Source organism: Streptomyces sp. NPDC031426 (genome assembly GCF_055581585.1).
In genome coordinates this window covers 1-40,454 of the sequence record NZ_JBVIJE010000043.1, presented here as the reverse complement: position 1 = coordinate 40,454, position 40,454 = coordinate 1, and the positions used below count along the sequence as shown (strand labels likewise).

Annotated in this window: 38 protein-coding genes, 1 tRNA gene and 12 pseudogenes; 26 read left to right on the top strand and 25 right to left on the bottom strand. The window is 67.7% G+C overall.

Annotation, left to right across the window (positions count from 1 at the left end):
* Positions 1-50: 50 nt before the first annotated feature.
* Complete coding sequence (gene tnpA, locus ACZ5NH_RS42270; RefSeq protein ID WP_468783401.1) at positions 51-482, top strand: IS200/IS605 family transposase; 432 nt, start codon at positions 51-53, stop codon at positions 480-482.
* A gap of 99 nt (positions 483-581) precedes the next feature.
* On the opposite strand, the pseudogene ACZ5NH_RS42265 reads toward tnpA, so the two are convergent.
* A pseudogene (locus tag ACZ5NH_RS42265) lies at positions 582-794 on the bottom strand (transposase); the annotation flags it as partial.
* 53 nt (positions 795-847) lie between these two features.
* Between ACZ5NH_RS42265 and ACZ5NH_RS42260 the strand changes: the two are divergent.
* Both ACZ5NH_RS42260 and ACZ5NH_RS42255 read left to right on the top strand, forming a co-directional pair.
* A pseudogene (locus tag ACZ5NH_RS42260) lies at positions 848-930 on the top strand (cold-shock protein); the annotation flags it as partial.
* A gap of 48 nt (positions 931-978) precedes the next feature.
* Positions 979-1,055 (top strand) — tRNA-Met (locus ACZ5NH_RS42255).
* 88 nt (positions 1,056-1,143) lie between these two features.
* Here ACZ5NH_RS42255 and ACZ5NH_RS42250 read toward each other — a convergent pair.
* The 3 genes from ACZ5NH_RS42250 to ACZ5NH_RS42240 form a co-directional block, all read right to left on the bottom strand.
* Positions 1,144-1,389: a hypothetical protein gene (locus ACZ5NH_RS42250; protein ID WP_468783399.1), complete on the bottom strand. Its 246-nt coding sequence runs from the start codon at positions 1,387-1,389 to the stop codon at positions 1,144-1,146.
* A gap of 442 nt (positions 1,390-1,831) precedes the next feature.
* Positions 1,832-2,329: a hypothetical protein gene (locus ACZ5NH_RS42245; protein ID WP_468783397.1), complete on the bottom strand. Its 498-nt coding sequence runs from the start codon at positions 2,327-2,329 to the stop codon at positions 1,832-1,834.
* A 162-nt stretch (positions 2,330-2,491) separates the two neighbouring features.
* Positions 2,492-2,992: a hypothetical protein gene (locus ACZ5NH_RS42240; RefSeq protein ID WP_468783395.1), complete on the bottom strand. Its 501-nt coding sequence runs from the start codon at positions 2,990-2,992 to the stop codon at positions 2,492-2,494.
* 126 nt (positions 2,993-3,118) lie between these two features.
* Between ACZ5NH_RS42240 and ACZ5NH_RS42235 the strand changes: the two genes are divergently transcribed.
* The 3 genes from ACZ5NH_RS42235 (at position 3,119) to ACZ5NH_RS42225 (ending at position 5,668) form a co-directional block, all read left to right on the top strand.
* Positions 3,119-3,811 carry a contractile injection system tape measure protein gene (locus tag ACZ5NH_RS42235; RefSeq protein WP_468783393.1) on the top strand — a complete coding sequence of 231 codons (693 nt, stop codon included), beginning with the start codon at positions 3,119-3,121 and terminating at the stop codon, positions 3,809-3,811.
* 196 nt (positions 3,812-4,007) lie between these two features.
* On the top strand, positions 4,008-5,228 hold the full coding sequence (locus tag ACZ5NH_RS42230) for an RNA-guided endonuclease InsQ/TnpB family protein (RefSeq protein ID WP_468783391.1): 1,221 nt from the start codon (positions 4,008-4,010) through the stop codon (positions 5,226-5,228).
* 68 nt (positions 5,229-5,296) lie between these two features.
* Positions 5,297-5,668, top strand: coding sequence for a hypothetical protein (locus ACZ5NH_RS42225; RefSeq protein WP_468783389.1), 372 nt, complete (start codon positions 5,297-5,299; stop codon positions 5,666-5,668).
* Here ACZ5NH_RS42225 and ACZ5NH_RS42220 read toward each other — a convergent pair.
* A complete protein-coding gene (locus tag ACZ5NH_RS42220; protein WP_468783387.1) occupies positions 5,649-5,942 on the bottom strand; it encodes a DUF1330 domain-containing protein in 294 nt (97 codons plus the stop codon). The two genes, ACZ5NH_RS42225 and ACZ5NH_RS42220, sit on opposite strands and share 20 nt — an antisense overlap.
* A gap of 188 nt (positions 5,943-6,130) precedes the next feature.
* Here ACZ5NH_RS42220 and ACZ5NH_RS42215 point away from each other — a divergent pair, with 188 nt between their 5' ends.
* On the top strand, positions 6,131-7,033 hold the full coding sequence (locus ACZ5NH_RS42215; protein WP_468783385.1) for a LysR family transcriptional regulator: 903 nt from the start codon (positions 6,131-6,133) through the stop codon (positions 7,031-7,033).
* A gap of 1,272 nt (positions 7,034-8,305) precedes the next feature.
* A pseudogene (locus ACZ5NH_RS42210) lies at positions 8,306-9,162 on the top strand (IS5 family transposase).
* An 87-nt stretch (positions 9,163-9,249) separates the two neighbouring features.
* Here ACZ5NH_RS42210 and ACZ5NH_RS42205 read toward each other — a convergent pair.
* The 5 genes from ACZ5NH_RS42205 to ACZ5NH_RS42185 all read right to left on the bottom strand — a co-directional run bounded on the left by ACZ5NH_RS42205 (position 9,250) and on the right by ACZ5NH_RS42185 (position 14,575).
* Positions 9,250-10,527, bottom strand: coding sequence for an IS701 family transposase (locus tag ACZ5NH_RS42205; protein WP_468783384.1), 1,278 nt, complete (start codon positions 10,525-10,527; stop codon positions 9,250-9,252).
* Positions 10,528-10,623: 96 nt separating this feature from the next.
* Positions 10,624-11,475: an SCO6745 family protein gene (locus ACZ5NH_RS42200; protein ID WP_468783382.1), complete on the bottom strand. Its 852-nt coding sequence runs from the start codon at positions 11,473-11,475 to the stop codon at positions 10,624-10,626.
* A gap of 321 nt (positions 11,476-11,796) precedes the next feature.
* Positions 11,797-12,024, bottom strand: coding sequence for a transposase (locus tag ACZ5NH_RS42195; RefSeq protein WP_468783380.1), 228 nt, complete (start codon positions 12,022-12,024; stop codon positions 11,797-11,799).
* Positions 12,025-12,165: 141 nt separating this feature from the next.
* Positions 12,166-12,951 carry a TetR/AcrR family transcriptional regulator gene (locus ACZ5NH_RS42190; RefSeq protein ID WP_468783378.1) on the bottom strand — a complete coding sequence of 262 codons (786 nt, stop codon included), beginning with the start codon at positions 12,949-12,951 and terminating at the stop codon, positions 12,166-12,168.
* 193 nt (positions 12,952-13,144) lie between these two features.
* Positions 13,145-14,575, bottom strand: a complete 1,431-nt coding sequence (locus ACZ5NH_RS42185; RefSeq protein WP_468783376.1) for a hypothetical protein — start codon at positions 14,573-14,575, stop codon at positions 13,145-13,147.
* A 53-nt stretch (positions 14,576-14,628) separates the two neighbouring features.
* Here ACZ5NH_RS42185 and ACZ5NH_RS42180 point away from each other — a divergent pair.
* A pseudogene (locus tag ACZ5NH_RS42180) lies at positions 14,629-15,066 on the top strand (zinc ribbon domain-containing protein); the annotation flags it as partial.
* Positions 15,067-15,129: 63 nt separating this feature from the next.
* Here ACZ5NH_RS42180 and ACZ5NH_RS42175 read toward each other — a convergent pair.
* Entirely contained in the window at positions 15,130-15,339 is a 210-nt protein-coding gene (locus tag ACZ5NH_RS42175) for a hypothetical protein (RefSeq protein WP_468783374.1), read from the bottom strand.
* Positions 15,340-15,778: 439 nt separating this feature from the next.
* Here ACZ5NH_RS42175 and ACZ5NH_RS42170 point away from each other — a divergent pair, with 439 nt between their 5' ends.
* Together ACZ5NH_RS42170 and ACZ5NH_RS42165 are read left to right on the top strand one after the other, a co-directional pair.
* On the top strand, positions 15,779-18,277 hold the full coding sequence (locus ACZ5NH_RS42170; protein ID WP_468783372.1) for a DnaB-like helicase C-terminal domain-containing protein: 2,499 nt from the start codon (positions 15,779-15,781) through the stop codon (positions 18,275-18,277).
* On the top strand, positions 18,277-18,849 hold the full coding sequence (locus ACZ5NH_RS42165) for a hypothetical protein (protein ID WP_468783370.1): 573 nt from the start codon (positions 18,277-18,279) through the stop codon (positions 18,847-18,849). The genes ACZ5NH_RS42170 and ACZ5NH_RS42165 overlap by 1 nt, the downstream gene beginning before the upstream one ends.
* Positions 18,850-18,870: 21 nt before the next feature.
* Here ACZ5NH_RS42165 and ACZ5NH_RS42160 read toward each other — a convergent pair.
* Both ACZ5NH_RS42160 and ACZ5NH_RS42155 read right to left on the bottom strand, forming a co-directional pair.
* A pseudogene (locus ACZ5NH_RS42160) lies at positions 18,871-19,029 on the bottom strand (RNA-guided endonuclease TnpB family protein); the annotation flags it as partial.
* 5 nt (positions 19,030-19,034) lie between these two features.
* A pseudogene (locus ACZ5NH_RS42155) lies at positions 19,035-19,342 on the bottom strand (IS701 family transposase); the annotation flags it as partial.
* A 325-nt stretch (positions 19,343-19,667) separates the two neighbouring features.
* Here ACZ5NH_RS42155 and ACZ5NH_RS42150 point away from each other — a divergent pair.
* Positions 19,668-19,967 carry a hypothetical protein gene (locus ACZ5NH_RS42150; RefSeq protein WP_468783368.1) on the top strand — a complete coding sequence of 100 codons (300 nt, stop codon included), beginning with the start codon at positions 19,668-19,670 and terminating at the stop codon, positions 19,965-19,967.
* Positions 19,968-20,128: 161 nt separating this feature from the next.
* Here ACZ5NH_RS42150 and ACZ5NH_RS42145 read toward each other — a convergent pair whose 3' ends face one another.
* The 3 genes and pseudogenes from ACZ5NH_RS42145 to ACZ5NH_RS42135 all read right to left on the bottom strand — a co-directional run bounded on the left by ACZ5NH_RS42145 (position 20,129) and on the right by ACZ5NH_RS42135 (position 21,099).
* Entirely contained in the window at positions 20,129-20,449 is a 321-nt protein-coding gene (locus tag ACZ5NH_RS42145) for a hypothetical protein (protein WP_451552635.1), read from the bottom strand.
* Between the two features lie 135 nt (positions 20,450-20,584).
* Positions 20,585-20,788 (bottom strand): annotated as a pseudogene (locus ACZ5NH_RS42140) (GNAT family N-acetyltransferase); the annotation flags it as partial.
* Positions 20,758-21,099 (bottom strand): hypothetical protein, encoded by a 342-nt coding sequence (locus tag ACZ5NH_RS42135; protein WP_468783366.1) that lies wholly within the window; start codon positions 21,097-21,099, stop codon positions 20,758-20,760. The pseudogene ACZ5NH_RS42140 and the gene ACZ5NH_RS42135, both read right to left, overlap by 31 nt.
* A gap of 496 nt (positions 21,100-21,595) precedes the next feature.
* Here ACZ5NH_RS42135 and ACZ5NH_RS42130 point away from each other — a divergent pair, with 496 nt between their 5' ends.
* The gene (locus ACZ5NH_RS42130; RefSeq protein WP_468783364.1) at positions 21,596-22,219 is read left to right on the top strand and encodes a DUF4232 domain-containing protein; all 624 of its coding nucleotides are present in this window, start codon (positions 21,596-21,598) and stop codon (positions 22,217-22,219) included.
* A gap of 67 nt (positions 22,220-22,286) precedes the next feature.
* Here the strand turns inward: ACZ5NH_RS42130 and ACZ5NH_RS42125 are convergent.
* Positions 22,287-22,414: pseudogene (locus ACZ5NH_RS42125) on the bottom strand (helix-turn-helix domain-containing protein); the annotation flags it as partial.
* Between the two features lie 545 nt (positions 22,415-22,959).
* Between ACZ5NH_RS42125 and ACZ5NH_RS42120 the strand changes: the two are divergent.
* Positions 22,960-23,676, top strand: coding sequence for a hypothetical protein (locus ACZ5NH_RS42120; RefSeq protein ID WP_468783362.1), 717 nt, complete (start codon positions 22,960-22,962; stop codon positions 23,674-23,676).
* Between the two features lie 1,009 nt (positions 23,677-24,685).
* Positions 24,686-25,423 carry an SAM-dependent methyltransferase gene (locus ACZ5NH_RS42115; protein WP_468783360.1) on the top strand — a complete coding sequence of 246 codons (738 nt, stop codon included), beginning with the start codon at positions 24,686-24,688 and terminating at the stop codon, positions 25,421-25,423.
* A 92-nt stretch (positions 25,424-25,515) separates the two neighbouring features.
* Here the strand turns inward: ACZ5NH_RS42115 and ACZ5NH_RS42110 are convergent.
* Positions 25,516-25,944, bottom strand: a pseudogene (locus ACZ5NH_RS42110) (transposase); the annotation flags it as partial.
* A gap of 195 nt (positions 25,945-26,139) precedes the next feature.
* The gene (locus ACZ5NH_RS42105; RefSeq protein WP_451552640.1) at positions 26,140-26,439 is read right to left on the bottom strand and encodes a hypothetical protein; all 300 of its coding nucleotides are present in this window, start codon (positions 26,437-26,439) and stop codon (positions 26,140-26,142) included.
* Positions 26,440-26,469: 30 nt separating this feature from the next.
* Between ACZ5NH_RS42105 and ACZ5NH_RS42100 the strand changes: the two genes are divergently transcribed.
* On the top strand, positions 26,470-26,730 hold the full coding sequence (locus ACZ5NH_RS42100) for a hypothetical protein (RefSeq protein ID WP_468783358.1): 261 nt from the start codon (positions 26,470-26,472) through the stop codon (positions 26,728-26,730).
* A gap of 41 nt (positions 26,731-26,771) precedes the next feature.
* Here ACZ5NH_RS42100 and ACZ5NH_RS42095 read toward each other — a convergent pair whose 3' ends face one another.
* Positions 26,772-28,145, bottom strand: a complete 1,374-nt coding sequence (locus ACZ5NH_RS42095; protein ID WP_468783356.1) for a Fic family protein — start codon at positions 28,143-28,145, stop codon at positions 26,772-26,774.
* Between the two features lie 273 nt (positions 28,146-28,418).
* Here ACZ5NH_RS42095 and ACZ5NH_RS42090 point away from each other — a divergent pair, with 273 nt between their 5' ends.
* Both ACZ5NH_RS42090 and ACZ5NH_RS42085 read left to right on the top strand, forming a co-directional pair.
* Complete coding sequence (locus ACZ5NH_RS42090; protein WP_468783354.1) at positions 28,419-28,781, top strand: transposase; 363 nt, start codon at positions 28,419-28,421, stop codon at positions 28,779-28,781.
* A gap of 134 nt (positions 28,782-28,915) precedes the next feature.
* Positions 28,916-29,266: a hypothetical protein gene (locus ACZ5NH_RS42085; RefSeq protein WP_468783352.1), complete on the top strand. Its 351-nt coding sequence runs from the start codon at positions 28,916-28,918 to the stop codon at positions 29,264-29,266.
* Between the two features lie 10 nt (positions 29,267-29,276).
* Here ACZ5NH_RS42085 and ACZ5NH_RS42080 read toward each other — a convergent pair.
* Positions 29,277-29,378: pseudogene (locus tag ACZ5NH_RS42080) on the bottom strand (ATP-binding protein); the annotation flags it as partial.
* Positions 29,360-29,899, bottom strand: a complete 540-nt coding sequence (locus tag ACZ5NH_RS42075) for a TIGR04141 family sporadically distributed protein (RefSeq protein ID WP_468783350.1) — start codon at positions 29,897-29,899, stop codon at positions 29,360-29,362. The gene ACZ5NH_RS42075 and the pseudogene ACZ5NH_RS42080, both read right to left, overlap by 19 nt.
* Before the next feature lie 206 nt (positions 29,900-30,105).
* Between ACZ5NH_RS42075 and ACZ5NH_RS42070 the strand changes: the two genes are divergently transcribed.
* From ACZ5NH_RS42070 to ACZ5NH_RS42055, 4 genes are read left to right on the top strand one after another with little or no spacing between them, the layout of a single operon-like run.
* Positions 30,106-30,654, top strand: a complete 549-nt coding sequence (locus ACZ5NH_RS42070; RefSeq protein ID WP_468783348.1) for an SseB family protein — start codon at positions 30,106-30,108, stop codon at positions 30,652-30,654.
* Between the two features lie 8 nt (positions 30,655-30,662).
* On the top strand, positions 30,663-31,304 hold the full coding sequence (locus ACZ5NH_RS42065; RefSeq protein WP_451551681.1) for a hypothetical protein: 642 nt from the start codon (positions 30,663-30,665) through the stop codon (positions 31,302-31,304).
* Positions 31,304-36,019, top strand: coding sequence for a putative T7SS-secreted protein (locus ACZ5NH_RS42060; protein WP_468783346.1), 4,716 nt, complete (start codon positions 31,304-31,306; stop codon positions 36,017-36,019). Before ACZ5NH_RS42065 ends, ACZ5NH_RS42060 begins: the two co-directional genes overlap by 1 nt.
* Positions 36,019-36,303, top strand: coding sequence for a hypothetical protein (locus ACZ5NH_RS42055; protein WP_468783344.1), 285 nt, complete (start codon positions 36,019-36,021; stop codon positions 36,301-36,303). The genes ACZ5NH_RS42060 and ACZ5NH_RS42055 overlap by 1 nt, the downstream gene beginning before the upstream one ends.
* A 66-nt stretch (positions 36,304-36,369) precedes the next feature.
* Here the strand turns inward: ACZ5NH_RS42055 and ACZ5NH_RS42050 are convergent.
* A pseudogene (locus ACZ5NH_RS42050) lies at positions 36,370-36,630 on the bottom strand (IS701 family transposase); the annotation flags it as partial.
* Positions 36,631-36,699: 69 nt separating this feature from the next.
* Between ACZ5NH_RS42050 and ACZ5NH_RS42045 the strand changes: the two are divergent.
* Both ACZ5NH_RS42045 and ACZ5NH_RS42040 read left to right on the top strand, forming a co-directional pair.
* The gene (locus ACZ5NH_RS42045; protein WP_468783342.1) at positions 36,700-36,849 is read left to right on the top strand and encodes a hypothetical protein; all 150 of its coding nucleotides are present in this window, start codon (positions 36,700-36,702) and stop codon (positions 36,847-36,849) included.
* A 335-nt stretch (positions 36,850-37,184) separates the two neighbouring features.
* Positions 37,185-37,330 (top strand): annotated as a pseudogene (locus tag ACZ5NH_RS42040) (IS630 family transposase); the annotation flags it as partial.
* Between the two features lie 22 nt (positions 37,331-37,352).
* Here the strand turns inward: ACZ5NH_RS42040 and ACZ5NH_RS42035 are convergent.
* Positions 37,353-37,892 (bottom strand): GNAT family N-acetyltransferase, encoded by a 540-nt coding sequence (locus tag ACZ5NH_RS42035; protein ID WP_468783340.1) that lies wholly within the window; start codon positions 37,890-37,892, stop codon positions 37,353-37,355.
* 295 nt (positions 37,893-38,187) lie between these two features.
* Positions 38,188-38,859, bottom strand: a complete 672-nt coding sequence (locus ACZ5NH_RS42030) for a TetR/AcrR family transcriptional regulator (RefSeq protein WP_468783338.1) — start codon at positions 38,857-38,859, stop codon at positions 38,188-38,190.
* A 125-nt stretch (positions 38,860-38,984) separates the two neighbouring features.
* On the opposite strand from ACZ5NH_RS42030, the gene ACZ5NH_RS42025 reads away from it, so the two are divergent.
* Positions 38,985-39,824 carry a patatin-like phospholipase family protein gene (locus ACZ5NH_RS42025; RefSeq protein ID WP_468783336.1) on the top strand — a complete coding sequence of 280 codons (840 nt, stop codon included), beginning with the start codon at positions 38,985-38,987 and terminating at the stop codon, positions 39,822-39,824.
* Between the two features lie 161 nt (positions 39,825-39,985).
* Positions 39,986-40,213 (top strand): DUF5133 domain-containing protein, encoded by a 228-nt coding sequence (locus ACZ5NH_RS42020; RefSeq protein WP_468783334.1) that lies wholly within the window; start codon positions 39,986-39,988, stop codon positions 40,211-40,213.
* Positions 40,214-40,454 lie beyond the last annotated feature (241 nt).

Below are 40,454 nucleotides of genomic sequence, written 5' to 3'. Positions count from 1 at the left end.
GACGGAACCCGTACCTGAGCTGCATAGCGATCACCATACATACTTGGTTCATGTCACCACGCTGGAACCCAAATCCCGACGTGCGAACCGGCCGTTACGTCGTCTACAACCTGCATGTTCACTTGGTCTTCGTCACGAAGTACCGGCGCAAGGCCATGACGGGCGCGATGCTGACGCGCTGCGAAGAGATCATGCGGGAGGTATGCGAGGACTTCGAGGCCGAACTGAAGCAGTTCAACGGCGAGGACGATCACGTACACCTGCTCGTGCACTACCCGCCGAAGGTCCAGCTCTCCAAACTGGTCAACTCCCTCAAAGGCGTCTCCGCCCGGCTCCTGCGCAAGGAGTACGACACGCACGTCCGCCGGTACCTGTGGGGCGGACACTTCTGGTCCGGCTCCTACTTCGCCGGAAGCTGCGGCGGGGCGCCCCTGACCGTCGTGAAGCAGTACATCGAGAACCAGAAGCGCCCCGTGGGCTGAGGGAAACACTGCCAACCCGTGCCCCTGGCGCGGGTCAGAGCAGTTCTGAGATGGCCTTCACCCCCGCCCTAAAGGGCGGAGCACTGGCCAAGATCAAAGGTAGAGGTCCGCGTCATGACTGACAGGTCGGCCGCCCCTGGAGCCTTTCCTCTTCCGGTTGACGGTCTGGTCCTTCTTCTCGGGGATGACTGCCTTGATGTGGCGTTTGCGCAGGTGGATCCGGTTGCCGCGGGACGAGTAAGCCCTGTCCCCGGCGACCGCGTCCGGCCGGATGCGGGGGCGGCCGACGGGGCAGCGGACCCGGGTGGGCGCAGTTTGCCGGCCCGCTTGGTCAGTACCCAGCGGAATTACCAGGCTGGATCGGAGAACTGGTGGAGGGAGAGACCGTCACCTTCGACGTCACCCAGGGCCAGAAGGGACCCAGGCAGAGAACATCGTCCGAGTCTGACGTCCGAGCGAGTCCCGCATGTTCCACCGTGTAGAGTGGCATCACCGACGCGGGGTGGAGCAGCTCGGTAGCTCGCTGGGCTCATAACCCAGAGGTCGCAGGTTCAAATCCTGTCCCCGCTACCAGAAGAAGGGGCCCGCAAGCGCGGGCCCCTTCTGCGTCGCCCCCAGGCTGGGAAGCGCTGCGGTCTATGAGTTCAGCAAAGACAGGCTCTCAAGGTTCCTGGCCTTGGTGATCGTCGATGCCTGCGAGGACGACGTGACGGTCGATTACTCGGGCGGTGCCGTAGGCGGAGGCATTGAGGTAGCTGCTGGCTCGTACGAGGTAGCGGATGTCATGGCCACGGGCTGCCCACAGGAGCATCTGGGCTGCTTCGACAGCCCGGTACGCGGCGTCGACGAGCGCCCCGGAGGCGGGTTCGGCCTCCTGCTTGGTCATGGGGGAGTCGAGGTAGGGCACGAGGACGTCGTGTGTAGCGGTCCGATGAGGGCGGCGATCTCCAGCAGTTCACGCACGTCCATCAGCGTCTTCTCGAGGTCGGCGTAGACGTCGCGTCCCTTGGTGATTGCCTCCTTCGCCGCGCACGGAAGGCAGCCTTCCTCGGTGCAGTCGTGCTCCGTGACAGTGCAAGCCGGGGCGGGCAAAGGCTTGTATGGCTCTCCCCGGTGGGGGAGCCGGGCGGTGAAGTGCCCAACGTGGTCGATCATGGCCGGTCCGGGGAGATGGGTAGGGCTGGTTGGCAGGACGGAGGCGAGGCGTTCAGACCCAGAAGGGGCCGCCCCGCTCAGACAGGGCGGTGGGCGTAGGCGTGTTCTTCAGGACGGCCTGCCGCCACTGGACGCGGCTGGCGAACTGTTCCTGGTCGAGGCCTTGCGGATTGTGCTGCCACTGGGACAGGTGCTCAGCGACGGAGACCGCCGGACTGGACGGCCTGTGGAGTCATGTAGGTGTGGTAGGAGGTGGGGTGCTCGAGCCAGGCGGCTGCCTGGAGGATGGCGTCGCGTAGTTGCTCGTCGGTGGCCTCGGCGCGGCTGGGTGCGTCCATCCAGTCGTTGAGGCGTTGCTGTACCAGCGGGATGTCCGCGTGCAGCGCGTTCGCGAGCGGGCCCATGTAGGTGGTGAGGAGGCTGCGCAGCTCGGCGCCGTGCAGCTTGTTGAGGTCGGCGCTGGAGAGGGCAGGTCGGCCCGTGGGCATCGATGAGGTGTCTTCGAGCCACTGCTCGACGTAGGTGAGGGCGGCTCCGATCTGGGGGAGGGGGATGCCCGTTCTCGTCTTTGCGCCGATCACCTCGTTGATGAGGGTGTTGACCGTGCGCCTGTGCTGGCCTGTGCCGGCGGCGACTTGGTCGAGCCGCCGGTTGAGGCGCTGTCGGGCCTGGTTCTCGGACAGGAGCGTCACCGGCTCGCAGAGCCGGCATGGGACGTCCAGTGCGCTCGCCGGCTGCTCGCCGCATTGTCCGCACACGAAGCCCGGGCACTGCGCGCACGGGCGATAGGTGTCGGTGTCGGGGTCTGGGGCCCCTTTGAAGGCGGTCGGGGGGAGTTCCTGGCAGCGCAGGTCTCAGAGTGACTGGCAGTCGCCGGTGCAGGATTCCTGGGCTGCGGCGGCACCGGTCTGGCTGACGAGGGCCTCGCGCACGGTGGGCAGCAGCAGCGTCGCTTCGAAGGCGCGGTCGGGGTGCCACTGTTCGGCGAGCGCGGCCCGGTAGGCGGCCGACAGGCGCTTGTCGCTGCTGCCGTCGACCTCGTGGTGCTCCCGGTCATCCAGGCAGCTGCACGCCAGGCGCGTGGCATAGCCGAAGAACGTGGCGCCGACGGATCGGCACTGGGGGCACATGGTCCACTGGTAGGGCTCGTCGTCGTAGGTACGCATGCCGCCGGCTTCGAACAACTGCCAGGGCCCGTACTCATCGTCCGGGAAGAGCAACCCTTCGGCCAGCAGAGGCAGCCCCTGCCACTCCTCCGGCACGTCCACGGGCAGACAGCGCTCGGCTTTGTCCCCCCAGTAGCCGACGGCCCAGTGGTCGCTCCCCACGGCCGCCATCGCGAACCGCCCCACCATGCGGGAGACTCCGGCTCGGCGTCGAACCAGATCCGCTGCTGGGGCAGCCAGAACGCCGGCGTCCGGGGTGCGCCCTCAGCGTCGGAGAAGGTGACCGGTTCATACGCCCAGGGAATCTGCAGGTGATTGAAGAAGACCGACCACCAGGCATGGAGTTCCGTGCGGGGCGTGAGCCCCGTGCCTGCATCAGCTGCTGGATTCGTCGTGCTCTGGCCAATGGTCCCCCGTCTGGCCGCGCAGTTCTGGCCCGACAAGTTCCGGGAGCAGGGCGCCACCAGCCTGGACAGCAAGGAGAAGGCTCAGCTGGTGGTGCTGCTCGATTACGCGGTCTGGGGCAACGACGAGGTGGGCAACTGGCATCTCGGCTTCCTCAAGGTGCTGTGCGGGCTGTCGGAGGACGAAGAGGTGGTGATCGACCAGCCGACCGATGAGCAGAAGGCGAAGGTCAACGCCTGGCTCAATCCGATCATCAGTCAGCTGGGCCACCGGGGGAGCAGGGAGGACTTCGAGGCGCTGTTCCTCCAGCGGCAGGGCGAACTCGTCACCGACGCCGACGGGCCCGCCCGTGTCAGCGTCGCTACTCATCCGGGCGACGGCGTGTTCCTTCGCGACCTGCCGTGGCCCCTGGAGCAGATCCAGTACCCCTCGCTCAAGTGCCGATCGCGATCAACTGGCCCCGCCCGAGCTGAGACCCGGGTCTCCGGCCTGCCCCAAGCCCAGCCCGCCCGTCGCCGATGGGCGGGCTGGGACGTTTATGCGAGAGCGAGCCCGAGTCTGCGCGGCAGCAGCGGTCCGGGAGGATGTTCGGGTGATTGCTGATTCGTTGGTTCCCTTCACCGGGTTCCTCCGAGGATGCCCCGGCCGTCAGGCCGGGAGGAATCGGACTCCTGCGGAGCAGGGCAGGGGTAGCCGGATCGCCGTCAGGGCGATCCGGCGTCCACCCCGCACGGCGGTGATGTCGCCCGCAATGATCAAGAGCTCTCAACTGTCAGTCCTCCCGGGTAGGTTCGGATGCATGACGACAGAGGCGACGACGAAGGATGCCGGGCATGCCCGGTACACCTTCCGTGTGCGCCTGTCGAAGACGGCCCGGCGGGCACTGGAAGCGGAGTGGGATCGGTGCCGGTGGATCTGGAACGAGTGCGTCGCGAAGTCCGAGCAGGTGCACGCGCAGAGCCGGGAGAGCGGCGAGAGGTTGATGTGTGGCCCGGGGCAGTTGGACAAGATGCTGACCGAGGCACGCGGGGTGACGCCGTGGCTGGCTGAGGGCGCATGCGTGCCGCAGCAGCAGGTGATCCGGGACTTCGCCAGGTCGAGGGCGAAAGCGCTGAAGGACATCAAGGACCGGTTGCCGATGCACCGGCGGGCCGGGATGCCCCGCTGGAAGAAGAAGCGAAAGGCGCGGTGCAGCCTCAACTACACGAAGCGCGGTTTCCGCCTCAGAGACGGCGGCCTGCACCTTGCGGGCCAGATCGTGCTCACGGTGGTGTGGTCGCGGGATCTTCCGGCCGACCCGTCGAGCGTGCGCGTGTACCAGGACACGCTCGGCCATTGGTACGTGTCCTTCGTTGTTGCCGCGCAGGTTGAGCCGCTCGCCCCCACGGGGCGCGTGCTCGGGGTGGACTGGGGTGTGAAGGAGACCGCCACCACCACCGACGACGCCTACGACCTCCCGCATGCCGGGCACGGCAGGCGGGCCGCGCAGCGGCTCGCGAGGTACCAGCGGATGATGGCTCGGCGCCGGCGTCCGAAGGGACGGCCCGCATCCGCGGGCTACCGGAAGGCGCAGGCACAGGCAGCGAAGCTGCACAAGAAGATCGCGAGGCAGCGTGAGGACACCGGCCGCAAGTGGGCCAAGTCCGTGATGTGTGGCCATGACGGGGTGGCGGTGGAGGACTTCAGGCCGAAGTTCCTCGCGAGGACCACCATGGCCCGCAAGGCGGCCGATGCCGCCATCGCCGCGACGAAGCGTGCCCTGTGCGAGATGGGCCGCAAGCACGCACGGGACGTCCGTCTCGTGCACCCGGTGCACACCACGATGGACTGTGCGCGGTGCGGAGCGAGAACCAAGCACGCACTACCTCTGTCGATGAGAACGTATGCCTGCACCGTGTGCGGAGCAGTGTCCCCCAGGGACAAGAACTCCGCCCGCGTGATGCTGGTCCGGGCAGGTTGGAACCCGGACGGTGTCGAGGGCGTAAGACCACCTGAGCCGCCGGCTCCGGTGGCGGCCTGAGCCGTACATCCCCGCCCAGCCCTGGAGGGTGACGAATCCCCCTCCCTTCAGGAAGGGGAGCCTTCAACGTGCTGGAACCAGAAACGCCTGTGCTCGCATTGGCAGGGGATGGTGCCGGCGAGTACCGCGTCGGCGGTGCCCGCATGGTGCGCGGAGCCGCCGCGACTGTGGTGATCACGCTTGGACGGCTGAAGCGACGCCGCGGCGGCAAGGACTGTTTCGTCGACGAGGTCAGCGAGACAGTCCAGCTGGTCCGGACGTCGCGTCGCTTCTTCGATCCGCCCGACAGGGATCAGGCCGTCGAGGACGTCGACGACGAACTGGGACGCGGAGCATGGCTTCGAGCTCGTCTCGTGAGTCGTCGTTCAGCACCGTGTGCGTATCAGGTGACGGATGCTCAGCGATGGCTGGGCCCGCCGGTCAGTCGATGCCTTCGATGATGCGGAAGTCGCGCTCGAGGCTGCCGGAGAGGGCCACCAGCGCCTTCTGGTATGCCTCGCTCTCGTATGCCGCGACGGCCTGTTCAAAGCTGTCGAACTCGATCAGAACGACGCGTTGCGTGATTCCGGCCTCGTGGGCGACGACTCGACCGCCACGGGACAGGAGGCGCCCGCCCCCAGCCCGGACAGCCGGACCGGCCAGCTTCTCGTAGGCAGTCAGCCTCTCAGGGTCGGAAATGGCGGGGTAGACACTGACCCAGTAGCCCTTAGCCATGGAAACCTCCTGTGTTCGTCCAGACACGTCCGACTTCGAATTGACACTCGGATCGATCGATCCCGGCGACGGGTACTGCGATCAGTTGAATCGCCATATGCGCAGGCTAGGGCTTGATGTGCGGCCGGGGGAAAGACCGGTACGGGATAGACTCAGAACGGATCGTTATCAATCGGCAGGGAGGACACGTGGCGCCGGATACGGTGAGCCTGCGGTACTTTCTGGTGCTGGCGCAGGAGTTGAACTTCACCCGCGCAGCCGAACGGATCGGTATCGCACAGCCCGCACTCAGCGCCCGGATGCGCCGATTGGAGGCGGAACTCGGTACGGCCCTGCTGGTTCGCAACACGCGTAGCGTCGTATTGACCACGGCCGGTGCGGCTTTGGCGGAGTCCGCGCCGCCCGCGCTGGCGGCGCTGGACCGGGCATGGGACACCGCCCGGAGCGCGGCGGCCGGTGAACTGGGCACGCTCCGCATCGGATACAGCCTCAGCGCCGGGGCCGAGACGGCACCGGCCCTGGTGGACAGGCTGATTCGCGGCAACAGCGGACTCGAGGTCGGCGCGGTCCCGATGGCGACACCGGAGATCTCCCCCGCGGTCGCCGACGGCCGCATCGATGCCGGGATCACCCGCGGTGAACAGCCGGGCCGTGGCGTGCGCCCGTTCCTGCTGCGGCGTGAGCGCGTCGGGGTCCAGTTGGCGCAGCACCATCCGCTGGCCGAACACCCGGAGATCGAGATCGCCGACGCGGCCGCGTATCCGCTGCGACTCCCGGACCGTGCGGCCAACCCCGTGATCCACGATCAGCTGTCCGCACTGTTCCGAGACACCCGACCACACCCCCGATTCCACACGCCCGCAGTCTCTTTCGACATGTCTCAGCGCGACCTGCGCGACGGGGTCACCCTCGCCCCGGCCGGAGAAGCCGCGGTCACGGCACAACCGGCCGGTCTCACCTGGCGACCGCTGCGGGGCGCGCCCAGCCTGACGATCCACCTGGTCCTCCCACGCGAGCAGTCGCCGCTACACCGCCGCATCCGTGCCGTCGCCAAAACCCTGGCGCACGAGCTGCACTGGCTGCCGGACTGACGTGCAAGAGGTCAAGCGAGACGGACGCCTGCGGTGGCGAGGCCGAAGACCTTGCGCCCGGCGGACTTCGCGGTGATGATCACGGCGGTCTTGCTGAATGTCCCACACGACCTCGCTGCGCCGGCGGATCAGCATCCGATGATGGCCCCGGGTCCGGTCGGAGTCGTACACCGGGGCGACGTCCTCGCCCAGCCCGAGATCTCGGCGGATACCGCGCCTTCGCCGTCGCCGAACCGGACAAGCACGGGTAACCGGCGGGAATGCCCGCCGTCAACGGCGTCCATGACAGTCGAGTTGGAACGGCTGCGCTGCAATCGGCGACGGCCAGAAGGGTGCCAGCCGCGGGCCGCGCCGTGGAGGGTGCACGGGTCGTAGTGGAGCCATGGGCGGAACCCTTCACCGCACCCACTCTTCGGGACGCTCCCAGCTCTTCTGAGACGCCGAGGACACGGACGCCGTCCGATCCTGGAAGGTAAGGCGAAGGCCGGCGGGGTCAAGACGTCCCGGGGTCTCGCGGTGCACTTCGCCGACCTACCAGCTCAACTACGGGCGAGGTGGCGTGTTTCGCCCAGCGGCAGGGCAGCCGGTGTGGCCGCCCGGTTCCCCAACAGCAGCGCCCGCCCGTCCCGGGCGACGCTTCGCACATCTCCCGGCGGGGCGTCGGATGCGGGAGCTCGCTCGACATCCCGCCCCTGGCACGGCACGGCATGGTGTGGCGGCCGGGCGGGACCCGCCGCGAACAGTACCCACGCTCCCGGATCCGTCGTCTCTCCCGCGGCGGGTTCGAGGGGAAAGCCCTCCGAGAATCATGGAACCCGTTGGATTTGGTCGGCGTACGGGTGCAGGCGGGCTCCGGCGGTGCCGTCGGCGAGCGTGCGCTGCGGGGCGGCCGGCTGGGCCGGGGGCCGTGGTCGCGGCGGGCGGCGGCCACCTCGTCCAGGTCCCAGGCCATCTCGCCGACGACGGTGCGGCGCGAGCCGCGGGCAACGCTGACCCGCGACCTCCTGGGCTGGACGCCCGTCCCGCCCTCCTCGCCGAGGCACTGGGCGACCCCGACCCGTGGCACGGGTTCTGCTCGTTCGTCGAGAAGGTTGCTTCATGCAGGCCAGCGACCGGAGCTTCATGGCGCGTTCCTTGCCCGGTTCCCCGACGCTATCGACTACGAGCGCGTACGTACCCGCGTCGAGAACGACCTCGCCCAGTTGGTGCAGCGCGCCAAAGAGGCAGGGCGGCTAGGGCGTTTCGTTTAGATCATCGGATCGTTGGTCCGGTGTGTCGTTGACTGATGCGCAGTGGGCGCGGATCGAGCCGTTGCTCCCGGACCGGACGCCAATGCGGGGTGACCGCTGGAGGGATCACCGGGAAGTGATCGACGCGATCGCCTTCAAGTTCCAGACCGGAACGCAGGGGTGCACCTGCCGGAGAAGTACGGAAACTGGCGCGGCGTCTACAACCGGCTGCGGATGTGGGCCGTCGACGGCACCTGGGAGCGGGTGTTGACCGCGCTGATGGCCCAGGCCGACGCCGATGAGAACCTCGACTGGGCGGTCTCGGTGGACTCCACGATCGTGCGAGCCCACCAGCATGCGGCCGGGGCCCGCAAAAAGGGGCTCCAGCCGGCGAACCCCACGACCATGCCATCGGACGGTCCCGCGCTGGACTGACCACGAAGATCCACCTGGCCGCCGATGCCCGCTGCCGGCCTCTGGCGTTCGTCCTCACCGCCGGACAGGCACACACCGGCCTTCACCGATGTCATGGCCCGCCTGCGGGTTCCCCGCCGACGTGGCCGACCGCGCACCAGACCGGACGTGGTCCTGGCGGACAAGGCGTATTCATCCCGCGCGATCCGCGAACACCTGCGCCGACGCGGGAGCCGTGCCGTGATCCCTGTCCCAGCGGATCAACGCGGCCACCGCCTGCGACGCGGCAGCCGAGGCGGCAGACCACCCGTCTTCGACCGCGAGGCCTACAAGCAGCGCAACACCGTCGAGCGGTGCATCAACCGCCTCAAGCAATGGCGAGGCATCGCCACCCGCTACGAAAAGACAGCCACCATCTACCTGGCAGGACTCCACATCGCGGCATCTTCCTCTGGTCCGCCCGATAATCTAAACGAAACCGCCTAGTAGGACTCCGTGAGGTCTGTCTTGATCTTGGTGTGGTCCTGCGGGGCAGGGGTTGGTGGCAGGTGGTGCAGACGCCGGTCCAGCAGTTCAGCAGGTCCTGGAGGGTGTCGAGGATCTGGTAGAGGGTGAGTCCGGTGTGCCGGCTTTTGGGGCCAGCCGCTGCTCGGTGAGGAAGGCGTGGGCGGCGGTGACCAGGGTGGCGTGGTGGTGCCAGCCGTTCCAGGAGCGGCCTTCGAAGTGGTCCAGGCCCAGGCCGTGCTTGAGTTCCCGGTAGTCGTGCTCGATGCGCCAGCGGATCTTCGCCAGGCGGACCAGCTCCGGGATCGGGGTGTCGTCGGGCAGGTCAGACAGCCAGAAGCGGGTCGGCTTGTCCTCGCCGTCGGGCCATTCGGCCAGCAGTCGCACCTGGGGCAGGATGCCGTCCCACCGGCCGTGCTCGGCCACCGCGGCTTGCTGGGCCAGCCGACGCGGGCGCACCCCGGCCGGCCGGACCCACATCGCGAGGAAACGGGAGGTCATCGGACCGCGGGAGCCTTCCCGCCAGGTCACCTCCTGGAAGGCTTCCCATCCGGCGGCCGCGGCCAGTTCCGCCACCGTCATGGGGGGCTTCCGGTAGCGGGGAACCGGTCGGCGGCCGTTCCCGGACCAGGCTGGGGTATCAGGGACTGCGTCGTGCGGCTGGACGGTCAGATCGCCGCGGATGCCGACCACGTAGGCGTGTCCCCGCTCGGCCAGTGCGGCACGGAAGTCCGCGTTCTGCCCGTAGCCCGCATCGGCCACCACCACTGGCGGCACCAGTCCCCATCCGGCCAGTTCATCCAGTGCGTCCAGTGCGAGGCGCCACTTCTCCCGGTGTCCGACGTCTTCCGGCACGCCGGTCTGCCGGCGCCGGACGGTGTCCTTGGCCCATTCCCGTGGCAGGGACAGGCGCCAGTTCAGCGGGCACGACGCCGTCTCGGAGACCGCGTGGACGCTGACCGCGACCTGGCAGTTGGCCTGTTTGCCCAGCGCACCGCAGTACTGGTGGGCGACGCCGACCGACATCCTGCCGTCCTTGGGGAACGACACGTCGTCGACCGCCCAGGCGTCCGGGCCGACCTGCGGCACCATCCGCTCGGCGATCCGCCGGCGCACCGGCACCGGATCCCACGTGGACTGGTTCACGAACTGCTGCAGGTTCTGCTCGTTGCCGTCCGGCAGCCGCGAGGCCATGGCCTGGATGGACTTGCGGCGACCGTCCGTCATCAGTCCCCGCAGATAGCAGTCGCCCTTGGCCCGCTGATCCTTGCGCGGCACCGAGGCGAACACGTCCGCCACGAATAACGCCAACTTCACCCGAACACGGTTCACTTCATGTGCGTCCACACACTCACCGTGCCCCTGAACAAGGTCGCCACACAGACCTAACGGAGTCCTACTAGGGCGTTTCTGATCATGAAGATCTGTAGCAATTTCTGCGTGTCACTGCGAGCCTGTGGCCACCAGGGTCGCTGTGATGGGTTCGAGGTCGGTGATCAGTTCGTCGAGTTCGGCGGGGGACAGGGCGTCGTAGGGCGGGGTGGCGAGCTCGTCGGTGAGGGTTTCGATGCGTTGTTTGGTCGCGCGGCCTGTGTCGGTGAAGTGGCCGTCGGTGTCGATGAGTCCGCGTTCGCGCATGCCGTCCATGACCGCGGCCAGGCGCTCTTTCGGCAGGTGATGGATGCGTCCGAACGACTCCGGGGGGTGGATGCCCTGTTCCAGAGCGGAGAGCACGTGGGCCTCCGTGCCGCCGATGCGCGCGCCGACGAGAGCGGCGATGTGCCCGTCGCCGCGGTGCTCGCGCAGCATGGTCGCGGAATGCCACAGTCGGGCGACGGGGTCGCTAGGTACCTCAAGGGTGCGCATGCCGGCGTACATCACCCGGCCTTCGGTTGGGGCGCTCGTCGCGGCCTTGGTGGTCAGGTCCGCGGCGCGCACCAGGCCCGGGGACTCGGCCAGCTCGTCGCCGAGGATGCGCCGTAGGGAGGCCGCGCTGCCCCGCTCCCGCGCGGTGACGGAGGCCTCGGGAGGGATCGTCTCCCAGGCGCTGGGGATGTGCCGTGCGGCCTCCCCGTCGGCGAAGTTGTAGAAGGCTGCGTGCACGACTTGGGCCGGCACCCGTCCCAATGGTGCGGCGCGGCTGGCGAAGTAGCCGTCCCAGTAGGTGCGGTGGCCGAGTGCGGCCAGTTCCTCGTTGCACTCGTCGGCGAGGAACGTGACCAGGCAGATCGGCTCCAGGAGCTCGAACATGCGACGGGCGATGTGAGTCATCGGATGCAAGCGCGTCTTGCCCATCGGGTTCTCCCTTTGTTAGGTGTGCCGACTTGGACCGTCCCGCACACCGAAACTCATCGGTGACCGAAGGGAAGCAGTGCAGATGGGTTGGCGTCTGCGTGGCTGTGTATGCGAGAGCGGGCTCTGATCCAACTCCTGTGCGCCGTCGCGGATTTGGTGGTGCGTGACCATCACGAGCGGGTGGCATGGTCGTGGGGTTCGCCGGCTGGGGCCCCTTTTTGCGGGCCCCGGCCGCATGCTGGTGGGCTCGCACGATCGTGGAGTCCACCGAGACCGCCCAGTCGAGGTTCTCATCGGCGTCGGCCTGGGCCATCAGCGCGGTCAACACCCGCTCCCAGGTGCCGTCGACGGCCCACATCCGCAGCCGGTTGTAGACGCCGCGCCAGTTTCCGTACTTCTCCGGCAGGTGCACCCCTGCGTTCCGGTCTGGAACTTGAAGGCGATCGCGTCGATCACTTCCCGGTGATCCCTCCAGCGGTCACCCCGCATCGGCGTCCGGTCCGGGAGCAACGGCTCGATCCGCGCCCACTGCGCATCAGTCAACGACACACCGGACCAACGATCCGATGATCTAAACGAAACGGCCTAGGGGCGACTTCGACTACACAGACATCACGCTCCTGCTCCTGGCCAACAGCGGCGTTGTCGGAGAGTCGCGGCAGGTTTCGCTCGCCTCGTCCCGGCGTCTGGTCACGTACCCCTCCACTCTTTCCGTGCCGACCAGACGGAGTACCTTCCCCCGCCTGCATCGCTGGGACTGCACCACATCCACCAGTCTCCATCCCGCCCGTTCCATCCCACGTGATAGCGCCGGGGCGGGGTTCGGGCGTTGCTCCTGCTACGCGTGGGTGGGCCGCGCCGCGTTTGCGCCCGAGGCCGGGGCCGGCTGGGGGTCCGTGCGCGGTGGTTGCGGGGTGGCGTGTACGGAGTCGTACAAGTCGGTGACGAGGCCGCGCGTAGTCCTCGTCGCTTTCCGGGATCGAGAACACCACGCGGAAGTAGAGGGGTGCGACCACGTGGTCCAGTACCCGTTCCAGGGGGTGTCACCTCGCCCCGATGGGCCGCGGCTTCCAGGGCGGCGTGGAACCGGGTGCTGACCCGCTCCAGGCACTCGCGCAGTCCTGCTCGGCGCTCGTCCACGTCCGGAGCTACTTCGGCGCGGAAGAACGCCACGCCTCCCGGCCGGGACAGGTCGGCGAGCGTCCACAGAGCGGCTCGTTCGAGGTCCTTGCGCAGGTCACCGAGCAGCTCCGGCGCCCCCTCGTCCTGGCGCTGGGCGGCCACGTCCGCCAGAAGCGCGGAGGTCGTCCCCCAACGGCGGTAGACGGAACTGGGGTTGACGCCGACGCGGCGCGCCACCGCGGGGGTGGTCACCTTCTCGGTCCCGACTTCCTCTACCAGGTCCACGACAGCCCGGTGCACGGCGGCGCGTACGCGGGCGCTGCGGCTTCCGGGGCGGATGTCTTTGCTCGGCATCACCCTCACTCCGTCCCCGTCGGCACCGGGCGGTCCGGTACCCGGCCCGCCCGCCGGCACCGTACTCGCAGCCGCGGCGCTTCCCGCTCAGGCTGCACCGGAAGCGTGATCGGAAGTCGTGCTGGAGATCCTGTTCACCCTGCGCCCAGGGCCTGCAGCGTCTCCAGGACGCCACACTGCGTGCCGAACTCGGCTACCAATCGGCCGGCCGCAGGGCATAGACGAGCAGTTCGCTTTCTTGTTCTCGGCCCGGCCACTCTTCTGAAGTCGACCTACCGTCCTCGTCGCGGTGCGGATTCCTCACTACAAGGCCAGTGACCCACTCCGTAGGCGCACCGTCGGAATCTGGCTCCTCCAATTCCAGGTCGCTGTGCGAAACGACGTAGCCGACGACCTCCAGTGGAACTGGTTCCTCGGGGTGATGCCGAATGACTGCCGGACTGCTCAGCGGACGGAAGTAGCTGAACGCCGCCGCGTCGAATTGCTCGAACAGGTGCCGGATCGGCTGGATGTCCACGGGGACACCGGGCAACTGGAACGACAGATGACAGTAGTAGACGGACCGGAAGTGGTGGGCAGCGATGCTCGCAGTCAGGGCGTAGAAGCCTCCGCCCGGGCACGTGTCGAAGTAGGTGACTTGCTCGGTGTGATGCGCGTCGTCCAGGCTCTCTTCGCGCTTCTTCCAGGCGCGCAGCGCCTCAACGAACTCCCGGGCACCGACGCCGTGCCAGTTCGCGCCGGACTGCTGGATGTTCCAGCGCGGCTCGGCACTGGTCCACCCCATCGAGTCCAGCCCGTACAGCAGCTCGACGATGCCGTCCTCGTTGAACGGGCTGACCGCGGCGTCGAGGCAGACGCCGCTGCCAGCCCCGAACGCCCAGTCCACGTCGGGCAGCTCCTGCACGAAGACGAACTCCCCGAACCCGCCCCCGGACGTGACGTACGGCAGCGGCTGCGGGTCGGCGTCGAGTAGCCGCATCTCGGCACCCGGCAGGTCTGTCGCCGGCCGGCGACGCCGCCGGGGCGTCGGGACAGCGGCCAGGTGCACGCGGCCGTGGGTTATCAGCTTCACCTGCAGGAGGTTGACCAGCGACCTCGGCGTGCTCAGGACCTGCGTCAGTTCCTCTTCGCCGAGAAGGAGGATCGGCCCCTTCTCCCGGCGCACCTGCAGGTCCTCCACCGCATCGTCGGTGAAGCCGCTCACGCTGATGATGACGCTGATGACAGCAGACGAGGCGGCCCGATCCATCCGTGACCGGATCCCGTCGAAGACGTCGACGTCGGCCGGCTCTTTGAGCCACTTCGCCTCGATCACGTACCAGGTGTCGCCGTAGCGGGCCACCAGGTCCGTCTGCCGCGGTTTCGCGACGGACGCTGGGGCGGTGGCGGTGCGGCCGATGGTGCTGGTCAGCTTCGGGGCGGTGCCGTAGACGGCCTCGAGGCGTACGGCGACGACCAGTTCGGGGAGTTCGGCGAGCTGTGCGTGTGCGCGGGTGGTGCAGCGTTCGCAGTGGATCGGCTGGCCCCACGTGGGGGTGAGCTGGTGTTCGGTGCCGTCGGCGGCGAGCTGCTGCTCGGCCTTACGCCAGGTGGTGTTGCAGATTCCGGGACACGGAGTGGGCATGCTGGGCCTCCCGGGCGTGCTGAAGGTGTTGTGCCCAGTGTGCCTAGGTGGTAGCGAAGCTGCACAAGAAGATCGCGAGGCAGCGTGAGGACACCGGCCGCAAGTGGGCCAAGTCCGTGATGTGTGGCCATGACGGGGTGGCGGTGGAGGACTTCAGGCCGAAGTTCCTCGCGAGGACCACCATGGCCCGCAAGGCGGCCGATGCCGCCATCGCCGCGACGAAGCGTGCCCTGTGGGAGATGGGCCGCAAGCACGCACGGGACGTCCGTCTCGTGCACCCGGCGCACACCACGATGGACTGTGCGCAGTGCGGAGCGAGAACCAAGCACGCACTACCTCTGTCGATGAGAACGTATGCCTGCACGGTGTGTGGAGCGGTGTCCCCCAGGGACAAGAACTCCGCCCGTGTGATGCTGGTCCGGGCAGGTTGGAACCCGGACGGTGTCGAGGGCGTAAGACCACCTGAGCCGCCGGCTCCGGTGGCGGCCTGAGCCGTAAATCCCCGCCCAGCCCTGGAGGGTGACGAATCCCCCTCCCTTCAGGGAGGGGAGCCTTCAATTCTTCCTCCGTGCTGCGCGGGCGAGGGCGCGGCGGGTGGCCCGGTTCGGGTGGGGCGGGGCCGGCTCCGGATTGCGCTCGACCCGGAAGTCCGCCTGCCTGAACAACTGCTCCAGCAGAGCCTCCAGTTGGTAGCCCCGCTTGTGCGCGGACGGCAGCGCCCCAAGCCGCTTGAAGTAGGCCAGCAGCGATCCCCCCGGCCTCACGCGTCTGCCCGCACTGGCCCCATCGGCTTCCTCACTCTCCTCGCCCGCGATGACGGACTTCTATCAGCTTCACCACCGCGTCAGGGGCAACTCTCGGGAGGGCACGTGAGTAGCGTGACTTCCTCAGCCAGCACGGAGAGATCCCCGGCGCGGTGGCCGGGAGGGAACACGCTGACGGTGTAATCGCCCGCGGGCGACACGAGTGGAAGGCCGGGACCGGTGGTGAAGGTCGCGGCCTTCGGCCTGCGCCCGACCCGCACGAGCTGGGGGGAGCGTCGGGTTCGCGGCAGTCAACTCACACCGAACACCTCTCTAATGAGTGAGATTGACGAGCTTCGGTGTGACTTTAGCCCTGCGAGTGTATGGGTGCTGCTATCATGGTGGTGAGTTGATGAGTCTGGGAGGGTGAGTGAGCCAGCCAGTGCACGAAGAGGCCGCAATGAACGCGACCGAGGCACGTAACGCCCTCTACGCCCTGGTGAAGCGCGCCGAGGAGGACGGGCGCACGACCCTGATCTACAAGGGCCAGAAGCGGCAGGATCGCGTTCTGCTGGCGCCGCTCGACCTGCTTCCGGCAGCACGGAAGACCGAGGTGCTTCCGTCCCACGTACTGAGTGCCGCGCAGAAGGATTTCGGTGACCTCGTCACGCGGGCGGCTCAGGGCCAGCCGCAGGTCCTCCTGCGGAACACCACACCGGTCGCGGTGCTGCTGCCCGCCGACGCCGTCTCCGCTACCCACTCATCCGAACCGGCCACGGACGCGGCGCCCGCAGGAGGTGCGGTGAACAGCCCACGCAATCCGGAACGCGACAGCGCGCCGCGCAGGCTCGCCACGCTGGGCGACGCCATCGGCGCCGTACTCACCTCCGGTCAGGCCGCCGGCCCCCTGTTCGGACTGTCCGGACTGGACGCAGCGACGGGCGGCTTGCCGTCCGGCCGGCTGACGCTGGTCGCCGCCGCCCCGAACGTCGGTGGAAGCCTGCTGGGGCTGGCCGCCGCACGACAGGCCGCGCTCGTCGACGGCCGCAAGGTCCTGTACGCAGCGTCGGGCCCGAACCGAGCCGACATCATGCGCCGGATCCTCGCCGCGGAGACCGGCGGTGACTACCCGCGTCTAAAGCAGGGCCGCCTCACCGCGCGCGAGCAGCAGGTCGCCCAGCAACTGGTCCAGGCGCCCCTGCTGATCGACGACGGCAGCGACCTGACCGCCGAGGCCATCGCGGAGACCGCCCCGCACGTGAAGGACCTGGCCCTCGTGGTCGTGGACCGGCTCCAGGCCGCCCGCAGCGCCCGTCTCCCGCTGTCCGGCGAGCGTCTGCCGGACGCCTCGCAGGTGCTGGCCTCCCTCGCCCGCACGCTGCACGTCCCGGTCCTGGCCATCATAGACAGCGATGACCCGGCGCTCCTCGGTCTCCTCGACGCCGACGTCCTGGTCACGCTCGCACCGACGGATGCCCCCACCAAGGTCCAGGTGACGGTCGCGGAGCGCGACTTCGGCGCGATCGGCGCGGCGTACCTGCAACCCGACCTGCTGCACGCCCGCTTCCTCGACGCCGGAGCCGCCCCTGTCAGCCGTGCGGGTGTCGAAGGATCCGCGCGGAGTCTGGGCAGTGCGGTGGAGCAGGGACTCGCCGAAGCAGCGCTTCCCTACACGTCCGGTGCCCAGCAGGGGCTGCCAGCCTCCCTCACCCACGTGTTGGCGGCACTTCGCTCCGCACTGACCAACGGCGACCCCGAAGCCCTCGCGGAACTCGAGCCCTCCCTCGCTGAGGCAGCTGCGGCGCCGCCGCACCTCCCGGACACCGCCGATGGACGCCGACTCGCCGCAGCACTGCGGGCGTACGGCACCGCCGCGTCCGCGGGCACCACCGAGCAGCCCGACGCTGCCGCTGCCCAGCCCACCGCTGACAGTGGGCAAGTCGCCGACGTCGACGAAGAACATGACGGGGACGGTCTGGTACCGGGGGATGAGGAGGACGAGCCCGAGGGAGCGGTCTTCCCCGCCCTGAGGATCCTCAAGGAAGCGGTCGCCCGCTCGAAGATGCACCCGATCCCAGTCATCCGCACCGAGGAACGCGACGGCGGGCCGTGGCCCCTGATCAGCGAGGACATGGACGGCGAGCCTCGCTGGGTCCACCCCGACGTCACCCTCACCCGCGTCCCCCACATCAAGGCGAACGGGAAGCGCGTCCGGCGCGACCAGCTCGACGTGCCCGACTCCTTCGGCAAGGGCGTGCTGTGCCTGATCGACCGTAACGGCAGTTACCCATCCGCCTGTTCGGCCGTTCCCCTCGCCCCTAACAAGCTCCTGCACACCGGCCCCCTCGACGCTTTCGACAAGACCCAGGCCGGCATCTACCTCATCGACATCCCGCAGTGGAACCGCACCGACATGCCGCACCCCCTGGGCCGGCTCATCGAGCGGCCCGACGAGCAGGGCCGCGTGTGGGTCACCACCCCGCACATCAAGCAGCTCGAGAAACTCGTCCGCGAAGGCCACCTCGCCACCGCGCCGACCATCCACGATTCCTGGACCGGGAAAGCCAACGAGTCGCTCTTCAAGCCCTTCTACGAAGCCACCCGGAAGGCACGGACTGAGCTCGTCCAGGTCGGCGGTGACCCCTACAAGGCGTACAAGACCCGGCTGTCCATCGCGCTGCGCCTGCTGTGGCCCAAGCGCGCAGAACAGCGGTCCCCGTTCTGGCGGCCCGACTGGCGCATGAGCATGGTCGCCGAGGCATCCGTCCGTCACTGGAGCGTGGCCTTCAGGGCCGTACAGGAAGGCCACACGCTCCTCGCGCTGCGCAACGTCGACGCGGCCGTCTTCTGGACGCCCCCCGGCACCCCACCCTCCACGTACAGGATCGGGACCGGCTTCGGCGAAGTGAAGGCCAAGTTCATCCAGCCCGGCGAGATCATCCCCGAAGGTGACGACTGATGGCAGGGCCCACAGGCCACGGCGGCTCCCTGGGGGCCGCCCTCAACGACCTCCTGCGCTCCCAGGTCACCCCTCGCCACCGGCTCTCCTCGTACACCGCCAAGCACTGGCACGCCCAGCTCAGCCAGCTCACCGCAACCCACCGCGGTCACCAGGCCCTGGAGGACGCCGGCCTCCACGTGACCACCAAGACCCTGATCAACTGGCTGTCGGACCCCGAGTACAACGTCCGCCGCAGGTACCTCGACCTCATCCACACCGCCTACGAAAACGCCGCTGTCGTCCCCGCCGAACCGATCCCCGACCACGTCAAGAGGGGGCAGTTCGAGATCAGTGGCATCGTCAAGACGGGCGACGACGAACGCGAGCGCGGCAACCGGCGGGCCGCACCTCTGCGTATCGACGGCAGCAGGGGAAGCTGGGACGAGATCGAGGAACTCTGGCTGGCCGGCGAGCTCACCGACGACGAGTTCGAGGACCACTTCGTCGACGACATCATCGTGGCGGACATCGGTGAAGGCACCGACGGATGGGAGTTTCCCGGCGCCTCGTACTCCGTCGAACTCAGGTGACAGCACGCTGAGCTGCACGCCTCCTGTGAAGTTCGGCTCGCCGGCGCGGCCTTCCCAGCAGTTCTTCCAGCTCTGGAGGTACGTCTTCAAGACAGCCTGCGTGGCCTGCGCGGGCAGCTTGCCGAGGTAATCGAGATCCTTACGCCCCTGCCGTATCGCTTCGTCGGCGGCGGCAAGGGTATCGCGCGGGCCAGCACGGGCTTGGTGTGGAAGGCGACCTCGTCGCCGATTTTCGCATCCGCCCGGCGGTCCGGATCCTGGGTCCAGGAGGCGGGGAGGGTTGCACGCCGGCCGACCGGCTGCCCTTCTTGATAAAGCCGGTCTCGTCCACGGCCAGCACCTTGCGTTCCAAGGGCGCGAGCAGCCCGCGCAGATACTCCCTTGCCCGCCGGCGCGGCTCGGACCTGCGGAAATGCTCACCGATCCGAGCATGCAGAACGTCCAGGCCAGCTGCCCAGCGGTGCGCCTCATCAACCATGACGTCCCCACCCATGACCAGATCAACGTCCAGCCGAACCGCGGGTCACAGCAAGGGGGCGCAATACGAGGGACATCACTTGACCGGTGTCACCGCTGTCGATCGGTCCAGATGCAGCTACGGATCAGAGGGTTCTGTGTCCCGTGCCCGCATGGCAGTATCCGTTGACGTGGATTGGTCGAGTCTGGTCGGGACGGGACTTGGGGCCGTACTGGGGGTGGGGGCCACCTTGGTTGGCGAGCATGTGCGTTGGCGGCGCACCACCCGGGATAACAGGCTGCAGGATCGCCGGAACATGTACGCGGACTGTCTTGTCTCCTTTCGGAGGGCGCATGAGGCCATGCGCCTGGCCGCCGACGAAGAGCACGCGAGTCCGCAGGCGAGAGCGGCCAGGATTCGGCAGGTTTTCCAGGCGTCGGGATGTGACGAGGCACGGGAACGGCTGATCCTTGCAGCAACCCTTGAGGTGGCGACGGCGATCGATGCGTCGTACATCTCGCTTCGAAAGATCCGCGAGGTACTTGCCTCCGGCTCCACCGTGCCGTCACCGGACTATCAAGCAGCCAGGCAGGCACATAGCGATACGACCGAAGCGGCTCGCAACGTTCTCCGTCGCGATCTGGGTTCCCTGGACACCTGACCTGCTGTGTCCCTGGACGACTGCTCCAAGGCTCGACGGCGACCCGCCTACTGCAACTGCGGCTGCAGTTAGCCGGTTGTAGATCGGGGTCTTGCTCGGGTATCAGGTCCCGGGCCGAACTGATCCTCGCCTCGATTGGTTCGGTCCGATGCGCTGCTGTCTCAGCTGGGCTGGTCAGTGGAGGGGCTGATGGCGCTGTCCGTGCCGTAGAAGCGGCCCTGGTCGCACAGGGCGTCGATTTCGGCGTTGTCTTCCTCGCTCAGTTGTGCATCCAGCGCGACGCTGATGACGCGTCGGGCGCGGGCCAATCGCCGAGCGACATCCCAGTCGGCGATGAACTTGCCGACGGTGTACTCGTCGGCGGTTCCGGATGCCTGGCGGGATCCGAGTCGGTCGAGGGAAACGACGAACTCGTTCAGGTCCTGCAGTACTGCGACGACCTCGCTGAGGGGCATGCGGATCTCTCGGGAGGACATGTCCATCAGCCGATTCAACTCCATAGTTGGTGCTCGGGCCCAGATCCTGATCTTGCTCGGGGCTGGTTCCGGAACGGGCGCGGCCACCGGTGATCACCGTTGGCCGCAGCCTTCCCGCAGGTCTACCCACCAGATCACGGTCTACGGCTGGAGCACCAGGTCGAGTTGATACCAGGTGCCCGGCTCACCGCCGAGGTCGGTCGGGTCTGCTGGGCCAACCGGGGCGAACCCGGCCTTGGTCAGCACCCTCTGGGGCGTGGCATTGTTACGGGAAGTGGGTGCCCGCAGTGTGCGCAGCCCGTGTCGTGCCACCGTCAGTCGGCGCAGCTCCCGGGCGGGCGTGGTTTGTTCCTGGTCGGCCGGTTCCGAGTACTGGGGCAGTCGCTATCTGGCGTGCGGCAAGGTGGTCTGGAGCGAACAGGTGCTCCATGACGGGCGACTGGAACCTGGTCCTGGGGCGGTCGAAGAGCTCCTCGATCAGTGGGAGGACTCTGCCCTGTACAAGCATGTGCCAGGCCGGGCGCACGTCGTCGCCGGTCAAGGGTGTGTGGCGCTCGTAGGGCAGCCAGTGCAGGGCGAACCAGAATTCCATGGACGCCGGGCTCCGGCAGGTCGACGTCGAGGGGTTCGGAGATCCGCGCGAGGCGGTGGCGCACGGTGTTGTGGTGGACCTGCAGGGCTGCGGCGGTGCGGTCCGTGCAGGGTCAGCCAGGTCCGTAGGCTGTCCAGCAGGACTGTCGCGCCCGGTACGCGGCCCTGGTCCAGCGGGGCGCAGCGGGTCCGGGCTGACCGAGGAGGAAAAGCGGGCGCGGGTGCGTCTTGAGGCGGCCGAGCGGTTCGCTCGCGGTGAGACGACCGAGGCCGTCGCGGTGGACCGAATCCACCCCGGCGCCTGAGTAAGAGCTGCCGCCCGAAGGCGCCTTTGGAGAGCACATCGGGGAACGGGGAAGCCCTCGGCAGCATCCTCATACCCGAAGACGCAAAGGCCCCTGTCTCCGAATTTCAAGCCCGCGCACCGTTTTCGCCAACTACGAGGGCTTCCGGTGACGGAATCGAGGCGATGGCGCCGCGCACGGCGAGCGGTCCCACCACCACGCGGACACGAAAGCATCGCCGAGACCACCGAACTCAGCGGACGGAGAGACGTAGGCAATGAACAAGCATGCGATAGCCGGCGCAACAGTCGCGGTCGGCATGGTGCTGGCCATGACCGCCTGCACTACCCGGGAATCCGGTCAGCCGCACGCCGCCACCAGCGGCAGTGCATCCACCACCTCACAGGCGGTGGGAAAGAAGGTCCTCAAGAAGTGCCTCACCGCGCAACTGAAATGGACTCTCACCCGCCTCGACGAACCCGTGAACAAGACGTCCAGCCATCTCGCTGTGGCCCAGCTCACCGCGACCAACACAGCACGTCACACGTGCACCTTCGACGGCTATCCCTGGGTCCGCATCTTCAACGGCAAGGCAGAGGACACGATCGCCTCTCCGACCACACCAGGCGCCGCCCCGCGATGGACGCTTGCCCCTGGAGGCTCAGTACGGGTCAACCTGCGCCTCAGCGAAGCTCGGGATCGGATGGGCAACTGCTATCTGCCGCCCGAGACGAGCGCGCTACAAGCTCTCCCACCGCACGCCGGTCCACGCGATAACGCCGTGCTAGTCCCCTTGACCGATACCCACGGAAAGCGCCTCCCGCTAAATGTATGCCAGGAGAAAGTATGGATGACCCCGCCCGTCGAACCGGGCCGTGTCGGCGGCCGTCACTCAGATTGAACTTGCGGTGAAACTCATCGTCCCAGCCGTGCGCGAGCGGGCCCCGCTTCAATTCCCGCGCCAGTCACTCCCATTGCCTGTTTCTCAGCCCGTTCCGCCGAGGCCGGCCCCTTCGAGCGCAGGGCGTCCGCACCGCCCTCCTCCCACTCCCGCCGCCAAACGTCGCACCGACTGCGACGTCACCCGAAACACCCTCGGCGAACTACTCAAGGTAGTGTCAAAGACACCGAATCGGCTGGGTTCGCTGTCAAAGGCCTCGATTGGATGGCGAAGGACAAGTCCGGACAGGGCTTGTCGATCACAGCGTGGCGAAATATCGGTGAGAAGTGACACGACCGATGCCTCCAATGTGATGCGGCGGAGTGCGCAAGACGACCCGGGGACTTCGGGGCGAATCCTTGCCTTCCTCAGTCTGCGGAGGGTCACCGAAGTCCGCCTCCGTGCACCGTCATTGATGTCACGCGTGGATGGTCAGTCGGGCACGTGAGAGACAGAGGGTCCCGTGTCGGTGAGCCAGGCTACGCTCATCGCACCCCGTACGGCCTGGTGAAAGAGATGAGCACCTTGGTGAGCCGTCCCTTCCTCTATGCCGACTTGGACGAGCTGTTGAACTTGTATGACGCGAAGCAGGGGTGTCGCCCCGAGGGCTACACGCCCCATCGAATGAAGCCAGGGAGCTGGCTCACCCACCTTGGAGCACGACCGTGAACCCGAAAAGGCTCCATCGGACCCTACGCATCATGGTGCCGGTTGCCGTAGGCGCTGCTCTCGCCATTGCCGTCACGGCATCGATCATGAAGGACCCCAGGCATGGGGAGGGTGCCGTGGGTGAGGTACTGGTGAACAGTGATGACCGCACCATCACCACCCTGAACAGCCGGGCCCCATGCCAGCAGGACCCGCCCCAACTCGTGGCGAGCGAATCCCGCGATTCCGTCACCTTGGAACTGAAGGAAGGCGACGTTGATCTCCGGCGTCAGTGCAACAGGATCGACGAGCAGATCACCACGACGCTGCACTCACCGCTAGGGACACGACGGCTGGTGGACGCCGGTAACGGTTGGACCATTGCCCCCTTCGACCAGAAGCGGCTGGCCAACCCGCGATATCTCCCGCCAGGCTATACGCTGGCCACTCGCGGGAGCGACTCCAGCCAGCATGACCTGCTGCCATCATTCATTCGGACCCGGAACTCGGGCTCCGCCTGGACCCGTTTCTACCACCGCGCCTCGGAGAAGGCGTCTTTGAGCATCACCCAAATCGCCGGAAAACTCACAGTGAGTGCCGCGGGCACTCCGGAGTCCATCCATGGGTGGACCGGTGAGCTCACCTCGGACTCCAATAACACCGTGACATTAACGAACGGGACCTACACATTCATCGTGGACACCACGGATCAGGACCTCCACGAAGCCGAACTCCTGAAGATCGTGTCCCAGGGCCTCGAAGGTGAGTAACCCCTCCGCGACCTCGGGAGCGAGGTCGCATCGGGATGCGGTGTGGTGGGGGAGAAGCGTGGCCGCGCCATGGGCACCGGTGCGGAACGACAGCCACTGCACCGATGGCCGTGAGGCTGCTCCCGCGCGTCAGCGCCAAGGGGATGGATGGAGCGGCGTGGTGACGGAGTGCCGCGCCGGCGCGGAATGCGGCCACAGCGACCGAGGTGGTGGGAAATGCCAGTCGGTCCGCACCAGTCGCTGCCGGCTGTGCCGGGAGCGACGTCGGCCGACTCGGTGACCTTGAGGATGTGAGCGCAAGTGCCCGCGAGTTCGGCCAGAAGCGGCTGGAGGATGCGGTGCGTGATCTGCTGCTGGCGGTGGGGGAGGACCCCGACCGTGTGGGGGTGCGTGTGCCTGTCGGGAGTTGTTCGCCGATTTGTCCAAGGAACGAGAGGGACGAGATGGTCCCGTCAAGGACGTTGCGCCGGGCTCCTGTTGAGAGTCCTCATGTCGGCGATTGGCGTCGTCCGACGCCCCTGCACCTCATGCTGGAGGGGGTCGCGTTTGCGTGCGATCCTCCCCGATCGGTCTCCTGCAACGCCACGGCGAGGACATCGACTTGTCCTGCCAACGCGCCGAACTCCCCGACGTAACCTCGTTGTCGACGGTCCTGGCACGACGCGAGTGAGCTGCCCACCAGGCATGCGGATACGATCCCGCCGTGTCTCATTCGAGCCGTGGTGTCAGGCGCCGTCCAGGCAGTAGGCGCCGTTGATGCCGTGATCGGCCAGGCGCCAGAAGTTGCCCTTGCCGGTCTTCGTGGCGAGCGTCTCCAGTATCGGCAGCTTCGGATATTCAGACGTGCGGAATAGGGCCGGGGACCGGGGGAAGCCGCTTCTGGATACGGAGGCTGGCCCCCGGGCATGAAGCAATGGTCAAGAACTGTGGATCGGCGGTCGCCTTGGCTGGGTCCGTTCAGCAACGAAAACGAGGTGCGCTCACGCTCCGGCGCTGACAAGCTGCGGCGGTGAATCGCGAACAGATCTCCAGGATTGCCCATGCTGAGCACCCGATAAAGTCTCCGCTCGACGACGACTCGGTCCGTCGGCTGCTGGAGCGCGGCGTTCCGCGCGGTGACGAGCGTGTCCTTGACCTTGGTTGCGGTGGCGGGGAATGGCTCTTGCGTGGCCTGTCCACGTGGCCGAAGCTGCAGGCTGAGGGCGTCGACATCTCCCGGGACGCCTTGGTCCAGGCCCGTGAAGCAGCCAGCCGTCTCGGGGTCAACGAGCGCCTCGTCCTGCACCACCAGGACGCCGCGGATTTTGTCTCCCCCCGGTCGTTCGACCTAGTGCTCAGTGTCGGGGCCACGCATGCTTTCGGTGGTCTGCTTCCCACACTTGCAGCAGCGAGGAAGCACCTGGCCCCCGGCGGCCGGGTCCTGATTGGTGAGGGGTTCTGGGACCGAGAGCCTTCTGGGGAGGCCATAGAAATGCTCGGTGACTTCACCGACCTGGCGACCACCGTGGACCGGGTCGTCGCCGACGGGTGGACTCCTGTGGACGGGCATGTCAGCACGCGCCGTGAGCTGGACGATTACGAATGGGCCTGCTGGGGGTCGCTGGCCTCATGGGCCCTCGACCACCCAGGCGATCCCGACAGTTCGCAGGCGCTCGAGACTGCGACTACCCGACGCTCGGAATGGCTGCGGGTCTACCGGGAGACCTGGGGCTTCGTCTGCCTGGTCCTGCGTCGGACGTCTGATTGACCTGGACCGGTCATGGTGCTCACGCCGACCCGGACAGATCGCGCCCTCTCAGCCGGCGTATGACGGTCCTTCCCAAGGTTCGGCTTTCGTCCTCACGCCGCGAGGGTCTCGGGGCGTTCGACGAGGTGGCCACGTTCGAAGCGGGCTCCGGCTCGGACGAGGGCGACGAGGTGAGGTGCGTTCACGGCCCGCCAGCGGGCCTGGGCTGACTCGACCAACTTGAAGACCATGGGCAGCCCGGCGGCCCGGCTGCCAGCTCCCTTGGTGACCTTCGTCCGCAGCCGCACCGTCGCGAAAGTCGACTCGATGGGGTTGGTGGTCCGCGGGTGGATTTAGTGCTCGGCGGGGAAGTCGAAGAATGCCAGCGGCTCGTCTTCGTCATCGATGATCTTTTTGACGGCCTTGGGATACTTCGCGCCGTACTGCCGGGCGAAGGCAGCCACGGCCTTGCGAGCCTGGTCCTTGTCCTCCGCGTTGTAGATGTCCTGGATCGCACGCTTGGCGGCGGGCTGGGCCGACTTCATCCGGTGCTGGCCACGGTGTGTGCCGACCGTGCGGCGCAGTGCCCCAGCATGCTAACGCGGTTCCAAATCCGGCACTGTTGGCCGGCCCGCCCAGCGGGGCTGGTTCGTCGAGGGCAGTATGCGCTCCTCCTTGAGGAGGCGCATGGTGCTGCGACAACGGCGCGGGTTTCGGCTGCTGCGCGTCCTGATCCGTCACGCTGCGTCGAAGTCCGACCGGGGCCGGACCTCCACGACGAAGTCCGCATCCTCCATCTCGCCCGCCTCGTCGTGCCAGAGGAAGACGCGCACGTGCATCGCGTGGTGGAGGCCGGTCCTCTCCCACTCGGTCATGAGGTCGGCGACGATGCGGCCGATGGCGTGCTTGGCGCCTTCGTCCGTGTCGGCGGCGGTGATCACGCCGTGCCATTGTTCGGGGTCGCTGCCGTAGGGGCGCCAGCCCTCGGACCCGTGCGGCTCGAACACCCGGTAGGTCCACTCCGTATTGGTGTTCATAACACCGATCGTGTCACCGCAAGGAGCCTCATGCGCCGTATCGGATCGACGCCCGCCGAGCGCAGGTCCCTCGGAGCGAACAACTGCCCGGATGTCGTGGAGCGGGACGACGGCGACTTCTTTGTGATCGGGGAGCTGCATCTCCTGACCGAGCCGGAGGCGGAGCGGATGAACGAGCTGGGCGTCTCGATCGGTGAGGGTGAGTCCCTGGTCTTGGTGCCGCGCGACTGCATCCTGGCCGCCGCGAAGCAGCTGGCGTTTCAGGGGGTCGCCGGGCCGGGTGGGACGTAGCGGCCGGGGTCACCGGTCGGAGCGGGACGGCCGCAGGCCGTTCAGGAGTCCGGGTCGGTGGCCCTTCGCCGGGTCTCGCGCAGGTGGAGGTCGACGTACCCGGCGAGCGTTAGCGCGTCCTGCGGCTCGTCGGCCTGGAAGGAGACACGGCGCAGCAGTCGCACGCCGTCGAGCGCGACACCCTCGCGGGCCAGGACGAAGAGGCAGGTGAGGAGGGCGGAGCGGCCGTTGCCGTCGTCGAAGGGGTGGAAGAAGCAGACGTCGAGGAAGGCGCGTGCGGCCCGGGCGGTCAGCGGGAGGGGCCGGGCGGCGTCCTTCGCGCTCTCGGCCAGGCAGGCGTCGAGGCGGGCGCGGGTGTCCGGGCCTATGCCGTACCGTTCCCGGCCGCCCTTGGCGAAGGCGGCCAAGGTGCGCAACGGCGGCGGCCCGGGCATGCCGAGGACGTGTCGTTGCCAGCCCTGGATCAGGTCGAAGTCGAGACGGGCGCCGCGCGCGGCGTCGGCCCGCATCAGCTCCAGGGCGGTGAGCAGGCCCTGGCCGCGGGCGGGGTCCAGGATTGCGTCGAAGGCGCGGATCTCCTCCGCCGCTCCGTCGCGGGACGGCGTCACCGGTCCGTCCCCGGTGCTGTCCTGGGCCGCCTGCCACGGCACGGCTTCCCGCACCGCGAGCCAGCGCTCCAGGTGGTCGGGCAGCGGCGACTCGGCGGCCCGGGCGTCCGCGTGCGGCCGCACGGAGGCCGCGAGCCGCTCGGCTATGTCCTCGACCAGTACCGGGTCGGGGCCGGTCCAGCTCTTGAATCGGCCGCCGATCGCCCGGTCCACCAGGTGCTCGGCGTCGTCGGCCGCGACGCCCCAGCGGGTGAGGAACCAGCTGAGTACCTGATGGCAGTGCCCGTACCAGGCGCTGCCGCAGCCGGTGCGGTCGGTGACGTGCAGGATCAGGTTGTGGGCGGTGCGGTCCCACAAGATCCGCTGGTCGTCGATGTCGGCCAGGACCAGCGGGTAGGCCTCGAATCGTGTGGCCAGGCTCTCCAGCCACTCACGCCACTCGCGCAGCGCCGCGGTCACGCGATCAAGGGTCTCGTCCGGGGTGGTGACCGAGTGCTGGGGGCAGCACCAGCTGCCGACTGGACCCCCGTCGAAGTCCCCTTCGTCGTGCGCCCACCGCCAGCCGGCGACCCAGGGGCCGTAGTGCTCGGCCAGGGCGTACGTCATGGCGTCGGACCAGGGTCTGGCCTCGTCCCAGCTCCATTCGTGCAGGGCCCGGTCACCCGGCGGTACGTCGGGGCGTCGGGGCACCCGCCCGGCCGGCCTGAGCGATCTCACCACTCGCGCCGCCGATTCTCTGTCGAACGGATGACGGGCGGGATCCACCTCGTCCCAGGTCAGATTGCGGGGAGACAGCTCCGTGATCACCGCGCAAGTCTCACCGCCCACCAGCACCGGTTCAACCCGATTACCGGTCGGTTGCCCGAACCCGATTGAACCGCGCCCCCGGCCTCTGGCGGTCGCGTCGAGCGGGTCGCGGCCGCCGCACGCTGCGCCGCCCACGCGGGCGCATACCTCCTGCCCGCCGACCGCTCCCGTATTCAGACCGTCCGCCGCTACCTCCGCCCGTTCAAGGCCGCCACCGCCGCACCACCCGTGCACCGCCCGGCTTCACGGCCCCGCCGCATCGTCCGCTGGATCATGACCGATCCCGGAAACCTGACAGTCGATGATGCTGCCGATCTCAAGGAGATCTGGACCAGTTGCCCCGAACTCGACGCTGTCACCCACCATGTCCGCGACTTCGCCGCCATGATGCGCGACCTACGGGGCGACCAACTACCCGTCTGGACGGAACGCATGCTCGCCGACGACCTGCCCGCCCTGCACTCCCTGATCAACGGACTGAGCCGCGACATCGACGCCGTCATCGCCGGGCTCTCCACTCCCTGGAGCTCCGGCCAGGTCGAAGTACAGGCCACAAGGACGAAGCTACTTAAAAGGCAAGGATTTGGACGAGCTAATCTCGACTTCCTCCGCAAGCGCGTACTTCTCACACCCTGACCGACAGCGTCACAAGATCAGCGCCAGAGCCCGTAAGTCCCCAGGGTTGGGGTCACGTAATTCCCCAGGTCCTCGCGGGGCAGGGGAGGGGGCTGCGATCCGTCCGTCCTGCTGGGGTGGAGGAAGATGAGCTGGTGAGCTTCGATCTTGCGGTTCTCGCGATGGACGCGTTAGCTGATGCCGCGGCGGCGCGTGCGATGTTCGAGCGGTGCACCTCCGGCAGTTACGCCGAGGGGGAGCTGGGCGAGCGGGTGGTCGCGTTCTATGAACGGTTGCGCTCGCGGTTTCCGGACCACCCGCCCTGTCCCGAGGACTCGCCGTGGATGTCGACGCCGCTGGCGGTCGGTATCGACCATGTGATCATGAACCTGAGCTTCTCCTCCAGGAGCGACGCCGCACTCAAGGCGGTCGAGGAGCTCGCTGCGGAATACCGCCTGGTCATATGGGATCCGCGGTCTCAGGATGCCTATCTGCCAAGGGACTGAGGCACGGGCTTTAACTGGTCGTTGAAGGCTTGCGGCTGGTGTCGGTGGGGTTCTTGGGCCGCTTGTTCGGCCGGTAGCTGGGGCCGTTCATGATCACCTGGCCGCACCCATTTCATACCACTCGGCCTCCAGCAGGCAGAACCGGCGGGAGCCAAGGGGGAGATTCGCCTCGATCCAGCGCAAGACGGTGGTGGAGGCGAGCAGGTCCTGCGCCGCGGCCCGGCGGTGACGGTAGAGGGTGACCGTGCCCTGCCGCAGGGCCTCGAGGCGCCGGCCTGCCCGCTGGACACGGGCCCGGCGCAGCACATACTCCAGATTGAACTGGTCGGAACGCCCAGCCTCGTGACTGTTGATCTTCATGTGGAAGGCGTGTGCGGCGGAGTAGTCCTCCCCGTGGTCCATGGGGACGGTGCTGGCGATCCGGCCGTCGGCAGGCTCACCGAGTGCCTCATCAAGTGCGTGCTCCAGGTGCGTCACGACGGGATCGTCGCCCGGGACTGCTTCTGTGCCGCATTGCCAAGCGGGGGCCGTGTGCAGCACCCGCCTGGAGAACCTGCTCTTGGGGCTTGGGTATTCCTTTGACCGTCCTTGGCGGGCAGATAGTTGCAACGGGTGATCACATCTTGCGATCATGCTAAAGTTTGATCATGGAACGGGGTTGACAGGTGGCCCGCGACGGGGACTTGATCGTGGACGAGCCAGGAGAGATGTCGGGGGCTCGCCGCGACACTGAGGCCGTGAGGCGGGCCGAGCGGCATAACGATCCCGGCGAGGTGGCCGCAAGGGGCGTTGTGCCGACGCCGCCACGATCGCGCTTGACGGACATCGCCGATCAAACGGTGATTCGTAGCGGTGCCGAGGAGCCGAAGGGCGGTGTCGCCGCGGCCTCGGTTGCCACCGCATCGACGGACGTCGACGCCCCTGCCGACCGGGGGACCCTCCCGCCTCGCGTCGAGGCGGTCCCTGAGGAGGAGGCCGCGCAGACGCGCCGGCGCCGGTTTCTTGCCGAGTTGGGCGAGTTCCGGCGGTCACGGGTGCTGGTGCCGGTCGGCACGTTGCCCGGCCCGGATGCCGAGGAAGTCCCCTTGACGGTGGACATGGGCGGAGTGCGCTGGATCCTGGCGTTCACCGGTGAGAGGGCGTTGGCACGGTACGCGGTGGCCCGAGGAGCTGACGGAGTGGCCTGGCGGTACCGGGGTGTGTGGGGCGCCGCTCTGCTCGACGCGGCCGTACCGGCGGTGGCCGAGTCGGGTGTGCCGTGCGGCGTGCTGGTGAACGCGGCCGACGGTGAACACGCACTGGTGCTGCCGCCGGTGGCCCAAGTGGTGCCGGAGGCGGTCGCGGTGAACGGGCCGAACCATCGTGCGGACGGGGAGGCAGGGCGGTAATGGAGAGGATGGTCAGTTTCGACGGCGGGGCGAGTGCGGGTGGGACTCCCGATCTGCGGGTCATCGGACTGGACCTGATCGCCGACGGAATCGACAGGGCTCTCAGCGAGTTGGGGAAGCTGGGGCTCGTCAACGACGCGGGCCGGTCGGGCACGGGGCGCGGTTTCACCGACCTGGAGATGGACGGTATGACCATCGGTGACGAGACCGTCGGCGCCGTCTTCCACTCGTTCTGCGAGCGCTGGGAATGGGGCGTGAGAGCCCTGATCGACGAGGGGAACGCGTTCGCGGCAGCGGTCGGCCTCGCGGCGGGGACGATGTACCAGACGGACCAGACCGTGAAGAATTCGTTCAAGGTCGGTCTGAACTCCCTGACGGGTAACCCCTACGCCTCCGAGCAGCAGATCGACCAGGAGAGCTGGGGCCAACTGGCCAAGCCCGGCTGGCTGCATCCGGACTACAGCGAGAAGTCCTTCCGAGACGGTCTCGCCGTCTCGGAACAGACGCTCAAGGGAATGGGACGTGACCTGGCGACCGCCGAGCAGCTTCCCGGCGTGGAGCTGGCGCCGAGTCTCACCGGGATGGACCAGGACCAGTACAACGCCGCGGTGAACGAGGAGTTCGGCCTGAAGCAGGAGGGGCAGGACTGATGTCGGGCTTGGGTAAGCTGGGCGGCGAGCTCCTGAGCGGGGGCAAGAGCCTCTACGACCACGCCAAGCGGGTGACGGGAGAGGTGGTCGACGAGGGAGCCGACCTCACCGGCGACGCGCTCGACAAGGTCGGCGCGCACGGCGTGGCCCAGGAGGTGCGGCACGGCGGCGACCGGGTCGCCTCCTATCTCGGTGCACACGTCGCCGAACGGCAGCTGGGGCCCGATGCCGAACCGGCCGATCTGATCCACGGCAAGCCCTCGACGATCCGTGAGAAGGCCAAGCACCTGCTGGTATTCGCCATGGCCTTCGAAGAGGTCGGCGTGGGCATGAAGGCTGTCGACTCGGACGGCTGGAACGGCAAGGCCGCGGACACCTTCCGCGAGAAGTTCGCCCTGCACCCCACCAAGTGGCTCCAGGCCGCAACAGCCTGCCAGGACGCGGCCACGGCACTGAACGGCCTGGCCGACACCGTCGAATGGGCCCAGGGGCAGGCGCGGGAAGCGATCCGCCTCTACAAGCAGGGCAAGTCCGCCTCCGACGCGCACCGCAAGCAGGTCGACTCGTACAACCACAAGGTGGAACAGGGCAGCGACGACCCCGGGCCACGCCCTTCCGAGCAGGACCCCGGCGAGCATGCGATGCAGGAGGCGCAGGGCATCCTCGACGCCGCCCGGCGGCAGCGGAACAAGATCGCCGGCGAGACGGAGACCAAGCTGAGGGCTGCGCTGCAGCACGCCCCGAAGGAGCCGTCGGCCGTCCAGCAGCTGAAGCTGGACGGCATGGACGTCCTGGCATCCGACTCCATCGACGCGGCGCATTTCCTCGGTGGCGTCGTCAAGGGCACGGCGGGCATCGTGAACTTCACCCGCAGCCTCGACCCCCTGGACCCCTACAACCTGACGCATCCGGCCGCCTTCCTGCAGAACAAGGTGCAACTGCTCGGCGGCGTCGTCTCCATGGCGACGCATCCCGACCGTGCCCTGAAGTCGGGCTGGAAGTCGTTCTCGTCGGACCCGGCCAACTTCTTCGGGGAGCTGGTTCCCCAGGCCGCGCTGGCCGCGGGGACGGGCGGGGCCGGGGCCGCAGCGGACGTGGCCGAGGGCGGCATGCTCGGCGCCGACGGCGCGGAGGCTGCTGCTGCGGACGGTGCCGCCGAGATCCCGGGTGCGGCCGAGAGCCACGCTCCGGGTGATGTGGAGTCCGCGGGCACGGACCCGATCAACCTCGCCACGGGCACGATGTACCTGTCCCAAACGGACGTGACGCTTCCCGGTGCGCTGCCCTTCGCGTTCAGGCGCCGGGTGGAGTCGGGCCACACGTACGGGCGCTGGTTCGGCCCCGCGTGGACGAGCACCATAGACCAACGACTGGACATCACCTCCGCCGGCGTCGTCTTCGTCCACGAGGACGGGATGCGGCTGTTCTACCCGCACCCGGCGCCCGGCCTTCCCGTCCTGCCGCACCACGGCCCCCGCTGGCCGCTGAGCCGGCAGGCGGACGGCTACACCGTCACCGACCCGCAGACCCGGCAGGTGTGGCACTTCGCCGACCGGAACGACGAACTCGCCGAGCTGGTACAGATCGACGACAGCAACGGCAACTGGATCACCTTCGCGTACGACGAGGCGGGAGTTCCCTCGGGCATTGCCCACAGCGCCGGATACCGCCTGCGTATCGACAGCGCCGAGGGCCTGATCACCGGCCTGCACCTTGTCGGCGGGGCCGATGACGGATCCGACCTCACGCTGATCGGCTACGGCTATACCAGCGGAAACCTGGCCGAAGTCCGCAACTCGTCCGGGAAGCCACTCAGGTTCACCTACGATGAGGCGCTGCGCATCACGTCGTGGACGGACACCAACGGGCATGCGTACGAGTACGCCTACGACGAGAGAAACCGGTGCATCGCACAGGGCGGCACCGAAGGCCACATGAGCCTGCGGCTGTCCTACATCGAGAAGGACCCGGAATCCGGCCTGCACATCACCACAGCAGTCAACGGAGCAGGCGCCGTACGCCGCTATTTCGTCAACGACCTGCACCAGATCGTCGCCATCGTGGATCCGGCCGGACACACCAGGCGCTTCACCCGCGACCGGTTCAACCGCCTCCTGTCCGAGACCGACGCCGTCGGCCGTACGACGTCCTACCGGTACGACGACCTGGGCAACCCCACGCAGATCATCCGCCCGGACGGCCGGTCCACCATGTTTTCCTACGACGACCGCGGCCTGCTCACCCGGGTGGTGCGTCCCGACGGGAGCACGGTCCGCCAGGAGTTCGACGACTGCGGGAACCGGACCTCGGTGACCGATTCGGCAGGCGGTACGACCTTCTTCACCTACGACGCGGCCGGGCACCTGTCCGAAGTCCGCGATCATCTCGGCCGGGTGACCCGCATACGCTGCGACGCCGCCGGTCTGCCCGTGGAGGTGCGTGACCACCAGGGCGGCGTCATGCGCTACGTGCGGGACCCGCTCGGACGGGTCATTTCCATCACCGACCCGCTGGGGGCGACGGGTCGGATGGAATGGACCGTCGAAGGCCAGCTCAAGCGCCGGCTGAACCCGGACGGCACCGAGGAGACGTGGAGTTACGACGGTGAGGGGAACTGCCTCACGCACACGAGCACCATCGGCGGCGTCACCCGCTTCGAATACGGCCAGTTCGACCTGCTGACGGCGCGTGTCGAGCCCGACGGCTCACGGTACGAGTTCCAGTACGACAACGAACTCCGCCTGACCGCGGTCACGAACCCCCAGGGGCAGACCTGGACCTACGAGTACGACCTGGTCGGGCGGCCCGCCCGCGAAACCGACTTCGGCGGCCGGGTCACCCGCTACTCCTACAATGCGGCCGGTGAGCTCATCTCCCGCACGAACGCACTCGGGCAGGTCGTCACCTTCGAGCACAACGAACTCGGACAGATCGTCCGCAAGACCGCCGACGGCGAGGTGGCGACGTACGCCTACGACTTCACCGGCGCCATCGCCCAGGCGGACAACGCCCACACGCACCTGACCCTCCTGCGCGACCGGCACGGACGCCTGGTCTCCGAGCGCGTGAACGGCCGCGAAGTGGCCTACCGGTACGATGAGTTCGGCAGACTGGACAGGCGTACGACGCCCTCGGGAGCCGAGACCGTCTGGCAGTTCGACACCACGGGCCGCCCCCGTCGGCTTCTCGCTAACGGCCGTGGCATCACGCTGGAGTACGACCAGGTCGGACGCGAGGTCAGCCGCCGGTTCGCCGAGTCCCTGACCGTCTCTCGCTCCTTCGACACCATGGGCCGGCTGGCATCCCAGGCGGTGGACGGCCCCCTCGGACGTGTCCAGGCGCGCGCCTACGAATACCGTGCCGACGGCAGCCTGACGAAGATCCAGGACCAGCTGAACGGCCTTCGGCAGTTCGAACTGGACCTCGCGGGCAGGACTACCCGGGTCAACGGCGACGGATGGAGGGAGGCCTACTCCTACGACGCGCTCGGCAACCAGGTGTCGGCAGCCTGGCCCGCGCGGCAGTTCGGCGACGAGGGGTGCGGCGATCGCGCCTACCAGGGCGGCGACATCGTGCGCGCCGGCCGGATCCGCTACGAACACGACGCCGCCGGACGTGTGGTACTCCGCCAGAAGACCCGACTCTCCCGCAAACCGGACACCTGGCGCTACAGCTGGGACGCCGAGGACCGGCTCACCCAGGTCGTCACCCCGGACGGTACGCTGTGGCGCTACCAATACGACCCGCTCGGGCGGCGCGTGAGCAAACAGCGCGTCGCCGACAACCGTGCGGACGTCCTGGAGCAGGTCGACTTCAGCTGGCACGGCGTCTCGCTGTGCGAACAGACGACGAGCTGGGGTTCCTCGGCTGACTCGGTGACCCTGACCTGGCATCTCAACGGTGCCGAAGCGGTCGCGCAGAGCGAACGCAGAACCATGGCCGGGGCGCCGCAGGAAGAGATCGACGCCCGGTTCTTCGCCATCGTGGCCGATCTCTCGGGATCTCCCTGTGAACTGATCGACGAATCCGGAGAGATCGCCTGGCGGTCCCAGGCCACGAACTGGGGAAAACAGTCGTGGTCGGTGCAGAGCAATGCCTACACACCGCTTCGTTTCCCAGGGCAGTACTTCGACCCCGAGACGGGCCTGAACTACAACTATCTGCGGTATTACGACTCCGAGGTCGGCCGATACCTCAGCCTGGACCCGCTCGGCCTGGCCCCGGCGGCCAACCCCGCCACCTACGTAGACCGGCCGTCGGTGACCTGCGACCCCCTCGGCCTCGCACCGCAGAAGACCCTGCTGCCGCCCAAGCCGTACGAGACGTCCAACCTCGCTCACCTGGCGAAGTACTTCAACCCGGAAGGCGGGCTCCAAAACTGCACCTTCGTGGGCGAAGCATTTGACCGATATCTGGGCGGTGAGGGAATAAAGGCCGTCCCAGGGGACATGGGAGGAGCGCAATCTCTCGATCGTCTGGAGGGCGTGTACGGTCGAAGCTTCAGGGACACCAAGTTCTGGGACATGGTCGACCACATAAGAAACGCGGGAGATGGGGCGCGGGGTATCGTCGCTGGAGAGTCTCGCATCCCGCATCTTCCCGGGCACGTGTTCAATGTCGTGAACCAGCAGGGTCGGGTGCTTTTCCTTGACGTCCAGACCGGACTCGTCGACCCCATGGCATTCAAGGCATTCAAGCTGATGAGGACCAACTGATGTACACGATGGAGCAGGCGGAGCAGCTGGCGGCGGACTTCCTCCGGGAAGCGAGCGCGGGCTGGGATCACCCGGCATCCCTTTTCCAGGAGGACAGGTACAAGGCGCAGAAGGGAGAGTTCTTCTTCTTCAGTTATCAGTCGGTCAAATTCCTGACGACCGGGGATAAGAAGTACCTTCTGTACGGCGCTCCCGCCATCTCGGTGCACGGCGTGACGGGAGAATGCCGCTTCGTCAGCTATCAGGACTTGCAGGCAGCCGGGGACCCCTTCAATATGTGGTAGTCCTCCTCACTACATTGCTTGGAGCCGAGGCCGCTTGGTATCGGTAGTTCGTTAGTTTCGGCACCATGGCTCCTCGTCGGGGCACGGGTCCGGCGCGGTGGTGTCCAGGGGCCGGGTGGAGAGAACCACTGGTCCCGACAGAAGAAGACACAGTTGACCAGGGTCTGGTGATGGCGGACGGCGCGCTCGGAGCGGACCTGGAAATCGGCCCGGACGAGTTCGTCCTTGACCTGCTTGTAGCTTTGCTCGGTCCAGGGCCCCAGGCCGTGGAGGCGGACGATCTCGGCGAGGTCGGCAGGCGCGGTGCGGGCCGGTGGCGGCGGGGGGTTGCGTCTGCCGAGAATGTCGTCCATGCAGCTCAGGGGCTTGTTCGGTGCTGAGGCAGGATGAGCACTCGTGTTGCTTCGTCTCGCCTACTTGACCATCACCAACGTGTTCGGCGCGCTGTGGCTGCTACCGATGAGCGACCGCGACAAGGACGCGGAGATTCTCGCCTGCGCCACCAGATCATGGCCCTGGAGCGGCAGTTCGGGGAGGACCGGGTGAAGTTCGCCTCGGAAGACCGAGCCTTCCTCGCCGCTCTGCTGGTGCCGCTGCCGCGCCGGGTTCTGCGTCAGCTCCGGTTGCTGGTCCAGCCCGACACCGTGCTGCGAGGGCACCGTGACCTGATCCAGCAGCGCCTCGCCCGCACCTGCCGACCGAAGAGGCCGGGCCGCCCGCCCACCGTTCGCTCGATCCGCATCCTGATCCTGCGCCTGGTCCGGGAGAACCCGTCGTGGGGCTACCGCAGGGTGCACGGCGAACTCGCCGCCCCCGGCATCAGGGTCGCCGCCTCCACCGTCTGGGAGATCCTCAAGAACGAGGGGATCGACCCCGCGCCGACCCGGGCCGTGCACGCCTACCTGCGCTGGCGCAACACCACGCCCGCCACCCTGACGTCCTCGCGGCGCAGCGTCGCGAACGCGCCCGCATCCGCAGCGAGAAGGGCATCCGCTGGGGTGGACGCCCGCTCCCTGCCGCAGCCTGACCAAGCGACCGAGCCGAGAGCGTCAGCCCCTCACACCACGCGCGATTCGGTACAGCACGTTCGGACGCAGTGGCCCTTCGGGCGCGGTGGGGTCGTCGAAATCGTCAGCCGGGTCGCGGGTCATGCCGATCCGGCGCATCACTGCTTGGGAGCGGAGGTTGGTAGCAGTCGTCACTGCAAGGATCTCGGAGAGTTCAAGCGTTTCGAAGCCGAAGGCCAGGCCAGCCAGGGCGGCGTCGGTGGCGTAACCGTGGCCCCAGGCCGAGCGAGCGAGTCTCCAACCGATCTCTACCCCCGTGAACGGCATGCCATCATCCACCTGGTCCAAGCCCGCGAAGCCGATGAACTCGCCCGTGGCCTGCAATTGAACTGCCCACCATCCGTAGCCTCGCTGGTCGAACTCGGCCTGGAACTGCGCCACGGAGGCATCGCTCTGTTCACGGGTGAGCAGGTCGCCCAAGTGCTCCCGAACCTCGGGATCAGCATTCATTGCCGCCCACGGTTCAAGGTCGGAGTCTTGCCATCGACGGAGCACGAGGCGATCGGTACGCAGTTCAGCCATGCTGCCCCGCCAACGTGGGCGCCGCCCCCAAGGCAACCCATTTTCTTCGGGACTGCTGCCGTCGGGGTCAGCCCCTCACAGCGCCGTGATCTGTGCGCTGGGGCCGATCCTAGTTCCCGTGCCGGTGCCGCCGCGATTCCGTGATCATGAATCGTTTGGTGCATTCGCTGAGATTCGAACGGAGGGACCGGCGCGGAAGGCCATGAGCCTTTTCCAATCTGATCGCGATGCCGAGGCAGAGAGGTTCCTGGTGAGGGGCTGGTTTACCAGGGCAACCGTGTGAGTCAGGGGCCTGTTAACGCCGCCGGTGCGGCCCAAGATTGAGCAGCACCTTACCGAGCTGGGCGGAAGTGAGGGCCGGCGTGGGCAGCGGGGGCGCGGCCGGCCGGGCGCGAAGGCCGTCGAGGAGCAGGGCGAGCGGGCGGAGCCAGGCATCGGGGGCGACCGTGGTGAGCGCGGGAACAGCCCGGCCTAGTGCTGCCAGGGTGAAGAGCAGGTCCTCGGTGGTGAGGTCCGGGCGAATGGTGCCCTGCTCCTGACCGCGCCGGAGCAGCACGTCGATGGTTGTGCGGTTGTGGGCGTGGATTGCCTCCAGGGAGGTGACGCCTTCCAGGTTCGTGGTCATGAGGTCGTTGGTGCCGCGGTCTGCGGCCAGGCCTGCGAACACTGTTCGTAGGTACTGCGTCAGTCCGGTCCATGCGTCTTTGGCGGTTCGCGCCCGCTCGCCCGCCGCTGTGGTCTCAGTGAGCGCGTTCCGGAAGACCTCATCGACGAGCGCGGCACGGGTCGGGAAATGGCGATAGAGGGTCGCGTTGCCCACGCCCGCCCGCCGAGCAATTTCATCAAGCGGGGCGTCCAAGCCCTGTTCGGCGAAGACCTCGCGGGCCTTGTCCGTCAGCAGCTTCCGGTTGCGCAGCGCATCGCGGCGCCCTACCGGCGAACGGTCGCCCATCGTGTTGTCCCTCATCTCACTCCCATACCGGGGAGCGCTCCCCGGTATGGATGCTACCGTCAGCCGAGCAAGCGGGGACCACTCCCCGTTTTGTTTTCCGTGGACGGGACGTCCGCGGTCGTTCATGGGGAGGGGGAAGCGTGTCTGATATCGCACTCGTACTCGGCGGCGGCGGACCGGTGGGCGGGGCCTGGTTGACCGGGGTGCTCGCCGGGCTCACCGAGGCTGGGATCGATCTCAGCAGCGCCGACGTCGTGATCGGCACGTCTGCGGGTGCCGTCTTCGGATCCCGGCTCCTGTCCGGAGTCCCGGCCGCAGAACTGTACGAACGCCAGCTCTCCGGCGCAGACGCGGTCCGGCTGCCGGTGACAGCGCGCCAGACAGCACGCTTCCTCTGGGCAGCACTCGGCTCCCGCGATCCCCAGCGGTCCATCGAACGCCTCGCCCGGGCAGCGCTACACACCCGGACCGGCCCGGAGTCGGACGTCTTCGATACGGTCGACGCACTCCTGGGCGACGTCCACGACTGGCCCGAGCGAGAGCTGCGGATCACCGCGATCGACGCGCAGACCGGACAACTTGAGGTGTTCGACTCACACTCCGGAGTGACACTCCTCGAAGCGGTCGCGGCGAGCTGCGCCGTACCGGTCGTATGGCCGCCGGTTACCGTAGCGGGCCGACGATGGATAGATGGCGGCAGTCGTTCGACCGCCAACCTCCAGCTCGCACGCGGGTATCGCCGGGTGCTGGCGGTAGTGCCGATTCCCCAGGCGGTTGGGCCGCATCCGAGCGCCTCGCAGCAAGCCGCGGAACTGTCCGACGACGGCACGCACGTCGTCCTGCTGTCCCCGGACCTTGCTGCGCGCCGCATGATGGGCCGCAACATGGCGGATGACACACGCCGGTCGGCTGCCGCCCGCGCGGGCCACGCCCAGGCCGGCGCACTGGCTCCTTCGGTGGCCGACGTCTGGCAGGGGTGACGGCGGCGGTTGAGGTGCACGTTGCCAAGCGTTTCTTGACCGCGTGAGGCGAAGTCGTCTGTGCTGCGCGTGGTTGGACAGCGTGGGAATGGTGTCCGGAGGGCGGGGCACATGAGTCGGTGTAAGACGAATGCGAATGGTGGCTGCAAGGGAGGCTTGTGATGCTCATGGCGCACCCGGCCGTGTTGAAGAACCTGATTGAGCAGTACGAGACGCTGCGTGTCCTGCATGCGGAAGAGGGGCATGAGGAGGTGCGGCGGCGGATGGACGACATTGCTTACACGCTGTGTGTGTCGACTGGTACCAGCGATATCGACGCCGCTCTCATCGCCGCCCGGCATCGGCTGCCCGGTGCCCGGGTCGAGGACGACTCCCTCCTTGCAACCTGACTGCTTTGCTGGTCGGTCGCGATAACTGCTGCGCTGCTGGCTTTCGCCAGACTTGAGGAGTTGGCGATGATTCTGGGCTGCTCGCCTGCCTCCCTTTGCAGCTGCCCGGTAGCCGATCGGGGACACGGGACCCTTGCGACAACCAGCTGAGCTGCCCCGAGTTTCGTAGAGTCCGGTGATCTTGTTTCAGGCGGACTGCGGGGTTTGCTCCTGGCTCTGCCAGAAGGCTTCCTCGTACTCG

Bases quoted from the DNA above. Each gene is read 5' to 3' on its own strand.
- tnpA (WP_468783401.1), top strand. From the start codon at position 51: ATGTCACCACGCTGGAACCCAAATCCCGACGTGCGAACCGGCCGTTAC.
- ACZ5NH_RS42240 (WP_468783395.1), bottom strand. From the start codon at position 2,992: ATGGTGGGGCGGTTCGCGATGGCGGCCGTGGGGAGCGACCACTGGGCC.
- ACZ5NH_RS42230 (WP_468783391.1), top strand. From the start codon at position 4,008: ATGACGACAGAGGCGACGACGAAGGATGCCGGGCATGCCCGGTACACC.
- ACZ5NH_RS42220 (WP_468783387.1), bottom strand. From the start codon at position 5,942: ATGGCTAAGGGCTACTGGGTCAGTGTCTACCCCGCCATTTCCGACCCT.
- ACZ5NH_RS42200 (WP_468783382.1), bottom strand. From the start codon at position 11,475: ATGGGCAAGACGCGCTTGCATCCGATGACTCACATCGCCCGTCGCATG.
- ACZ5NH_RS42190 (WP_468783378.1), bottom strand. From the start codon at position 12,951: ATGCCGAGCAAAGACATCCGCCCCGGAAGCCGCAGCGCCCGCGTACGC.
- ACZ5NH_RS42185 (WP_468783376.1), bottom strand. From the start codon at position 14,575: ATGCCCACTCCGTGTCCCGGAATCTGCAACACCACCTGGCGTAAGGCC.
- ACZ5NH_RS42170 (WP_468783372.1), top strand. From the start codon at position 15,779: ATGAACGCGACCGAGGCACGTAACGCCCTCTACGCCCTGGTGAAGCGC.
- ACZ5NH_RS42165 (WP_468783370.1), top strand. From the start codon at position 18,277: ATGGCAGGGCCCACAGGCCACGGCGGCTCCCTGGGGGCCGCCCTCAAC.
- ACZ5NH_RS42150 (WP_468783368.1), top strand. From the start codon at position 19,668: ATGCGCCTGGCCGCCGACGAAGAGCACGCGAGTCCGCAGGCGAGAGCG.
- ACZ5NH_RS42145 (WP_451552635.1), bottom strand. From the start codon at position 20,449: ATGGACATGTCCTCCCGAGAGATCCGCATGCCCCTCAGCGAGGTCGTC.
- ACZ5NH_RS42130 (WP_468783364.1), top strand. From the start codon at position 21,596: ATGAACAAGCATGCGATAGCCGGCGCAACAGTCGCGGTCGGCATGGTG.
- ACZ5NH_RS42120 (WP_468783362.1), top strand. From the start codon at position 22,960: ATGGTGCCGGTTGCCGTAGGCGCTGCTCTCGCCATTGCCGTCACGGCA.
- ACZ5NH_RS42105 (WP_451552640.1), bottom strand. From the start codon at position 26,439: ATGAACACCAATACGGAGTGGACCTACCGGGTGTTCGAGCCGCACGGG.
- ACZ5NH_RS42100 (WP_468783358.1), top strand. From the start codon at position 26,470: ATGCGCCGTATCGGATCGACGCCCGCCGAGCGCAGGTCCCTCGGAGCG.
- ACZ5NH_RS42090 (WP_468783354.1), top strand. From the start codon at position 28,419: ATGACCGATCCCGGAAACCTGACAGTCGATGATGCTGCCGATCTCAAG.
- ACZ5NH_RS42075 (WP_468783350.1), bottom strand. From the start codon at position 29,899: ATGATCGCAAGATGTGATCACCCGTTGCAACTATCTGCCCGCCAAGGA.
- ACZ5NH_RS42065 (WP_451551681.1), top strand. From the start codon at position 30,663: ATGGTCAGTTTCGACGGCGGGGCGAGTGCGGGTGGGACTCCCGATCTG.
- ACZ5NH_RS42060 (WP_468783346.1), top strand. From the start codon at position 31,304: ATGTCGGGCTTGGGTAAGCTGGGCGGCGAGCTCCTGAGCGGGGGCAAG.
- ACZ5NH_RS42055 (WP_468783344.1), top strand. From the start codon at position 36,019: ATGTACACGATGGAGCAGGCGGAGCAGCTGGCGGCGGACTTCCTCCGG.
- ACZ5NH_RS42035 (WP_468783340.1), bottom strand. From the start codon at position 37,892: ATGGCTGAACTGCGTACCGATCGCCTCGTGCTCCGTCGATGGCAAGAC.
- ACZ5NH_RS42030 (WP_468783338.1), bottom strand. From the start codon at position 38,859: ATGAGGGACAACACGATGGGCGACCGTTCGCCGGTAGGGCGCCGCGAT.
- ACZ5NH_RS42020 (WP_468783334.1), top strand. From the start codon at position 39,986: ATGCTCATGGCGCACCCGGCCGTGTTGAAGAACCTGATTGAGCAGTAC.